Source organism: Aquirufa salirivi (assembly GCF_045310485.1).
GTDB classification, from domain to species: domain Bacteria; phylum Bacteroidota; class Bacteroidia; order Cytophagales; family Spirosomataceae; genus Aquirufa; species Aquirufa salirivi.
Window position 1 is genome coordinate 173,015 of record NZ_JBEWZH010000005.1, and the last position, 57,671, is coordinate 230,685.

Below are 57,671 nucleotides of genomic sequence, written 5' to 3' on the forward strand. Positions count from 1 at the left end.
ATTAGTAATAAAACGGCACCGATAATCTCTAATATCTTAACCACTTTCATAAATCCTGTCGGGACCATCAAATTAAAAAAGAGTGCTTGATTTCCAGACATAGGTGGAGTGGGCACAAACTCAAAGAAAAAATTTAGGCCTCCGAATAAAAATAGAAAGGCTAATAAGAAGGTTGGAACTAGTTTCAAATATTTCATGTGATCGGGTTTTGTGTAAGTTAAAAGATGGAATTTGGCAACGCTGTCAAGGTTTTAAACCTTGACAGCGTTAAGGGAAAATTAGCTAATTTTTGGCAATAGACCAATCAATTTATTGATAAAACATTCAGAATATCAATTACTTAGTTCCTGGGAGATATTCTCCTTTATGAATCATTTGAACCATCATGAAATGGAGTTCATATTTTTTTACATTCTCCTTACTGAAACCCAAGCCTTGCTTATCTCGAATAAATGACTGATAGTCTTGAAGCAGAAATTCCTTTCGGTTTTTTATGGCAGGATAATACGTTACGATTGAACTAAGCCAAAATAGTATGGCTACTGGAAGTATCCATTTCGTCATAAAATTAGAGGAAACAAGATGTGTTGCAACAACATATGTAAGCAACATCGCCAAGGTAGCGATAATTTTATAATTCCCAATTAGAAAGACAAATGGGCCGGATTTAGATCGTAAGAGGGCTAATAAAACCCCATTCAAAATACAAAATGTGAGGCAACCAGCTAAAAAAAGCTGATGACTATTCGCCAATTCGCCAGATGTCCAGCGCTGGGAAAAACTCGAATATTTTTTTTCTGCATTTACAAAAATCCAGCGTTGAAACCCCCAAATGATTATGATAAACAATAATAAACCCATGGTGAAGCTAAAGATCAATCGAATCGTTGAATCTTGCTCGTTAAAGTAATCTGCTGAGCCTCCTAAAAACACAAAAAATCCTTGAATGCTTTGCCAAGGGTGCCCAGCCAAATAGATTAATCCATTTTGATTAGATCCCATGCTGGGATAATTCCAGAAAAATAGAGTCAAAAATGTTACGAAAATGCCAATCCAAATACCCAGTTTTTTTACTTCAAATTTGGTTAAAAGAATCATTCCCCCGGCAGCGATGAAGAGTAAGCCATCCGAATTGGATAAACAGGCGAGCATAGTACAAAGTACCCCTGTTATGAACAATTTATTACGGCCTTTACTGAGGCAAAACATGGCTAAAAAGCCAAAGCCAATGACCAAATTTCTTTGTATAGAAACAATGAACCAAAATGTATTTAAGTGGTATTGAAAGTTTAAATATAGAAAAGGGATAGGCAAAAAGTACCACCATCGATTTTTGATGGGCAAGTTGTACCAAAGTAATACAAAAAGGATGATGATATATAAGTGGGAAATAAGGAGTAATGCTTTAAGGTCTAATTGATTGAAGAAAAAATAGTGAACCATTACCCACAATCGAAGCGTCACTATCCGGTGCTCGTTGTTAGGAAACCATATCATTTTTAATCGATCGAACCAATCTGGCTGAGCAAACCATGCACGTATGGTCATTGGAGCTTCAAAATCATCTAACCAAGGGATATTGATAGAGAAAGCAAATAATGACCAAGCGAAAAATACGATGGGTATTAATCCGAGTAAAAATGAAATAAGTTTTATGCGTGGAAAGGAGGGCATTTATCGCAGGAGGGGTCCTTGATTAGTTATCGTTAGGGGTGATAAATATTGGTAAGTGGGGGATTGATTATTGGGTAAATTTAATAAAAAAACTTGAAAGTGAGTCGTTGGCAATTTATTGAAAATCAATAAATTACTGTGTTTGATGCGATTGAGATAGTCATTCGACAAAGAGGCAATATAATATTTTTTTCTGGGTGTTTCCTCTTGTTTTAATACCACAAATCGTTGATCTGATAAAGTGTTTTTTTCTGGGAGCTGATTCCACGATAAAGATAGCTTGCCATCTTGAAATCGACTGGCAATGGGGTTGATTGCTGTTATTTCTTGAATGTCCAAGTCAGGAAATTGACTTGGAATTTCTTCTGTATCAAATCTGTAATATGTTTTTTTCAATAATTGCATGGTTTCCGGCGGGCATTCATATGCAGAAGAGCTTTGGAAATAATATGCACCAAGCAGATCTGCTTTCCATCGCTGATTCATTTCCTGTAATGGCCTTCTTGCCATAAAAAACGAAGCAATCATCCACGTACCAGATAACAGCAAGGCCCAGGGAAGTCGGAGTGTCTGTTGTTTATGAAAAATCAAAGCGCCATAAATAGCCATCAACATGGTATTCCCATACAATAAAAAGCGATCAGAAAGTGCGATCAACTCTAAGTCACCCATGCCTGACCTACCGTAACAAATGAGCAAGCCCGTGGCCGCAATTTGTAAAAAAAGTAAGGAAGGGAAGGTAATATTGATTCTAAGTGAACCCAGTATTTTCCAAGTAAAAAAGAGCACTACGGGGATACCAGCTAAAAAATTAATCCAGGCCCTAAAGGAATCTGAAATAGGTAATACCCAATTTCCTAAAAAGATAAAAAGTCCTTTGAAGAGGGGCCATGTTACCTGCCCAGTGGAGGAAGCGGAACCTGCGTAATCATGAAAATAGAAAACAATAACACCTATGGCAAATAGGGTAAATGGTATTTTTAGAGGTGATTTTTTTGTCCAAAGCACATAGCCCACCATGGGTAAAAAAGCAATACCTTCTGTTGACACAAAAGGATATAAAAGGGCTAAGAAAATAAGCCATACCGCATTTTCCGCGTAAAATAGGCCATAAGCAATCCAGACCAAAAAGAGGATGGATCCCGTATGTTGTAATACACCGATTAAATTAAAGTTATCGATATTCCCAAATGGAGCCAATAACAATGCCGCTATTCCTACCAAATGCCAAGGTGAACGTTTGATTTTCTGTAAAAACCAGTGGAAAGGAATGAGTATGAAGACCAATTGAACATTGGCCAAGATAATGGCCGTTTTGAAATTCAAATTCCCCAATAAGGTATATTGTAAGAGAACCCAGGCCCTAGAATAGGCTATCCGATGAATGTTATTATGGAAATGGAATATATAAGTGATATTATCTTTCCAGCCATGCTGATGTACATAGTCCAACAGCTCCAAAAAGGCATAATCATCTCCCCAGTTTGGAAAATTAAGTGTATATAGCTGTAGCCGATAAAAGTGAAAAAAAAGTAGCGCACCCATGGCCAAAAACCAAGCAAATTTTTCCTTTAAACGCATGGTTGACGGAAGAATTGGAAGCATTTATTTTTTCAAATAATCGTTTCTTGAAAGGTATTTTTCGATCAAAATATACAGTAAAATAAACAAGTATCGACTCCCCATTTCTTTGATTTTCAAATTGGATTGTCCTGCTTTTCTATTACGCCAAGAGTTAGGTAAAACCTCATAGGAATATCCTCGAATGATGGCTTTTAAAGGTAATTCTATGGTCAAGTTAAAATGAGCCGATAGAAAGGGTTTTAGTCCTTCAATGGTATTTTTTCGGTACATTTTGAAGGCATTAGTAGAATCATTGTAGGGAATTCCCACCAATAATCGAATTAAGGTATTGGCGAAACGATTAATGATGTATTTATGCTTGGGATAATCATGTGTAGAACCTCCCTTGATAAAACGAGAACCAAATACACAATCCAGTTTTTTATCCACCATCAATCGGTAAAAAGCAATGAGGTCTTGAGGATTATCTGATAAGTCAGCCATCATGACTGCGACGATGTCTCCTTTGAACCGCTCTAAACCATATCGAATAGCATAACCAAAGCCATTGGGCCCAGGATTGGTGTATATGGTTAAGCTTGGAATACTTTGTTGTAAATTTTCTAGAATGGCCAAAGTTTGGTCCTTGGAATTGTCATTCACCACCACAATCTCATGGTTTATTTCAGCAAGCTGAAGGGCCGCGTATAAGGACTCCAATGTTTCAGCAATGGAACCTTCCTCATTATAAGCGGGTATGACAATACTCAGTTGGGACATACCTCTAGGATAATATAGGTTGTAGAAATGCTTGATCTTGAATAAACCAGTCGTGTACCTCTCCCAATAAGCTAGGCACACTTATTTCGGGTTTCCATTGGCTAAACGCGGTAATTCGGCTATTATCAGTGATATAAATAGGAAGATCGCCAGGGCGGTTTTCAGAAGAAGAGCTAATCGGTATGGTATTCCCAGTGATTTGAACACATAATTTAGTTAATTCAGCCAAGGAAACGCTGTTCTCTAGCCCTCCACCCACATTGAATATTTGACCTTGGTGTAAATCTAGATGCTGTATTTGCCAAAGGACTAATCGGAACAAATCTTTGACATGAAGCACATCTCGAATTTGTTGCCCATTTCCACCAAAACCAATGTAGGATAGCGACTTATTCCAAAAGTGTTTAGCCATCCAAAGCACAATAACTCCTTGGTCAATTTTACCCATTTGATATGGGCCACTTAAGACCCCACAGCGGTTGATGACTGTTGGGATACCAAAATTATGGGCAAATTCTTGAATGATGTATTCGGAAGAAAGTTTGGTAGCGCCATATAAAGAACGAAGGCCAGCCAAAGGAAAATTTTCTGCTACTCCCTTTTCACTCAGCCCTTCGTAAGCTTGTTGATGGGATAAAACAAATCGCTTTTCTTCGGTTTGGAAATTAATATTGGACAAACTGTTGTAAGGATAAACCCGACTGGTTGAAAGAAAGATAAAAGCTGCTTGATGCTTTTTGGCAAAATAAAGCGTATTGATGGTCCCGTTTAAATTGGTATCAATTAAGTATTCTAATTCACCAGCTTGACTACCCGCTAATACAGAAGGTTCAGCTGCGGCATCAATCACCACATCAACATGGGGGATGCGATCGAAGTCCGTCTTGATTCGAACATCTCCATGAACAAATTTTACTCCCAGAGGAAGAATTTTATTGAGGTTTAATTCAGAACCTCTTCTTGATAAATTATCAAGGCAATATACTTCACAATCAACAAGATGCTGTTTGAAAAGAGCTGCTAAATTTGAGCCGACAAAACCACAACCTCCTGTGATGAGTATTTTCATTTTGCTTTGGCTTCCATGTAACGGTTGTAAATATCTTGGAAGACATCTTCCAGAGATTTCGTGATGTCCCAATTTGGATAATGGGATTTCATTTTTCGTAAGTCTGAGTAGTAGCAAATATGATCACCAATACGATTGGTTTCATCATATTTGTATTTCATGGGAATGCCGCTAATCGTAGAAATAATTTGAAATGCTTCTAAAATAGAAACAGAGTTAGCTTTTCCTCCACCGATATTATAAACTTCCGCCACTCGGGGAGCTTGGATAAATTCCTCTATAAATCTGGCTACATCGTATGAATGTATGTTATCTCGTACTTGTTTGCCTTTATAGCCGAAAACGGTATATTCTTTTTGCTCTAAATTACATTTAATCAAATAACTTAAAAATCCGTGCAATTCAACCCCCGCGTGGTTAGGTCCTGTTAAGCAACCTCCACGTAAACAGGCTGTTGGCATATTGAAATAACGGCCATATTCTTGAACGGAGATGTCCGCAGAAACTTTGGATGCACCAAAAAGCGAGTGCTTGGATTGGTCTATGCTAAAGCTTTCTGCAATTCCATGCTCATAGGTATCATCATCATAATCAAAGCGTGTTTCCAATTCCTTCATGGGAATGAAATTGGGAGCATCGCCGTAAACTTTATTGGTTGATAAATGCACAAAGGGCACCGATGTACTGAATCTACGTAAGGATTCTAATAAGTTAAAAGTACCAACGGCATTGGTATCAAAGTCTTCAAAAGGGATCGAGGCTGCCCGGTCATGGCTAGGTTGTGCTGCAGTATGCACAATCGCATCAGGACTAATTTTTGGGATTAAATCTAGGACAGCTTGGCGGTCGCGAATGTCTATGGTGTGATGTTGATAGGATTCTCCGAATTTGGCTAATCGATCTTGGTTAGTCGAATTGTCACCTTGTGAACCAAAAAAAACGGCTCTTTGATTATTGTCTATTCCGTGCACTTCCCAGCCCTTTTCTAAGAAATATTCGCTCACTTCTGAACCAATTAATCCTAAAGAACCGGTAACCATTAATTTTTTTGACATGTGACTTATATAATTGGATTAAATCAAAGACAAAATTATCGTTTTATTTTTAAATATAGAATTTGAAGGGGCTTTTTGGCTTTTAATTCCAATATTCGCTAGTAGATATAGATTCGGAACATGCTGTATCAAGACAAATGGGGTAATGAATCATCTTGAGTGAGATTGCGGTATTCAGAAATGAGGGATATAAAAATTTAGGGTGCTACGTGTAGCCATAATTTAAACAGTTGTTTAATTATTTAAAATACTTCATGATTTCTGCTGCAATTAGGGCATGTCCTTTTTCATTTGGGTGATTTACTTGCGACATCCATTCGCTGATCGGAGTACCAGCTTTTACTTGTGCTCGAAATCGCTCATAGCTATCGACAAATCCTAATTGATGAACTCTTGCCAATTCTTGAACTTGTTGGCCATGTAGGTCCAAGACTGATTTTGTATCTAGGACATCTACACGCTGGTCGGGGGAGGCACTTAAAAGAATGACTTTGATTCCCTTAGATTGTGCCATTTGAATCATTTTTTCCCAGGCTTTTTTGGCTCTTTCCAAACCTAAACCTCGATCGTTCAGAACGTAATCAATAAAAATAAGGTCAGGACGATGACTCAACACTTCTTGTTCAAATCGCTCTGCTCCTTTTTCTGCATTTTCCCCACCTATGGATGTATTGATGATGTTAATAACTGCCAAAGGATATTGCTCCTTGAGCGATTTTAATACTTGATAGGGATAAGCCCCTAAAGTATTCACTACAGTAGTTTTGAAATATCCTGCTGGAACAGAATGTCCATGGAATACTAAATTTATGCTCCGATTTTTAGGCCATTCTTTCAGCAATTCTTGTTTGATTTCTTGTAAATAGTAGGTAGAGGAGGCTTGCCCCATGGCTTGAATACTAAAGCCTAGAAAACAGACCATCAGGCCTGTCCATCGTGATATTTTCATGGTGTAGGTTTAAAAAAAGAGCCTTTAAGGCTCTTGATTTGAAGAATCTTTACACATCTTGTGCATCAAAAACCACTACTTTTTTCCATAAATGGCTGTAGTTTTTGACGAATTCTTGGTGAATCAGGTGGTCTTGGTATATTTTTTGATCTTTTTCATTTTCAAAAAACATCAATTCTGACACATCCCAAGAGGTGTCTACCACTTCTCTTTTTTCTGTAGATGCCAATACCCCAATGTGTATTTTTTTGATAGCTTCAATGCCTTTTAGGGTGTTTAACCCTTCAATAAGTTTGTTTCTATCCTCAATAGATTCAGGGTTGTTTAACCAAAAGAATACGTGATGTAATAAATATTTAGTTTCCATGTGTTTAAAAATGATTCATCGTTTCGATCTATCTAAACTACATTAAAAAGGTCAAAATGGTTATATGGTCGACAAAATTTTTAGGAAATGGCCATTTATTTTCTGCCCAATAGTTGCTTGATTTCCTGTTTTTCTTGCGAACTTATTTTTGTCCATACCTTACCCTGAAGGGCCATCTCAATTCCATAAAAGATGTTCAAATTGGGCGTTATTCCCTTTTCCACTAGTTTTCGTGAAATGCTTGGGTAATCGGTCGCTAATAAATCCTGTTCTGTATAGATACCAATTTGGTTCAGTATACCTGTGGTATAAGGTCCAAAGTTTCTAATATCTCCAATTCGTCTATTGCTCATCATTTTTAAACTTGCTTTTGCCTATCCATCCCAAATGAGTATGGTCAAAACTCTCTAATTTCAATCCATATCCTAGTACTCGATCTATGGTGCTATGTGCCATAAAAATGAGGCTCACTTGTAATAGTAAGGGCATGGGCCAATAATACCCAGTAAAAATCCCTAAAGCAATGAGACCCTGATGGTGAAACAAATTGTAGGCATGTAAACCTAGTTTTTTTGACAATATCACGGCTAAAAAAGAAAGATCTGGGGCTAAAATCAACCAAGCGAATGCTCCCCATTGATTTGGAAAAAAAGCTATGTATACCCATATACTCAAGGCAAATAAGCCTAAGGACTCTAGTTTTAACAGATTTTTCATGATATGCCTTTTGGCCAAAATAAGGGTAAATATTTCAAAATGAGCAAGGAATTATGACAAATGGTCACTGAGGTTCTTCCACGATATAGTATTCTACAAGTTTGAATGGCCTCATCTCCCCAGAAGAAAGGGTCTTATGGATGCAAATTTAATGTCATTTGTACTTCCATGAATATTTGGACATATTTGAATTTCTAAGCCTTTGAAACATGAATTCATTTCGCATTTACTGTACCAGTATTTTACTATTTTTTAGTGTATCTGTTTTTGCCCAAAAGGCAAGTTTGTGGAAAGAGGTCCAGCCGGGTATTTGGAAAACTCAAATAGGGAATCCCCATCATATCAGCTTGCTCCAAGCGGCTGGTGGACATGCCCTTCATAATGCCTTGAAATTATTGCCAAGCAGTACTTTCCCTTTGTCGAAAGAAGATATCAAAATTCAGATTATTGATAAAAAAATATACCTGCGTTTTCCTTTGAGTCAGGAGGAACAGGTTTTTGGTCTTGGATTAAATTTCCAAACGGTCAATCAACGGGGACGGATTTTAAACTTGCATGTAGATCATTATGGAGGAAAAGATAATGGACGTACCCATGCGCCTGTACCATTTTATGTTTCTTCCAAAGGCTATGGTGTTTTAATCGATGCAGCTTCTTATATGACGGTTTATGCGGGCTCTAATGTCCGTGCGGACGCTAAACACCCTGCCCCTATACAAGATAGAAATTCAGATAAAAATTGGGATTCGCAGCCACCTTCTGATGTGTTGGAAGTATTGATTCCTGCTGATGGAGTCAGCATATATGTTTTTGCAGGACCGAGTCCCATGCAAGCTGTACAACGGTACAATTTATTTAATGGAGGGGGTTACTTGCCTCCTAAATGGGGTTTAGGATTTACCCAACGAGTTCCCACTTTGTTTAGTCAAGATGATATTATTAAAGAGGCCAAAAGTTTTGAATCGCATCAATTTCCTTTGGATTTTATAGGTGTAGAACCGGGTTGGCATTCAGCATCCTATCCATGTACTTTCGAATGGGATCCTGGTCGTTTTCCACGACCTAAAGCATTTTTAGATACCTTATCTCGCATGGGAATATCCGCCAATCTTTGGTTGAATCCCTATGTTTCCCCGAAGTCATCTTTGTATGCAGGAATTAAAAAATACACGGGTTCCCACTTGGTTTGGAATGGGATAGTCCCGGATTTTACCATGGCCCAAGCTCGAAATTTAATGAAGGCGCATTTTGTAAAAAATCATTTGGATATAGGTGTTGGGGGTTATAAAATAGATGAGGTAGACGGCTACGATAATTGGATTTGGCCAGATGTGGCAACCTTCCCTTCGGGGACAAGTGCTGAACAGATGCGGCAAATATATGGTTTGATGGTACAAGAAATGACAAGTTCTTGGTTCAAGGAAAAAAACAAAAGAACCTATGGATTGATCCGAGCGTCCAATGCGGGGGCAAGTTCATTGCCTTATGTGATTTACAACGATTATTACAGCCATAAAGATTTCATTACAGCTTTAGTCAATTCTAGTTTTATTGGGGTGCTTTGGACACCGGAAGTAAGGGCTTCCAAAACGGCAGAGGAATGGGTCAGGAGAATGCAGTCGGTTTGCTTTTCACCCATGGCCATGTTGAATGCTTGGTCGGATGGGACTAAACCTTGGTCATTTCCAGAAGTGGAAAAGGCGGTCAGTGATGTTGCGAACCTACGGATGCAGTTATTGCCCTATCTCTACACCACTTTTGCTCAATATCGATTTGAAGGAAAACCGCCATTTAGAGCCATGAATTTAGTGGATGGTTTTGGGTTTAAACCCGCAGGAACAAAAGGGAAAGTGGATGCTACGGAGAATCCTTATGGTATGAGTATTAAAAACGACATCAAGGATCAATACATGATGGGCGACTTTATCTTGGTGGCTCCTATGTTTGCGGGAGAAAAAACGCGAAATGTTTATTTACCTGAAGGGAAATGGTATGATTTCTATACGGGGAAATTAGTGGGGGAAAATCAAAAAATACAAATCAGTCCTAGTTTAGACAAGATACCTCTTTTTGTGAAAGATGGCGCATTGATTCCGATGGTGCCCGTACACCGACAAGCCCCCAAAGACGGACAAGCTTTTGCATTAGAAATTCGACATTATGGTCGGAAAGCTGGTACTTGGAAATTATACGATGATGATGGTCGGACTTTCAATTTTGAAAAGGGGGCACATAGTTGGACTGAATTTGGGGTGAAGCTAGGAGTCAATGGACAATGGGAAGCTTTTCCAAAACAGGTTACATCAAAAGCAAATTTTGGGTATTTACCAGACATTACTTGGACATTTATGACGAAATAAACCGAATAAGATATGAAAAAAGGAATTCTATTAACTGTTTTATTGGCATGTAGCATCGCCTCAAACGTCGTTGCGCAAGATCGCCCATTGCAAATTATCATGATTGGTGCTCATCCAGATGATTGTGATATTAAGAGTGGAGGAACGGCGGCTTTGTTTGTGGCCATGGGTCATCATGTCAAATTTGTGTCTGTTACGAATGGTGATGCAGGTCATCAAACAGAAGGTGGAGGCATGTTGGCAAAGAGAAGAATCGCTGAAACCAAGGAAGTGGCCAGTAGATTAGGTGTCTCTTATGATGTGTTGGATAATCACGATGGGGAGCTTTTACCTAGTTTAGAAATTCGCTTCCAGATCATCCGAAAAATACGGGAATGGAAGGCAGATGTGGTGATTGCTCCACGTTCTAACGATTACCATCCAGATCACCGCTATACGGGTGTTTTGGTACAAGATGCCGCTTTTATGGTCGGAGTGCCTAATGTGGCACCTGATGTAGAACCTTTGAGAAAGAACCCCATATTCTTGTATTTTCAAGATAATTTCAAAAAGCCAAATCCATTTCAAGCTGATATAGCCGTTGATATTACGCCTGTCATTGAAAAAAAATTAGCAGGTTTAGATGCGCATCAATCTCAGTTTTATGAGTGGCTACCTTGGATAGGAAATTATGAAAATGAAGTACCCAAAGATCCCGCCAAACATAAAGAGTATTTGTTAGCTAAACGAGTTCAAGCGCCAAATCCAGAGGTGAGAAAAACCTTAGAAAAATGGTACGGCAAATCACGTGCCGATCAAGCTAAATATGCCGAGGCATTTGAAATTTGTGAGTACGGCACCCAACCAACGGAACAAGATATTCGTCGATTATTTCCTATGCTAGGAAAGTAAGATGTAGGTCTAAATTAGTTAAATAAAAAGACTCCATATTTTTTATAGTCATGGAATGTGCCTGGTAGTGGCGACCAGGACCATTTTGCCATTTTTCCAGTATCATAGTCGAGCCGACAAAAATTCCCTTTCCATACCATTCCTGGTTTAGCGGGCACATTTTCCAGTGGAGTGAGGAGGGTAAACGGAATGAATAGCTCGGCAGACCATGTACCCATACCTCCAGGAATGTGTTTGATAGAAACTTTCTTTTGGACTTTTCTTTCACCCTCATAATGCCAAGGTAACCATCCATAAAATTTGCCTTGAAAATTCGGCACCATTAAGACAAGTTCTTTTTCCAAAGGATTTATTTCATATTCAAAATAGATAGGGTTAGCGGGATTCGGATGAAAAAACACTTCGAATACATCGGCTTTATATAAATCCTCAAAATCGTTTAAATAGCTCGTGCTGATTTTTTGATCTTTACCTTCCAAATACACGTATATTCCTTTGTTGGAATACAGGATTTTAAACCGACTATCTAATTCCTTAGCTAGTTCATTTCGGGCGGGTAAAGGATACCATTTACTTTGTTGCCATGTAGGATGATTCGCTTGTCCATCCATGGGGAAGTCGGGAACATGCTGTACTAGCAAGGTGTCTTGTGCGACAATTGTACTAGAAATAAGCAGAAGTAAGAAAAAGCAGTATTTCATGAGACCAAGGGGGGTGTTATTTTTTTATGTCTGAAAAACAAAAATAAGGGGAAAGCAAAGGCATAGCCGATTAGAAATGTTAATAAAATGTATAACCATACTTTTTTCATGTGTAATCGATAGCCTTCTACCATCATGAAAAAAGTTCCCGCCATGGTTCCAGTCCAGAAATCGAAGGTTAAACTTTTGGCATAATAACTAGTCCAAGTACTTTGAACAAATTGGACTACATCAAAATTCCCGTTTTGCTCTTGCATGCCTAGCCAAACAAAATAAAAAGTGAGGGAACCTCCAACAATAGAAAGAAAGAGATAGAAATAGGCAATATTGGAGGGGAGGTGTTTCATGGGCTATTGATTGAGATGAATTTAAAAAATGGACTGCCCAATTTACTCATTTATTCGAATCTGAACTTTTTACTTACATATTTCAGTTTTGGGATATTAATATAGCCAACATGAAAATAGAAATTTGGAGTGATGTCATGTGTCCCTTTTGTTACATTGGGAAACGTCATTTAGAAAAAGCCTTAGAGCAATTTGAGTCGAGTACCCCGATTGAAATTGAATGGAAAAGTTATCAATTGGATCCTAGCATACCCATGCATTTTGATGAGCCAGTGAATATTTATGAGTATTTAGCAGATCGCAAGGGGATTAGTGTGGAGAAATCGAAAGAGATGCACCAACAAGTGGCCGATATGGCGGAGAAAGTTGGATTGAATTACCAATTTGATCGTTTGGTTGTGGCCAATTCCATGAAGGCACATCAGTTAATCCAGTTGGCCAAAGAGCAAAAGAAGGATAATGAAATAGAAGAGAAATTATTTGAAGCCTATTTTGTGGAAGGGAAAAACTTGGCTAGTGAGACTGATTTGGTGGCTATTGGGGAATCTGTCGGATTAGAAAAAGAAGCGATTTTAGCAGCTTTAGAGAATGATGAATTCGCTTATCGAGTGCGACAAGATACGCAGGAGGGAGTCAGCTTGGGCTTGAAAGGTGTTCCTTTTTTTGTGTTCAATCGCCGCTACGGAATCCCAGGCGCTCAACCTCTAGGGGTGTTTATTGATACCCTTCGCCAGGCTGCGGAACATGATTAATATCAGTATTTTATCGGGTAATTGGTAGTTTTCTCAGGAATCAAATCTGACATTCTGCGTAGTTTTGTGCACTTAGGTTTATTAGCTTACCTCTTAGATTTGTCAACTTTTTAAAAGTTGACAAATCTCCGGTGAACTGGTGAACTGGTCAACCGGTCAGACAGTCAGACAGTCAGCTGGTTAGTTGGTCATCCGAGCTGATTAGCTGGTTAGTTAGCTATTTAGCCAATTGACAAGCAAGCAACGAGTCAACCGACATGATGGCCAAAACTAATAATCCAAAACCTCCCAAAGGTCGACAGATCACACAGAAAATGATGAATAATGATTCCAATTGATGCCTATTTACTGAATAAATACAACGTACCTATTCCTCGCTACACAAGCTATCCAACGGTGCCTTATTGGGATCATGAGATCAATGTGGATCGCTGGAAATCAGCTTTTAAAATGCGCTTTGAGGAATGTAATGATTCCCAAGGTATCAGTCTATATATTCACCTGCCTTTTTGTGAAAGTATGTGTACATTTTGCGGCTGTAACAAGCGCATTACAACCAACCACAAAGTGGAAGATGAATACATTGAGGTAGTATTGCAAGAGTGGCAATTATATCGTCAACAAATGACGTCCACGCCATTAATTCGGGAGTTTCATTTAGGTGGAGGCACTCCCACATTTTTTTCTCCAGAAAATTTACAACGCTTAATTCAAACCATCCTTTCGGATTCTCAGGTAGCAGAGGAGCATGAATTTAGCTTTGAGGGGCATCCCAATAATACCACTTTTGACCATTTGAAAACCTTGTTTGAACTAGGATTTAATCGAGTAAGTTTTGGTATGCAAGATAGTAATCCTGAAGTGCAACAAGTCATAAACCGTATTCAGCCCCAGGAAAATGTCCAACAAGTAGTTCAATGGGCCAGGGAAATTGGGTATGAGTCAATAAATATCGATTTGGTTTATGGCCTTCCCTTGCAAACCATCGAACGTATTGAAAAAACCATTCAAGATGCGATTTCTTTACGTCCCGACCGGATTGCATTTTATAGTTATGCGCACGTGCCTTGGACCAGTCGTGGGCAGCGTTTATTCGACGAAAATGATTTACCGTCTGCTTCCGAGAAATTAGCCTTGTACCAATTAGGTCGAAGCATTTTTTTAGCTCAGGGCTATCAGGATATCGGGATGGATCATTTTGCCTTACCCGATGATTTGATGTACAAAATCAAAGAGCAGGGGTCATTGCACCGTAATTTTATGGGCTATACTGTTCAGCAAACAGGCATGGTATTAGGCTTAGGAGTTTCTAGCATCAGTGATGTTTTTTATGGGTTTGCCCAAAATAAGAAAACGATTCATGATTATTATGAAGAAGTGAAGCAAGGAAAATTAGCTGTTTTCAAAGGCTATTTTTTAACTGAAACAGATCAGGCCATGCGGCAATATATATTGGATGTTGCTTGCAATGGCAAGACTCAATTTAAGCCAGAGGATCTCCCGATCCTAGAAAAGTATAGTTTTCCATATTTAGCGGAATTAGAAGAAGACGGATTAATTCAATGGAATATTCAAGGCTTGAATTTGACATCTGTAGGAGCCAATTTTGTCCGAAATGTTTGCAAGGCCTTTGACATTAAATTACTATCAGACGAGCACGCTACTTTAAAGTTTAGCCAAGCCGTGTAGCCATACACGTATTACATTTCATCAACTTTCAACCATACGGGATTTTTTATTTTCTTTACAGAAATAATCTGAGGATTTTAGCCTCATCCCTTTATTTATGGGTGTCAAGATATTACGAAGTCAGCGTTTATACGTCAAAGATCTTAGTCTTAAAGATGCCTCATTCTTGTTGGAACTACTCAATACCCCAGGATTTATACAATTTATCGGTGACCGAGGGGTAAGAAGTTGGGTAGATGCCAAAGCTTTTTGTACCAAATTGCGGGATAATCCCGCCATTCATTACCGAGTCGTTTTTCTCCAATCTTCAGATATTCCTCTGGGAATCATTTCCCTTGTTCAGAGAGATTATTTACCTCAACCCGACATCGGTTTTGCTTTTTTACCCACATACTCGGGTATGGGTTATGCCTATGAAGCAGCTAGCATGGTCTTAGATGATTATTTTGCTAATCACAAAGCGCCTATCTTCGCTACCACCTTAGAGCATAATGTTCGCTCCATCAAATTATTGTTGCGCTTAGGTTTAACCTTCGAAAGATGTATAGAAAGAGATCAACAACAAATCCACCTGTATAAAAAAGACCCATGGAATCATTAGAATGGCAAATCCAGCAACTAGAAGAAAATATATCCTATATGCATGTGAACCATGCGCACATCTCTAAAGGGTCTGTAGGCTGGCATATAGAGCATAGTCTACTGGTGATGATCACCGTGATTAGTGCTTTGAAAAAATCTGATCCCAATCGTTATCGCTGGGTATTCAATTGGAAAAGAGTGTGGGTGTTTTTTACTCTGAAAATTCCAAGGGGAAGGGTGAAAGCTCCTTCATATGTTGATCCGTTACATGTAACGGATATACGCATAAGGGATGTGCTGGCCAAGGTATATCAATTATTGGAAGAGATGAAAAGGCTGCCGTCTAAGACGTATTTTCATCATTTCATTTTTGGCGATTTGGATTTAGCTGATACTCAATATTTTTTGAGAATACATACCTACCATCATTTGAAAATAATGGCTGATTTAATCAATGATGATGCCAAAGCTGGTCAATAATCCAGCTAGATTTGATTTAGAAAATTTAGCTTTTTTCATTCGATTAATTTGAGGACTTATCTCAAAATGATATGCTGTTCGGAAGTCGGCCTTTTCTAGATTAGTTTGGTCAAATTGTGCGTTCAACAAATCACAATCATCAAAAAGGGCTTCGCTCAAATTGGCATTACTAAAATCTACTTCGTGTAAAGAGCAGTGTTTAAATTTTGCTTTTTTCATTTGTCGTTGATAAAACGAGGACAGATTTAAAAAGCAATGGTCAAAGTGCACCTCAAATAGAAAAGGATTAGCATATTCAAAATGTAAACCTTGTAATCGACAATTGAAAAAGGCTACATTTTGCCATTTGGTATTTCCCATCTTGACTAAGCTAAGGTTGCAATCCTGGAACTGGCAATCAATGAATGAGTATTCCGATAAATCCAATTGAGCGAACTCGCATTGTTTAAATATACAAGCCTCATATTCTCCTTTGGGGAGCCCCTCCAAGGTGTAATTTTTCTTCTCAAAAGTTTGTTGATATGGGTTTTCCATGGTGGGCAGATTTAAATAGCTAATTTACGAGAAATATTAGCAATAGTTCCTCCTTCATTCATCTTTCCTAAGGCTAGGGGATTCAGAAAAAGATTGTAAATTAGGCAAGATTTATAACCTATTTTTCTATCATGAAACAGTTACTGCGAGCCCTTTTGGTATGTGCCTTGTTCGTGCATCCTTTTTTTGTTCCAGCTCAAAAATTCATAGAAGGCTCTTGGTCCAATACCCAAGGAGACGTGTCTACTTGGATTTTGGTAACGGATCAAATTGTTAGTGTTACTCAGTTTGAAACTAACAGCCATAAGTTGCTTGCCAGCTACGGTGGAACATATCGCGTGAAGGGGAAGGAATTGGAAATTCAACAGGAATGGAATTCGCAGGATTCTGTACAAGTGGGACAGCTGAAAAGGCTTACAATCCAAAAGAAAAAGGGGGAAATTCAAGTGGAACAACAGGTTTTCACTCAGATGGATCAAGGTGAAGCAGGAAAAATGAAAGGCGCTTGGATTATTGTAGGGAACTTTTCAAATGAAGTGCTGTCTCGAAGACCTAATCCTTTTTTCCCGAGAAGAACCATGAAAATACATACGGGAAATGCCTTCCAATGGATTGCCTACAATGTTCAAAGCAAACAATTTTTTGGTATAGGAGGAGGCTTTTATAGCACGCAAGGAAATACCTATACCGAAGAGATCGTATTTTTTACCAAAGCCAGTTCAAGTATCGGCAAAAAGCTCTCATTTGAATATCAAATTCAAGATGGAATTTGGCGACATAAAGGTCAAAAATCTACAGGTGGTCCCATGGATGAGGCTTGGTCGCGCAGGGAATTAGTAGACCATAAATAATTCCCTTAGATGATTGATTTGTTAGGCCATTTACATCCCTTTTTAGTGCATTTTCCCATTGGGATATTGGTCATAGCTTGTGTCATGATTTGGGCACAGTCTATTCGAAAGGTTGAATGCCAATCATCCATCACGACATTAGTCATTTTGGGAGCAATAGCTGCTGTTTTTGCCTCGCTTTCAGGATATATTTTATCCAGCTCTGGGGAATATGAAAAAGCTGATGTTTTAGCCCATCAATGGTGGGGAATAGGAACCACCCTTTGCGCCCTTGGTCTTTATTTTTTTCAAGCTTATCAAAAAATCATTAGCCTTATTTTATTTGTTGCTTTAGCTATCACGGGTCATTTTGGTGGGGAACTGACTTATGGGGCCAACTATTTATTTGCCAGTAAAAAGCAAACATCTCCATCCAAGGAATTGAGTCTTTCAACAGTAGATACAACGCAACAGAAAATAGAACTGGATACCGTAGTTGAAGTGCTCAGCACCGCAGGAAATTTTCCATTTGAGCAAGAGGTTTTACCCATTTTGAAAAGCCATTGTTTTCAATGTCATTCCAGTAAAAAACAGAAAGGGAAATTACGCTTAGATACCGAAGCTTTCATCAAAAAGGGAGGAAAGGAAGGGCCCATTTTACTTGCCGGAAATCCATTGAAAAGTCATTTATATAGTTATTTGATTTTGCCGGAAGACGATGATTTGCACATGCCACCTGAAGGCAAAAAACAATTGAATCAAAGGCAAATTGCTATCATTAAAAGATGGATTGAGTTAGGTGCGCCATTTTCAGAGTCATTGCAGGAAATGACTTTACCATCGGATGCCGCAAATCCAATGCATGCATTGGATATAAAACAGCCTACAATGACTCTGCTGCCTCTCGAACCAGCCAACCATGCCGACATACTTCAGGCCAAGTCGCAAGGTCTTAGTATTAGTCCATTTGCCAATCATCTTGCAGGTTTGAGTTTGAATTTTGTTAATGTAAAGCATCTGGATGACCAAGTTTGGCAAGCGACTAAAAAGATCCAAAACAATGTTTTACAAATCAAATTGTCAAAACGACAAGATATCCAAGTGGAGGAACTCCTGAATTTCAAGAACCTCCAGCAAGTAAATTTAGAGCAAAGTAATATTCAAGATGCTGATTTAGAGCGCTTAGGGCAATTACCTCACTTGACGCAGTTAAATCTCTATGGGACAGGGATTTCTGACCAAGGGATAAAAGCCATTGTTGCCATGAAGGCATTAAAAGTTCTTTATATTTGGCAAAGTAAGCTCAGTCAGGAAGGCTTGCAAGCTTTGAAGAAAGCTCGACCTGATTTAAGCATCGTGGAAGGAAAATTTCAATTTAGTCCGCCAGATACAAATCGTTTGAAAGCAATAAAATAGCTTATGAAAAGGTACGGGTTTTTGATATTTTCGCTTTGGTTTTTGATGGCCGCCAAGCCACCTAAAAGCTTGCCTTTACCTGCAGATGTGGCATTGGAATATCGTCAATTGCCGGCAGCTCTGGACTTTAATATTCATATAAAACCGATATTGTCCGACAAATGCTTTGCTTGTCACGGACCAGATAAAGCGAAACAAAAGGCTGGCTTGCGACTAGATTTGCCTGAGAATGCCTATGCCAAATTACCAGAAAGCCCAGGTAAAGTGGCGATCACACCGGGTAATCTCCAGAAGAGCGAATTGGCTCATCGCATTCTTTCCAAGGACCCTAGCTATGTCATGCCTGAGCCGAAATCTCACTTGAGTTTATCTGCCAAAGAAAAAGCCATACTCCTTAAATGGATACAGGATGGAGCCGTTTATAAACCTCATTGGGCTTTTGTTAAACCCGTAAAACAAGCCATCCCAAAATCCCCAAAGGGGATGAATGTGATCGATTACTGGGTGCAAACAAAATTGGAAAAGGAGTCCTTAACAATGAGTGCCAAAGCTTCCAAGGCCTTACTGCTTCGTCGTCTCTCTTTTGATTTAACAGGACTTGCGCCTAGCATTCCTGAACTAGAAAACTATCTTACTGACAATACCCCCAATGCTTACGAAAAGGAGGTAGACCGACTGCTCGCTTCGCCTCATTTTGGCGAAAAAATGGCCGTAGATTGGTTGGATTTAGCTCGTTTTGCCGATTCGCATGGCTATACCGTGGACCGTATCCGTGATATGTCACCCTACCGCGATTGGGTCATTAAGGCTTTCAATAACAACATGCCTTACGATACATTCATTCATCAGCAATTGGCCGGTGATTTAATGCCCAATCCAAGTAAAGAAATGTTGATTGCCACGGGATTTAACCGTAATCACCCCCAAAATACGGAAGGGGGAATTGTGGAAGAAGAGTTTCAAGCAGAATATGTGATTGACCGAACCAATACTTTCGGGGAAGCATTTATGGCGATATCTACAGGTTGCGCTCGTTGCCATGATCATAAATTCGACCCTATTTCTCAAAAAAACTATTACGAGCTATTCAGCTTTTTTAATAATGTCCGAGAAGCAGGTCAAATCTCCTATTCCGATGATTTGCCTACTCCTACTTTGATGCTTCCAACCAAAGAAAAAGAAGAGGTTTTGAAATTTATTCAAACTAAGATTCATACGGTTGAGGAAAAAATGAATCAAAGCCCGACTTCCAATGCTCCTTTTCAAAACTGGATTAAGAGCAAGGGTCATGAAAAATTGGCAGAAGACATAATACCTCAACAGGGCTTGATAGCCTATTTTGATTTGGATGCGGCATTGAAAAATAAATTGAATGATAAGCAGGTTGCCGTAATCAAAAGAGAATCAGGAAAGACGGGTGATCAGCCAGTTTTTGTGAAAGGAAAGCAAGGTCAAGGATTAGCTTTTGATGGGGATATTTATGCGGACTTAAGTCCAGCCGGAGTGTTTAGAAAATCGGAACCATTCACCATAGGCATCTGGGTGAATATCCCTAAAGACATGAAGGAAGGTGTTATTTTTCATAAGAGTAATGCGGAGCGACTGTATAATTTTAAGGGCTTTCATGTCTATTTGAAAAACAATCGACTGGAAATAAACATGGCGCATACGGCTCCATCCAATGCCATCAATAAGGTGATGAGAACGGATATCCCGCGGGATCAATGGATTCATTTAGCTTTGACTTATGACGGTTCTTCTCAAGCCACAGGATTTAATTTGTTCGTAGATGGTCAAAAGTCGGACATGGAAACGGTTATTGACCAACTGTATAAAGACATCATTTATTTCTCCAAAAATGAATTAGGCTTGCAAATTGGTGGATGGTGGCGCGGTCTTGGCTTTAAAGGAGGGAAAGCGGATGAAGTGGCGATTTACAATCGGGAGCTTATTCCATATGAAATTCAGGTTTTGGCTCAAAGGGCCTCCTGGAAAGATGTGGTATACAAGTCGCAAGACCAATGGACAAACCCTCAAGGCGAAGCATTTAGGGCATATTTCAAACAAAATTTGGATAGCACCCAATGGGCTTTGGCCAAGGAAATCAAACATTGGCGAACAGCTTTGGCGGATTCGTCGGAGAAAATAGAGGAGGTGATGATCATGCAAGAAATGCCCCAGCCTAAAAAGTCATTTTTGCTTCAACGTGGTCAATACGATGCCAAAGGAGTAGAAGTTTTTCCGAATACTCCCCAAAAGATTTTACCATTCCCTAGCAACTTGCCCAAGAATAGGCTCGGCTTGGCGCAATGGTTAACCCATGAAAATAATCCGTTAACAGCTCGTGTCGCGGTGAATCGTTTTTGGCAAAATTTCTTTGGCACAGGTATCGTAAAAACTTCCGAAGACTTTGGAAACCAAGGGGAAATGCCTTCCCATCCCGAATTATTAGATGCTTTGGCGATTCAATTCCGAGAATCTGGTTGGAATATCAAGCAAATGATGAAGCAAATGGTGATGTCGGGAACCTACCAACAGGATTCAAAAGCTACGGCCGAGCAAAGGGAAAAAGACCCAGAAAACCGATTATTAGCTCGAGGGCCTTCTGTTCGATTAAATGCCGAAATGATTCGCGACAATGCCCTTCAGGCCAGTGGTTTATTGGTCAATAAAATTGGCGGGAAAAGCGTGTATCCTTATCAACCCGATGGCTTATGGGAAATCAATAGCTCACATTACAAACAAGATACTACCTCGGCGGTATACCGTAGAAGCTTGTACGTGGTTGTGAAGCGTTCAGTACCCAATCCCACGCTAGCCACATTTGATGCTCCCGCCAGAAGCTCTTGTTTGGTACGTCGACAAAAAACCAATACGCCTTTACAGGCGCTCGTGGGCCTGAATGATCCCACCTTTTTGGAAGCAGCTAAGATGTTGGGAGAACAAATGGCCGCAGAAAAAGATATCAACAAAGCCATACAAATGACCTTTAAAAAACTGACAAGTCGAGAAGCCTCAGAAAAGGAATTGGCTTTGTTGGTCGATCTACAAAGAAAAAGTTTAGTTCGTTTTCAGCGAGATGCAAGCAAAGCAAAAGGCTGGCTGCAAGCGGGAATGAAGCGAGTGCAAGGAAATATGGATGGAAACTTAGTGGCGGCCAATGCGGTAGTAGCTAGTGCCATCATGAATTCAGACGCTAGTATCACCAAACGATAAAATTATGGGACATAGACACACAGATCCATTTCGTTTATCGCATCCAGATTTAGAAAAGCTTAATCGGGGACTAGACCGACGAGATTTTTTAAAGAAGACAGCCATGGGTTTTGGGGCGATAGCTTTGAACGGTTTGCTGGCTTCTCATCAAGCGCAAGGCCAATCTTTGGAACAACAAATATTGGATGCCTTACCTAGAATAGCGCCTAAGGCCAAGCGGGTTGTATATTTATTCATGAGTGGAGGCCCGTCCCAGTTTGAGACTTGGGATTATAAACCAGAATTGACTAAACGGATGGGTCAGGATTTGCCAGATTCTATTCGGAAAGGTCAGCGATTAACGGGTATGAGTGCTAATCAGGCTATTTTGCCTGTGGCCGCCTCTGCCTATGGGTTCAGACAATATGGCCAAAGCCAAACTTGGGTGAGTGATTTATTGCCATATACGGCACAGGTGGTGGATGAATTGTGCGTGATTAAATCCATGTTTACCGAGCAAATTAACCATGATCCAGCGATTACCTTTTTTCAAACAGGTCATCAATTGCCCGGTCGACCGTCCATTGGTTCTTGGTTAAGCTATGGTTTAGGTTCCGAGAATCAAAACTTGCCTGCTTTCATTGTCATGGTGTCTAAGGATGCTTCCAAAGATCAGCCGTTGTATGCCCGACTGTGGGGAAATGGTTTTTTGCCCTCGGAACATCAAGGAGTTCAATTTAGGTCCAGTAAAGATCCTGTTTTGTTCTTGTCGAATCCCGAAGGATACGATGGCAAGGACCGCCAAGAAATGCTGGATTATTTGAAGCAGTTGAACCAATTGCAAAATGAATCTTGGGGCGATCCCGAAGTAGATGCGCGAATAGCCCAGTATGAAATGGCTTTCAAAATGCAAACTTCTGTACCAGAAGTGATGGATGTCTCGGATGAACCTCAGGAAGTATTTGATTTGTATGGACCCAATAGTCGAGATAAAGGAAGTTTTGCCGCCAATTGCTTATTAGCTAGAAAGTTATTGGAAAAAGATGTGCGCTTTGTTCAGCTGTACCATCAAGGCTGGGACCATCACGATAGTTTGCCCAAAAACATCGTTAATCAGTGTAAACAAACTGATCAGGCAACGGCCGCTTTGATCATGGATTTAAAGCGGAGAGGTATGCTGGAAGATACCTTGGTGATTTGGGGAGGCGAGTTTGGTAGGACGGTTTATTCGCAAGGTAAATTATCGCCAACGGGTTATGGAAGAGATCACCATCCCAAATGCTTTAGTATGTGGATGGCAGGAGCTGGCGTAAAGGCAGGAACGACTTTTGGTCAGACGGATGATTTCAGTTATAATATTATCAAAGATCCCGTGCATGTGCATGATTTTCAGGCGACTATGTTGCACCTGATGGGCATTGATCATGAGCAATTAGTGTATAAATACCAAGGTCGGAGATTTCGATTAACCGATGTACATGGTAAATTGGTCAAAGGTATTTTGGCCTAGTTTTTTCATCTTATGTTGATAAATTATGAAAGCTTGTAAGGTTCTGATTGTCGTATTTCTTTGCAGTATTTTTCTGCCTACTTGGGCACAAAAAAACACCTATTCTGCTGATGTGATTGTGTACGGGGGAAATGCATCGGCCATCATAGCAGCCGTGCAAGTGAAAAAAATGGGACATAGTGTCATCGTCGTTTCACCCGACAAACATTTGGGCGGGCTAACTTCGGGCGGTTTGGGGTTTTCAGATACGGGAAACAAAGAGGTGATTGGAGGATTATCCAGAGAGTTTTATCAACGTATTTATCAGCATTATCAAAAGGAAGAAAATTGGCTTTGGGAAAAGAAATCACAGTTTGGCAATAAGGGCCAAGGAACTGTGGCCATGGATGGAGCCAATAAAACCATGTGGATTTTTGAGCCACATGCCGCGGAGCAGGTAATGGAAGATTTGGTTAAAGAATACCAAATTCAGGTTTGGCGGGAGGAATATTTGGATCGCAGTCGACAAGGTATCCGATTAAAAGATGCCAAAATTCAGGAGATTAGTACCTTGTCCAAAAAGCATTTTGTCGGTAAAATGTTCATTGATGCAACCTATGAAGGGGATTTGATGGCTTTAGCTGGGGTTAAGTACCACGTAGGTAGAGAAGCGAATTCGGTATATGGAGAAAAGTGGAATGGGGTGCAGGTAGGAGTTTTTCAGCATGGGCATTATTTTAAAACGAAGATTAGTCCATTTAAGGTAGCCAATGATCCTAGCAGTGGTTTATTGCCTGAAGTTTCAACAGAAAAACCGGGGCTCAATGGTTCGGGGGACCATAAAATTCAGGCCTATTGTTTTCGGATGTGTTTGAGTAATCATCCAGATAATCGGAGGGCTTTTCCTAAGCCTGAGGGCTATAATCCTGATCGATACACCTTGTATGCCCGGGTTTTTGAAAGCGGTTGGCGAGAAACATTTGATAAGTTTGATGCTATTCCCAATCGGAAGACCGACACCAATAATCATGGACCATTTAGTACCGATTTCATTGGTAAAAATTATGATTATCCAGAGGCAAGTTATGCACGTAGAAAAGTCATCATCAAAGAACATGAATTATACCAAAAGGGATTGATGTATTTCTTGCAAAACGACTCAAGAGTGCCTTCGGAAGTTCAGGATCGCATGAAAATCTGGGGATTGGCCAAAGACGAGTTTAAAGATAATGGAGGCTGGCCGCATCAATTGTATGTGAGAGAGGCGAGAAGAATGCTTGGCAAATATGTGATGAAAGAAGCGGATGCATTGGGAAAAACGAAGATAGAAGAACCGATAGGGATGGGGTCTTATTCCTTGGACGCGCATAATGCTCAGCGATTTGTCACGGCGGAAGGCTATGTTCAAAATGAAGGAGATATCGGTGTGCATCCGGATAAACCATATTCCATCAGTTATGGCTCCATTGTTCCCCAAGAGCAGGAGTGTCAAAATTTATTGGTGCCCGTTTGTCTTTCCAGTTCGCACATCGCCTATGGATCGATCCGCATGGAGCCCGTCTTCATGATTTTAGGTCAATCCGCTGCCACTGCCGCCGTATTAGCCATCCAACAAAAAACCAGCACCCAGCAAGTGCCCTATTCGCTCTTGAAAGAGCGTCTTTTGAAAGATGGGCAGGTGGTTTCTTATTAGTTATTAGGTAATAGGGATTAGTGTTTAGAATGAAAAATGTAGAATTGGTGTGTGTGGGGAATTACATCTAGGGCAAATTCATTTGCCATGCTTTCCATGGATTTAGTAATTTGTCTCTATGAAAAATGAACCATGAAGGTCTATTTCGTGACTGTCTAGGTCATAAATTTAATTTTTTCATGTGTCGTTGAACTTCTCTTTCAACATGATCAAAGTCGGGCAGATCTTTTATTTGTTCGTTCATGGAGTTTTTCCACCTGCCTTTATATTGGGGTAATCTTTCTTCCAATTTTTTCGGGAAATCTGTGTGCCGTAAACCCTTGTTTTTGCATTTAGCATCAAACTCTCTCACATAAAAGGAGGCATCCATTTTATGTTCTTCTAATAGATACCAGATATCGTAAAAGTCTCTTGCTTGCATTCGTTGCATGACGGAACGCATTTTTTCAACCAATACTTCTTCCAGAGGATAACATAACAGTTTATATTCTTCCAAATCGGAATACCCAATAAAAACATTGTGCTTAACAGGTTCAAACAATAATTGTTCATTACGTGAAATATCAACTTTTACCCGTTTGTTGTTGCCTAGTCCACCAAGCAGACCAACGTAACTGATGTAAAAATTTATACCGCCATCTTCGTGTTCATTGTTGTCAATGATGTTAAGTGGAATATTGGCTTCTTCTTTAATGATTTCAAACACTTCGGTAAACCAATGGAAAATTTGCTCGTTGCTTATTTGGATATTCAGCAAAGTGAAATCAAGGTCTTCCGAGAATCGATAATTTTCAAAATATACCTTCTTTAAAACAGTTCCACCTTTGAATACTACAGCCTTTGAAAGTTGTTCGTGTTTTGCAATGCCAAACAGAATCCACGATAGAATATAATCCTTTTCAATCTGGTGGTCGCGTACACCAATTGCATTTGCATTTTGTTGTATTTCTCCAGGTTTAATCATGTGTAAATAGCAGATTTAATGGTGTCTGTTTCCAAATTTTGTTGAATACTCCAACGGCTGTTTCGTTTACCTGTTTTGGGTAATTCAGTATCAAGCAACACATAAGATGCCGTTTTTAGATGCTGCAAATCTGCAATAATTCTAGTGTTGATTTCTAGCATTTCTAAAAGAAATCCTAATCGTTTTATAACGGCTTGCGAATCAAATTTCTTTGCGTATTCGAATAATGTGTCGTAGTTGATGTTGTTTTTTGATATGTAGAGTGCTTTTGCCACTTCAACTATACCACCCGCATAATCGGGTTTAAACAAGCAATCAATAAAAGTTTTTTCTAAGTCTGAGCAAAGCACTTGATGATAGCTGTCAATCCAAATTTTCTTTGCACCAAAAAAGTGTTTCTCGTTGTGATAGATATATTGAAAAGGAACGTTTTTAATTTTAATTTCTGATGGTCGTATTTGTTTTGAAACTACAATTTGTTCTTTCAGTGATGGTTGTGTAATTAGATTGTGAATTTGTAAAGCGGAATAATATCCGATGTAATGTTTGGCATCATTCATCAAGTGTTCCACAATCAAATGCCAATCGGGCATAAAAGTTTCGGCGTTTTGCTCATAAGGTATAATGTAATAAAGACCGTCTTTCAATCGCATCAATAATCCCCTCTTTGTCATGTCGCTAAGTAACTCCCTTATGGTACTTGCTTTAGAGTTGGGTAAGGCATTGTATGCTACAGAATAGTCAAAGCAATTCTTGTTCTGTCCATTGAAATAGGATAGAAGTTTGCTTGATTGCGTCGATATATTTTTGTTTTTCATAGTATCAATATCAGGATAAACCTGACTGAAATGATATGAAAGATAATGAATTTGAATAACTTAATACATAAAAAATTATTATTTATAGTCAATCAGTCAGGATTTACCTGACAAATTTGATATAAAACATTTAAATCTATATAGAAAATAGTAAGAAGCGGATTTTTGGCTTTCGCCAAATGGTTGGTTTGTGTTTTTTTGGAAAAAATATAAAACCAGCACTTAGCAAGTGCCTTATTCTTTATTGAAAGAACGTCTTTTGAAAGATGGGCAGGTGGTTAACTTATTAGGAAATGTAGAATGAAAAATGTAGAATTTGAGGTGGGAATCTAACTTAAGGTAGATTTCCGATTCTAACTTATGATGGCTCGAGTGTTAGAAATCGGATTGGACTATATTTTAAAAAAGGGACCTGCTTTAATTTAAATTAGGCCCCGTTATTTCTATTTACACACTTAATTGGATGGTGTCAAACCCAGTAATTGTACGCAACATTAGTTAGCGGTATTTTTATTGTAAATATTGATTAATTTGTTTGCGCACATTTTTTAATAACTCCAAATAGGAATTTATTGATTTGAAGTGAGATTTTGTCAAATGCTCCATTTCATTAAACGCCGTGTTTACCTCATTAGAAATATCGCTTAATTCAATAGCATTATAATCTTCTGGAATGTAATTTTTGGCAATGTAAATAAGTGGTATTACAAATCGTTCATTTAATTTTTTCCTGTCTTTTAATTCATTGTCGAAAATGGTTTCTTTGTCTTTTAAAATTTTATTTCTGAGTTCAGAATATTCTTGCATAAATTTATCGGCGTTGTTAAATCTCCAAATTTTATCTCCTTTTTTACGATTGAAATCTTTACCTCGAAGGTTACTTACTTCAAAGTATTTAGTGTAAATTAATTTTCGATATGAATAAAACTTATCCTCATGAAAATTATATTTTCTCATATATGTTCTGAGTTCGTCACGTAGAGAAATTCGAAAATCATTTAATGTGTAAAGTGTTGAGAGGAGTGTATTTATTTGAGCTATTTTATCTATGTTGTCTACCCCAAGATCTTTGTATAAATATTTTACATCGATAAATTGAAGAAAATCTACTTGAATTCCTTGATTGAATTTTAATGAAAAATTTTGATTTTCTATGTATTCTTCTAAGCTATTAATTTGACTTGAAACAGCTGTATTTAATTGAGACAAACTATTTTTGAATAATTTAATTTCAGATTTTTGGATCTCTGTTTCTTCTTCTTTTTTGTCTTTTTTTTCTTTAGAATAAATTTTTTTAGCAATCAAAAATCCTCCTAAAACACTAAAAATGCTAATCAAAGAGCTTACAATCAATGATAACCAGTCAAACCAATTTGGGTCTGATTCACAAAAATCCCCTATTTGAAAACTAAATATTGAAACCATTTTAATACTTAAATATTAAAAAAATAATGTTTGATTAACCTATAATTCGCTCTTGGAGTAATAAACTTCTAATTTCTTGAATGGAGTTTTGTTCATCAGTTTTTCTTTATCAATCAAATTCTTTTATTCATCACTTCGTTTATGTAATATTTTCCCACTTCAGAAAGAAATACTCCAATGTCGTCATAACGGATTTCAACTTCAAAATTCTTTATTCCTTTATAGTCGTTCCAAAACTTAAGTCTTTTATTTTCGATATCAATTGCAAAATTTGCGTGCGATAAAGAATTTCGTAAAAGTCTTAGGAAAGTTATCGTATCAAGATTTTTGTCTGTAGGATGGTTAAAAGTAAATTTATCTCTTGATTCAAATTTAAAATTTGTATTAGTTTCTTCCCATATTTCTTTTGGAATTACAAGTAGTCCGTACAGAAGCAAAATAACTGTGCCTTGATTTTTTGTGTGATAGATATTTAAGCTTTGAAGTTTTTGGTTCGTAAGGAATTCCTGAAAAAAATCATAAATAGTCATATTCGGATTTTGCTTCAATTGTTCGTCAAATTGAAAAAGAAATTGCCCATTATACCAAGTCCACTTAGGAATGTCTTCTCTTGAATCGGTCATTTAATTTTCGTTTATTGTTGTTATCAAATATATGGAAGCGCAGCGAAAATGACAGTTTTGAGGCTCTAAACAGGTAATATATAATAAAAATCGATACGAAGTAGAGGGGTTGAATTTTCCCCCGGAATGCCACATTTGGCAAAATCCCTTTTCTTGTCTCTTATCCCTTGTTCTCTAATATGGCCAATAGCTGGAGGTTTATGTATAATTTTTCTTTTCCAACTTTTACGGAGGTCAAAAATCCATGTTCTTCCAATGCCATCAAGTAGTTTCCTACTGTCTTTGGATTACCTAGATTTTCGTCAATCAAATGTTGGCGTTTCGTGTATGGCAAGCGGAATAAAACTTCAATTAATTCTTTGGAATAAACTTTAGGTAATTTCATTTTGATTTCGTCAGCTACTTTTTCCATCACATGGGTGATTTTATTTAGCCGATTTAATCCTTCTTGTGAGGTGATTTCAATCATATCCAACATATACAAAATGTAATTTTCCCAATCATTCTTTTCTGTTACATTTCGTAAACGTGTGTAGTAGGCCGTCTTGTTTTTGATAATATATTCACTCAAATAAATAGCAGGAGTATCTAGCAAACCAGAAAGTTTGAGATAAAGCAATAATAGAATTCTCCCCGTCCTACCGTTACCATCTGAAAAGGGGTGAATTGCTTCAAACTGATAGTGCATTAACGCCATTTTTATCAATGGGTCAAATTTTTCGTCTGTATTTATAAACGTTTCTAAGTTCGCTAACTTCTCTCGTATAAGGTTTTCTCCACTTGGGGGCGTGTAAATGATCTCTCCATGTGGGGTTTTCAATGTTGTACCAGGGGTGTTCCGAATAGAAGCATTGTTTTGCTTGATACATTGAACAATTTTGATGCAAAGATTTGTCGAAATAAATGGCTTGGTTTCTAATTCATTTAAACCTAACCAAAGTGCTTCTTTGTAACTTAAAACTTCTTTTGTGGCGGAATTTTCGTTCTTTTTATCAGCAACTAAAGACTTATAAAGTTCATCGTTTGTTGTAATGATGTTTTCTACCTCCGAACTTGCTTTTGCTTCCTGCAAATAAATGGTATCTAAAAACAAGGTCGGATTTGGCAAATTCTGCAAAGCTCCATTCAGTTGTGCCAAAGCTCTACCAGCCGAAATAGTCTTCCGAAGTATGCTTTTTGTTTCAATGTCTACCTTTGGTGGTAGCATTGGTAAGTCGTTATACGGTATTTTTCGGTCAAATGTGCTCATGCTGATAAGTGTAAGATTTACCCTCGTTTGTAATACGAGAGTAAATATATGAAAAAATTACTCTCGTTTGCTAGATAAGAGTAAATATTACACTCGTTCGTTCCCTTAGATTTTAGGGGATCTATTTGATTCGGTATTATTATGGAAACAGAATAATTTACCAGTTGACAAAATGATTATTTGTATTTTTTACCAGCCAATTAAGAGCTAGAAACCAATAATTCTACATTCTACATTCAATCAAAGCAAATCCTTAAACTGATACCCTTCCGTAATTCTTTCTTTGCTTAATTTACGGTATTCAGCTAAGCCCCAAAGGACTAGTTCTTTCATGAAATAACGGTCTTCTTTTTTGACTTTAGGGATGTATTTCTTTAGTAAATCATCCAAAGGTTTGATGGAGTCTAAGCTGCTTTGGTATTCTGCATCCGAGCAATCATCCGTAATTACAACGCCGCCTTCCGTAAAGATGTATTCCAAAAGCGGGTCGTAAGGACTAGCTAAATCTTTTTTGTGCAGCTTTTCTATCTTAGGGAAATAGTTCGGGAAAAAATGGTGCACTGCCAGGCTAATCAATTGTTGGGCTACTTCTGCCGCTCCTTCTTGTTCGCCTTCATAGACCAGCTCCACCTTTCCTGTGATGGAAGGGACAATTCCCATAAAATCCGACAAGCGCAAGGAAGTATGATCATCTCCTGCACGTAGGGAACGTCTTTCAGCAGCACTCATGAGGTTTTCTAAGGCCGTAATACTCATACGCGCACTAACACCACTTTTGGCATCTACAAACTCACTATCTCTGGCCACAAAACTGATTTGCTCCAAAATATCCATGGCCAATTCAGGAACATAAACACGGTCTTTTTGCTCTTTTTCCAGCTTGGCTTCTTGGGCCGTAATCGTTTTGGCGATTTCGATACTCTCAGGATAATGCGTTAAGATTTGAGATCCAATACGGTCTTTCAATGGAGTTACGATGCTTCCACGATTGGTATAATCTTCTGGATTAGCCGTGAAAATGAATTGCAAATCCAAAGGCATGCGCAATTTGAAGCCTCGGATTTGAATATCCCCTTCTTGTAAAATATTGAACAAGGCCACTTGAATACGGGCCTGTAAATCGGGCAATTCATTGATGACGAAAATACAGCGATTGGCACGAGGAATCATACCAAAATGGATCACTCGGTCGTCGGCATAAGACAATTTCAAATTAGCTGCTTTGATGGGATCCACATCCCCAATCAAGTCGGCCACGGTCACATCGGGAGTGGCTAGTTTTTCGAAGAAACGTTCATCTCGGTGCAACCAAGAAATAGGCGTAGCATCGCCTTTTTCGGCTATCAAATCTTTGGCAAACCGAGAGATGGGCTGAAAAGGGTCATCATTGATTTCTGAACCACTAACAAAGGGAATATATTCATCCAATAGACTGACCATCAAACGGGCTAAGCGTGTTTTTGCTTGTCCGCGTAGTCCTAGCAAGTTGATGTTATGTCGAGATAAAATAGCTCTTTCTAATTCAGGAATAACGGTATGTTCAAAACCATGCACCCCTTCAAATGGCGTTTGTCCCGCTTTGATTTTAGCTATCAAATTTTGTCTTAATTCATCTTTGATGCCTCTGCTGGTATATCCTGATTTTTTTAGCTCTCCTAAAGTGGCAATTGTGTTCATTGACATGTGGCTTTATTTAATGCGTTTTTTTCGATTCGTTTCGTAGTCTTCAAAGATCATTTCTCCCAAACCTTTCAATCCAGTATAAAATGCTTTTCCTTGGTTGGCTTGCGTAAATTCATTCACAAAGCGTTGAAGATATTGATCTCGCGCAATCATGAAGGTCGTGATGGGAATATGTAATTTTCGGGCTTGCTGAGCCTGGGTATAGCATTTATCGACAATGTACTCATCGAGGCCATTGCTATTCATGTAATATTCACCGTTGGGCAATTTGACGCAGCTAGGCTTACCGTCGGTAATCATAAATATCTGTTTGTTGGTATTTCTTTTTCTTCTCAAAATATCCATGGCCAACTGTAGACCCGCCACCGTATTGGTATGGTAAGGCCCCACTTTGAGATAAGGTAAATCTTTGATGGAAATACTCCAGGCATCATTGCCAAAAACTAAAATATCCAAGGTGTCTTTGGGATAACGTGTGGTGATAAGCTCGGCCAATGCCATGGCTACTTTTTTGGCAGGGGTAATGCGGTCTTCTCCATACAAAATCATGCTATGGCTGATGTCAATCATCAGTACCGTACTCATTTGAGATTTATGCAAGGATTCCTCCACCACCAAGTCGTCTTCACTTAGTTGGAATTGGTCCATGCCGTGGTTGATTTGGGCATTTCTCAAACTTTCTGTCAACGATATTTTTTCTAAACTATCCCCAAATCGATACTCCCGGAATTCCCCGGTATGTTCATCACCACTTCCCGGATGTTTGCTTTTATGATTCCCCGAACCACTGCGTTTCAGGTCGCCAAAAATAGTATCCAAGGCTTGTTGCCGAATGGCTCTTTCTGTTTTGGCCGTAATGCCTAAACCCGAACTTCCGTCCTCTTTGGTTTCATCACGGATGTAGCCTCTTTTTTTCAGGTCTTCGATAAAATCGTCGATGGTATAAGCCTCATCCGTCAGTTGATATTCCTTGTCTAATTCCCGAAGCCAGTCGAGAGCTTCATCCAAATCACCAGAAGTATGAACAATCAACTCTTTGAAAATCGCAAAAAGCTTATCGAAAGGGCTCTGATTTTCAGGCTCATAGAGTTTAAAATAGAAGGCTCTTTTATTTTCTTGACTCATGTGATGGGGTAAGGAAGCTTAATGGTAACGCTAATCTAGGCTTTTCTGTTTCATAAAATTTAAAATTAGATGAATGAGTTTTAATTCACTCCACCAAAGTTTTTTAAGCCATTTGAATTCCATATTTTTACTAGGCAAAATTAAACCTATGACCATAGAAAAATTTCTTCAAATTTTATTTAGTATTGGTAGTAGATACTATTTGGTGGCAGGAGCTTATTTCTTGATTTTCTATGTCCTTTTCAAAAAGGGATTGTCTAGCAAAAAAATTCAAAAGGCTTATCCCAAATGGAATGATTACCTGCGTGAAATAGGGTATTCATTTGGAACCATCATCCTTTTTGCAGCAGTCCCCATTTTCATTGTTCAAAACCCTGCTGTTCGGCCATATACCACCTTATACGACCGAATGGATGGCATGGGCTGGGGATATTATTGGTTTGCCTATTTACTGATGTTTTTGATGCACGATACCTATTTTTATTGGGCTCATCGAATCATGCATCATCCTAGTATTTTTAAATGGGTGCATAAAGTTCATCATTTGTCGACCAATCCTTCTCCATGGGCCGCCTATGCCTTTCATCCCTTGGAGTCTATTGTTGAAACGGGGATTTTTGTCTTGTTTGTATTTACGATTCCTGTGCACCAAAGCCATATTTATTTGTTTTTCTTTTTTTCCATCATTTACAATGCCTACGGACATTTGGGTTGGGAATTGTATCCATCCGGATTTTCGAAATCTTGGATTGGTAAATGGATTAATACTTCGGTAAGTCATAACCAGCATCATAAATATTTTAAAGGAAATTATGGCTTATATCTTCTGTTTTGGGACCGTGTGATGGGAACATTGAGAGAAGATTATGATACGGCTTTTGAAAAAGTAAAACAGAAACAATAAACCTATTTTATGAAATTATTATTCACCTTATTTTTCAGCCTTTTACTGGGTTTCAGCAGCATTGCTCAAAACAAAAAATTTGATTTTATCGCCTTTGGGGATATGCCTTATAAATTGCCAGAAGATTATGGTCGATTTGAAGGGGTGATTAGAAAAATCAATCAAGAAAAACCGGTTTTTAGTGTCCACGTAGGAGATATAAAATCAGGATCTACTCCTTGCTCTACCGAGTACTTTAATAAAATCCATCAATATTTTGAGGCATTTGATCAGCCTTTGGTTTATACTCCAGGAGATAATGAATGGACGGATTGTAACCGCAAAGCAGCCGGGGAATATGATCCGAATGAGCGGTTGAAGGAGCTGAGAAAAGTATTTTTTGCTAAGAAAGAAAGCTTTGGTAAGAAGAAAATTAAATTAGTTTCTCAATCGGAAAATCCAACTTTTGCTAATTATGTAGAAAACAATACTTGGGAATACGGGGGGATACAGTTTGCCACGATACACTTAGTAGGGTCCAACAATAATTTGAAAGGAGCCAATGCCGATAACACGGAATTTAATGAGCGTGAAAAAGCCAATGAAGCATGGTTAGAAGAGGTTTTTGCGAAGGCGAATTCTAAAATGGGTTTGGTATTTTTTACCCAAGCAGATATGTTTTACCACGGAGCTGTTCCCACAGGTTTTACTCAAATTGTGGAAAAGTTGACGGCCTTAACAAGGGTTTATGGAAAACCTGTATTATGGATTAATGGAGATTCCCATCGTTTGCTGATTGAGAAGCCATTATTGATGCCCGATAAGAAATCAACAATTTTGAATTTTACGCGTTTGCAAGTGTTTGGTGAGGCAGATATGGAAGCTGTAAGAGTAAAAGTGGACCCCAAATCGTCTCAATTATTTTTGTTTGAGCAATTGATGGTCGATTAAGGAGTGAGCAAAGCTTCTATTTGTTTGTCTATTTCTAAAGATAAAGCTAGGGCTTCCATCAATGGAAGTCCTTTTTTCATTTCAGGACGAAGGTGTCCTGTGGAGCTGAGCCACGCATCTTTCATCAGATTATGTCGTTTGACAATTAATTGGAAAAAAGAATTGGGGTCTTTGATGGGGGATAATGCTTGAATAATGGTTGGGAATTGAAGGATGCTTTTTTGACCTAAGTAGCGTAAAATTTGTTGAGCCATGATCCAATGTCCCAAATCTCCAGGATGTACCCCATCTTTGGCTAATGCAAAATTCGGATCTGTTTTTTGCTGAGCGGTTTGGAAATCCTGCATAGGAAAATGGACATCAATCACCTCCCAAGATTTTTGTTGGAGTAACCATTCCGAATAGCGATCCAAGACTTGGGCGTAGCCTGGCTTTTTACCTAATTCCTCATCAAATGGAGCAGGAGTCAAATGGATGATTCTAGATCCTCGAGCCTCAATTTGGGCATGTAACCAAAGGATACCATCTTTGAATTTTTGAAATCGAAGCGAGTCTAGAGGAAGGTAAATACCATCATTCATGCCATAGGAAGCAAACACAATATCGGGTTGGGTTTGAAGAAGTACTCGATCTAATCGTTCATGGAGGTCGGGTCTAGGAAAACGTCCATCGGCATGGCCTTCTTCCGACAAACCAGAGACCGTTTCACTGGGTAAACCCACATTGATGAATTCAATTTTTTGTTGGGGGAAATAAGCTTTATGGTAGGCTTCTATGGCTTGGGCATATCCAGCGGCATAGGTAATGCTGTTACCTAGAAAAAGGACCCGTTTGACGGAGGCATCAAATAATTGGGCCTGAGCGCTAGCTATGGAACATAAGAAAATGAGACAAACGAGTAGTCCATCAGTCTTTTTTTGCCTCATTTTTTTTGGATTTAGGGACAGGCAACACCTGAATTTCGATATTTCTAAAATCGATTTCTTGGCCTTCACTTTGAAGCGCGATAAATCCTTCTTTTAATAATTTTCCATCTATTTTGATGGCAGGATTATAGCCATTGGCTACGCCTCCGCCAATCTGTGGTTGAGCATATTCCAACACCTTTTCGCCATTGATGTAGTGACTAACAAGAGAATCCCCTAAAACAACTAATTCCGCTTTTACCCATTGATCTCCTTCGTAAGTTTTGGAGCTGGAGTTGATGCAATGCCGTGGGTCAATTCGTCCGTTATAAAACACATCGGTTCCGGGGGAGCACATATTCCCTGTTGGTCTGGGTTTACCATCGCCTAATCCTGCCAGAAACTGCATTTCTACGGAAATAGGCCAGTCCTGTTCTTTAGGAATGGTTTTGGGATCTTGGGAATGGAACATGACACCTGAGTTTTTCAAGGTATAGTCTGGGGCATCTTTTCTCCAAATACCCGTGAATCGATATTCTAGTCGGAGTTTATAATAGGAAAAAGGCTTTTTATAATACAAATGTCCATAGCGATTATTGAAATGGTCGTATTGGTCATACCTTACTTTAATTATGCCATCTTCTACCCGAAAGGTTTGGCCATAATTATCTCCCACTTCATGATGGAAAATTTTCACGGTCCAATCTTTGATGTCCTTACCATTGAAAAGAGAGACCCATTTTTCTTTTTTGGGCTTAAAAGAAAAGGCCGAGAAAGCTAGTAATACGGCAAGGAAAGCAAGGGTTATTTTGGACATCATTATCAGTAAATAGGTAATTTGAGAGAATGTCCAAATATATCAGATTCTTGAATAAAAAATTCGATTATTTTGTTTTTGTAACAGGGTTGACAGCGTTTCAAACGCTGGCAACCCTAGTCATTTTAAGCGTTAAATTCCTTTGATAAACGCCACCAAATCCGCCATATCTTGCAATTTGATATTGGCATCTAAGCCATTTGGCATGGCAGAAACTTTGGATGAAACTCTCGATTTAATTAGGTATTTCTCAATGACCTGCACCGCACCGCCCATTTGTTTTAGGCTTAGCGAATTGTCGTTTTCCGAAGTAATGATTCCTGATATTCTAGAACCATCCGACATTTGTAAATCCCAATTGCCATATTTGTCCGCAATGGAATTATTTGGATTGATAATTTCCGTAATGATAGAAAGGGCATTTCTACTTTTTAAGGTCGATAAATCAGGCCCAAATGAAACACCTGTTACGCCTTTGATTTGATGACATACGGTACAGTTAGTCTTAAATATTTCTTTGCCTTTTGTGGCATTTCCCGTCATGTCTGCGGCAGGTAAATAATTCTGCAATACCGCTTTTCTATCCTCACTGATGGCCAATACTTCACGAGCTAATTTCCGGATATTGGCATCATAGGAATTCATTAACTCCACAAATTGTGGCCATTCCAAATCTGATTTTGGAATATTTTTATTAGCTATTTCTCTCAACAGAGGAATCATGTATTTCTCATTCACAATTTGGTAGCGAATCCAAGCCTTTCGAGAAGGCATTTTCATTTGCTGGTAAACCTGATTAATTTGAGCCATTTCCTGCGCTGAAATCTGATTCGGTAAAGCTTTGATACTGGCCAATTGAATGGATTCACTGCTAGAAGTGCGAATGAACGAAATTAATTTACTTGTGAATGCTGGATCCTTTTGTAAGGTTAACAAGGCCAAGGCATCCTCTTGAAATTTGGCATCTTGACTAGCAGAGAATTTAGCAAAGACCTCTTTGGTGAATACTTTATTTGCCGGTAATCCAACCGCTTTGAATACCCCAATGATGGCATGACGCATGTTTTTGTTTGGAGAAATTAAAAAAGAGTTGGCCAAGGCATTTTTTTGAGTTTCATTTAAGCTAATTTTCTTTTCAGCATATTCCGCATAATTGGCCAAGCCTTTTAATAGCGCCGCTTGCCACCAATCATTACTCACTTGCGCATCACTCGTTAATGCCAAGAAACTGATGTCCTGCTTTTTCATTAAGGCTGCCGCTACATAGGCGAAGAAATTTTCCTTTCCTTCAGAGGGCTTATTTCCAAAATTTGCAATGGCCCCTTTTAATAAATTTAACTCAGAATTTTTTGAGGCAGCAATAGCGGCTACACCCACCCAATGATCATCAATGTCTTGATTCAAAATACTACTTCGCAAGGCCACTGCTTCAGGAAATGTGAAAAATGCAGAAGAGCATAGCCATTGAAAACGTACTCGGGCATCCGCATCTTTAGCTACCTGAATAAGTGCTTGTTTTAATTCATTATTTGATGAAAAGGAGGGTGATGTCACCTGGTGATCCGCAATTTTTATGGCATTTTCACGCACTCCTGAGGTTTTATTACCTAAAGCCAACACCAAATCTTCTGGGGTCAATTTGCCCCAATCCGACAATAACCATAAGGCTGGAATACTGGCTTCTGCCTCTTTCTTAGCAATCGTTTCTTGCAAAGCTGGTACAACTGACAAATCTTTGCGATGGAACAATAAACGTTGGGCGGTTTTTCTGAACCAGCCATTGTCTGATTGTAATAGCTCAACTAGCTTTTCTGAAGACTCTTTCGACAAATGAGTGTCATTCATCCAATTCATTCCTGCACTTCCCTTTTTTGTGATACGATAGATTCGACCTTTGGTCTTACCATTGTACAAAGCCCCGCTTTTATTAACCTCTTCCGACATCCATTCAGGATGTTCAATCAATTGGCGGTAATAGTCAATCACATATAAAGCCCCGTCTGGTCCAACGTAAAAATTGACTGGTCGAAACCAAGGATCTTTAGAAGCTAAAAATTCTTTTTTTTCTAAAAGTCTTTTACCAGAAAAGGTTGAGCCTTTGGATTCAATGATATCGGCATGAACCAAATTATGTACAGGCTCTCCCACAAAAGTCACTTGACTAAAATCTTTGCCAAAAGCCCCTCCATCATACCAAGTGATACCACAGCTGGATGTCACCACGCCCACGTCTGTTAACAATTGGTGATTTGGGTTTTCTGAAATAGGATAGACCTCACAAGCATCTCCATGATCTGGGATTTTTTCCATGGCCTCAGGAATGACCAGGTTAGGGTTGGTGCTGGTATAGCGGGCATCTAATACCTCATGGTAAAGGTGATCTGCATTATCGGTGTAAAATCGGTGACCCCAAGGGTCAAAAGTGTGCCCGTACTGGGTTTCACCAGACATGGATTCTAGACCAAAACTATCGGGTTTAAATCGAACATTACGACCATTTCCGTTTTTGGGTAGGATGTTTGCTTTTGAGTTAGCAGGGTAGCGAATATCACTTCCTTTATCTCCAAAAAGGTATTCATAAGCGAAGGAATTGATGGATCCAGAATGGCCTAAATAAATCCAGTTATCCAAACCGAATTTTGGGGAATTCATATTATGCTGCGGATTGGACAATGAAAATCCTGTTAATATCACCTCCCGCTTATCCGCTTTATTGTCGCCATTGGTATCTTCAAAATATAGAATGTTGGGAGCATCGGCTACGATGATTCCTTTTTTCCATTTCATAATTCCCATAGGTAGGGTTAAACTATCCACAAAAATTTCGGATTTATCAGGATATCCGTCACCATTGGTATCCATCAGTTTGCGGACTTGTCCAGTTTTGCTTAAATCCAGTGGATAGCCAGGCATTTCTAAAACAAACCAGTTGCCATCTTCATCGATTTCCATGGCCACAGGATCGGCGACTAGGGGCTCTGCAGCCACCATTTCAATGTCAAAGCCGTCCATGAGTTGAAAATCATCGAGGGCCTTTTGATGCTCCTTGGAAAGTTTAGGATGATTCTTTTTCTCGGTTGAGCAAGCGAAAATGCTGAGACAAAGGAATATAAATATAAAATTACGCATGTTGTTTGATAGGTTTAGTTCACGCAAGTTAACGCATTTATTAAGTTTTGATGAATCTATAATTCCCTCAGAAATGAGATTTTAATCAATATGCTAGATTTTATTATTAACATGTATAAATAGTTGTCTTTTAGTGGACTTTGAAATTGTCTTGGACAGGGATTTCGACAATTCACCTCGTTGATTCCCCGTTTATCCCAAAGTTGATATAGTCGTTTGACCTTTTGCTTTACTTGGAGAACAATTTATACCCTATACTCATGAGCAAAAAATCTACTTCAAAATCTGGTGGTACCGTTGGAATCGTTTTCCTATTGGTTGGTATCGTATTCCTAATTCGTCAGACCGATTGGTTTCTATTGCCTGATTGGCTGTTTACATGGCCTGTTTTATTGATTGTGGTAGGATTGGTTTCGGGTGTTAGTAGTTCATTTCAGCGAACAGGCTGGATTTGGCCCGTATTAATAGGAGGGGCGTTTTTGATTGACCGCGAATTTATGGATATTGATATTTTCGAATATACCTTACCCGCGGTATTTATTATCGTCGGTATTTCCATGATTCAGAAGTCAAACCGAAAAAATGGCCAAGCTTCTTGGGGGCCACCCATGGGAAATTGGGGAGGATCATCGAAAGAGGATAATCCAACTTTTTCTGACAATTCAGAACCTTTTATTGCCATATCCAATGTACTCAATTCAAGTACTATTCGTGCTACGAGTAAAGACTTTAAAGGGGCCAATTTAACCAATATTGTGGCAGGCTTGGAAATGGATTTTAGTCAAGTCCAATTTGAAGGAGAATCCATCCGGATCGATATTACTCAAATCATGGGTGGGGCAACACTTTATGTTCCCGAACATTGGGAAATTAGACAACATTACACAACTTTATTGGCAGGTTTTGAAGACAAAAGAAAGAGTTTAGGTAATAATACTGAAGGAGAAAAGAAGATTTTACACTTGAATGGTTTCCAAGTTTTGTCGGGTATTCAAATCAAAGATACCCTTTAAATAGGCGTTTATAGGGATATTTGAGGCAATGACCAATGGTGGAATGGTATTTTTGAAGACTCTTTTTTTTCAAAATTTTGGGCAAAAAGGATGATTTTCTCATAAATAGTGTAATTTCGCTTTCCATTGAACCTATTTAACTATGAAAATTTTGTATCTACTAGCACTATTGGTGTTAGGTCAAGGAGCTTTCGCGCAGATTACAAGCTCAGGATTTATTTACGAGAAGGCCCCATTCCCCGAATGCCATGCTTCTACCATTGAGGAGACTCCAACGGGTTTAGTGACTGCCTGGTTTGGAGGAACCGAAGAGCGTCATCCTGATGTTGGAATTTGGGTGAGTAGAATGGTTAAAGGCAAATGGACTGCTCCAATGGAAGTAGCCAACGGTGTTCAAAACAGTACCATTCGTTATCCCCTTTGGAATCCCGTTTTATTTCAAATGCCAGCTTCTAAAGGTGGTGAGTTATTGTTGTTTTACAAAGAAGGACCTACACCTAAAGACTGGTGGGGCATGATCAAACGTTCCAAAGATGGCGGTAAAACATGGTCTAATACCGAGAGGTTGCCTTTAGGCATTTTAGGCCCTATCAAAAACAAACCTGTGATGTTGAAAGATGGCACCCTGTTATGCCCAACGAGCTCCGAAGATAATGGCTGGCGAGTACACTTTGAAATGACCAAAGATGGAGGCCGTACATGGACGCGAACAGAAGCGATCAACGATGGTAAAGAGTTTTCAGCTATTCAACCTAGCGTTTTATTCTTAAAAGACGGTCGCCTGCAAATTCTTTGTAGAAGTAAGAATGGATATATCTTAGAGTCATATTCTTCCGACCAAGGAAAAACTTGGTCAGCATTGAAGGCTATTTCTCTACCTAATCCTAATTCAGGGACAGATGCTGTAACCTTAAAAGATGGCCGTCAGGTGTTAGTTTACAATCATGTGACTAAGGAATCCCAAGAATGGGGAGGCAAGCGTTCTCCACTTAATGTGGCGATTTCTTCAGATAGTAAAAACTGGAAAGAATTGGCCATTTTAGAAAATGAGCCTAAGGCCGAGTTTTCTTATCCTGCGGTGATTCAAACGAAAGACGGTAAAATTCATATTACCTATACGTGGAAAAGAGAGAAGATTAAGCACGTTGTGATATCCTTATAATATGACGCTACCCATTCTTGATCTTAGCATCATTGTTGTTTATTTACTCTGCATGGTGGCTATAGGTATTTATTTTTCTAGGAAAAATAATAGTTCCGAACAATTTACTACGGCCTCTGGCCAAATTCCCGGTTGGGCATTAGGACTGAGTTTTTATGCCACTTTTTTAAGCGCTATTACATTTTTAGGTGACCCTGGGAAATCATTTGGCTCCAATTGGAATCCTTTTGTTTTTAGCTTATCCATACCTTTTGCGGCTTGGGTATCCACCAAATACTTTGTTCCGTTTTATCGAAACAGCGGCGAGGTAAGTGCATATACGCACTTAGAGAAGCGTTTTGGGGCTTGGGCGAGAACCTATGCCATGGTTTGTTTTATCATGACACAATTGGCAAGGATGGGCACTATTTTTTATGGAATAGCACTGACAATCAATGCCTTAACTGGAGTAGATATGCGTCTGATTATCATCGTTTCTGGTTTATGTATCATTTTTTATACCGTTCTAGGCGGGATGGAAGCGGTCATCTGGACTGAGGTGATACAGGCTATTTTGAAAACGATGGGAGCACTCATGATTGTGGGGATCATCATTTATCAAACAGGCTTTTCTAAGGTGATTGAAGTGGGTATTCGGGATGATAAATTTAGCTTAGGAAGCTTTGACCCGGATTTTAGCACGAGCTCCGTGTGGGTGGTTTTGATGTATGGCTTTTTTATCAATTTGACCAATTTTGGAATTGATCAAAATTACATTCAACGATACCATACGGCTAAAGATGCCAAAGAAGCAGCTAAAAGTATTTGGTTATGCGTGATTTATTTCGTTCCAGTTTCTTGTTTATTCTTTTTTATTGGAACCGCGTTGTATACGTTTTATATGGAAAATCCAGCTTTGATTTTAGAATTGAAGCAACAGGTTTCTGCTGAAAAAAGTATTGCAATAGAAGCATTAAAGCCATCTGATTATGGAGATCGGGTATTGCCATTTTTCATGAAAACTCAGATTCCTAAAGGTTTATTAGGATTGTTAATGGCAGCTCTTTTGTCCGCAGCGATGAGTACCATGAGTAGCGGTATGAATAGTTCGGCTACGGTGTTTCTCAAGGATATTTATTTACGTTATGTTCAAAAAGATTTACCAGCTGCCAAGCAATTAAAAGTTTTGCACATTGCTACCGTCATCATGGGATTATTAGGTATCACCTTCGGGATCAGCATGATTGGGGTTAAAAGTCTCTTGGATGTTTGGTGGAAATTATCAGGAATTTTCGCTGGAGGTATGCTGGGCATATTTTTGTTGGGATTCTTATCCAAACATGTGGAAAATTTGGCGGCCAAAGTGGGAGCCCTTGCTGGGGTGGCCATCATTGCTTGGATCTCCTTTAAAGATAGTTTCCCTGAGGCTTACCAGAGCCCATTTGATTCCAAAATGACCGTAGTTTTAGGTACCATTTCTATCGTATTGATTGGTCACCTTGTTCAAAAATTGATAAGTAAAAAGTAAAAATGATGCAACAGAAATTACCTAAGGGTTTCGTACCCGTGATGATAAGTACCTTCAAAGAAGATCATTCTTTGGATTTAGATGGAATAGCCCGTTTAACGGAAATGTACATTCAAACAGGTTCAGTAGGCTTGTTTGCCAATTGTTTGTCGAGTGAAATGTATGAATTAACTCGAGCAGAACGTTTGAGTTTAATAGATACTGTCGTGAAAACTGCCGCTGGCCGGGTGCCTGTAGTGGCAACGGGAACATTGGGAGATACCATGGAAGAAATGGCGGATTTCTCTAAGGCAATTTATGCTTTAGGAGTGGATGCCGTGATTGTTTTGAATAACTTGATGGTCAAGGAAGACGAATCTGATGCAGCGTTTTTAAAGCAAATGCACCATTTCATGGATTTGACTCCTGGTATTCCTTTTGGTATTTATGAATGTCCTGTTCCTTATAAGCGATTGATAAGTCAAGAGATATTGGAAGATTTACTTCCATCAGGTCGTTTAGTCTATCACAAAGACACCTCCTTGGATTTAGCTAAAGTGGCATTGAGAATCCGCTCAGCTCAAGGGTATAATTTTGGTTTATACGACGCTTACATGGGTCATGCCGTTTCTGTCTTGAAGGCAGGAGCCATGGGTTTGTCTTGTATTCAAGGGAATTACTTTCCAGAATTAATCGCCTGGTTGTGTGCTAACTTTAATGCGCCAGGAAAAGAAGATCAAGTGGCTGAGGTACAGAAATTCTATATTGACAATATGGAGGTGATGCATACGGTTTATCCTACCAGTGCTAAATATGTCTTACAAAAAAGAGGCTTCCCCATTCGTCTAGCTACCCGCCGTGAAGTGGGGCATTTGACACCTAAAGAAACCTCTGCTTTGGATCAATTAATTCAAGATTACTTGAAATTGCCTATGGTAAAAAGTCTGGATTTTGCCCCTTTAGTTTAACGCGATTGAATGTATTTGGCGACTGTTCCCATCGGAGCAATCCAAATCCCATGTGTAGGATCATTGGCATATTCCATGAGCTTTTTCAGCATACTTAGTCGGGTGGTTTGATTGCCCGACTCATTCATTTCATGCCCGGCCAATACAAGCCATTTGCCTGAATTTCGTGCTTCTTCTATCCAAGGTAAGATTTGTTCAAAGTCTTGTCCATCCATTTCTATGCCTGTCAATTGGGCAAAATTATTATAGCTAGGATCGTTGGGAGCTTCACTTTTCCATAGACGGCCCAACAAAAAATGTTTGGCAATCAGCGGCACATAACTTTGCGTTTGAGTCGCATTTCCTATAAAAGTTTGTCCACATGGATAAGCAAAGACCTCGGCTTTTACTCCAAGATTTTTTTCAATCGACTTATTACAATCCAGAATATCCTTCTCCATTTTTTCTAGGCTATAATTTTCCAAAGCATTAGCTCTAGACCAAGTGAAAATACCTGTACAAGGATGTGAAGTACTGTGGTTGCCAATTTCATGGCCGTCGGCCACCGCTTTTTTCCAGCCCGCTAGGTTTTTATCCATGGCGCCCGGGTTAAGGAAGAACGTGGCTTTTACTCCATGTTGATTAAGTAATTGGGTACCGTGAGTCACTTGGCTACCTCGGGCATCATCAAAACTAAGACTGAGGGCCATTTTTTTACCTTGTGGCCAAGTGAAATTTTGCGAAAAGGAAGGAATAGCCCCTAAAAGAGCTATTCCAAAAAGAAGGCGATGCATGTGTTTCATGTTATGGTTTGGGTGTTTCTAGAGGAATTTCTACTCCAAATCTTTTATGTGAACTTTTAATATCATCATGGGAATTTGCCGCGATGTAGGCTAATACCGCGATGAAGGCCAAGACAATCCCTAGGTTTTTGGCATATTTACTCCAAGAAATCGAATGATTTTCAAAGTCAACGTCCACTTGGGAGAGTAGGTAAAGGATAATCACAAAATTGGCAATGTATAAATATTGTTCAATTCGATAAGTACTAAAGAAAGCTCCAGTGATGAGGATACTTAATAACATATACAAACCAAAATGTCCGATGAAAAATTTCTTGATATCTCCGTAGTCTAAAGATTTAGATTTGGAATGAACATTGAGCCAATAGATTCCCGCAAAAAGAATTAACAACAAGGAATCCCAGCGAACCGAAAGCTCGATGGCTTGGTCAGAAGAGCTTAGTAAAGGGGTGATGGTTTTCTCTAAACGATCCATACGGAAATTTTGCTGCCACATGGTAAAAGGGATGATCAAAACCAACATGAGCACGGGAAACCATTGTTTGGAATATTTTTCTTCCGTCGTATTTTCCCAATACGAAGTAAACGTTCCATAGGCCATACCGATCCCCCCAAAAAAGCCTAAAGAATATTCCATGACATTCCAAAAATTGAACTTGATTTCGGAAACATGTCCTAACACTTGTAAGAAATTACCGAAAGCAAATCCAAATCCTCCACCTAGTCCAGCAAACAATGCCACACGAAGAGCCGAGTATTGTTGGGTACGAAACATGAACCATGTTAATGCTGCCGCCATGCCAAGCACTCCAGCCCAAGATTCATCCCTAGGAGGGGTCATGAGCCATTCATATTGCTGGATGATGAAAAAGTAAAACAAGATGGCTCCAACGACCATTTCTACCAGTAACCGCGGCCAGGCTACAGGGCTTTTGCTGGAGTTTGATAAACTTAGTCCAAACAAGCCGCCACCAATGAAACCATACAGCCCACCGATGACAAAGAGGGAAATTAAGCCATAGTAGACATTGACAAATTCGGTATCTCGGCCATAGCCCACAACCAATCCATAGCTCATAACTCCGCCGATTCCCCAGCCCATGGCTCCAGATACGATGATTTGAAATGCTTTGGCAAACCAATCTTTTCGGTTGGCAATCAGGATAATAGCGATGGATCCGATGGACCCAGCCCACGCGGCCCCATGCTCGTGGCCGAATTGGCCACGTATAGCCCAGGCCGTTCCTAATGACATCCCCACAGTTAGTAAGGATAAAAGTAATTTTTTGTTGTTCATTGTTTGATAGGTTTAGAAAATGGTAATAATATTTAGAATTAATTGAACTCCTTGGCATATTGGAAAGGAGTCTTACCAGTGGTTTTTTTAAATGCTTTATTGAAATTAGTAAAATTATTAAAACCAGATTCATAACATATTTGAGTGACTAGAAATTGATTTTCCTTGATCAATTTACAAGCATATTCGACCCGAATTTCATTGAGGAAGCTGGCGTAGTTTTTTCTGGTTTTGGTTTTAAAATACCGACAAAAGGACAGAGGACTTAAATGCGCTATTCCCGCAATTTCATCAATACTGATTTTTCTTTTGAAATGCTTGACAGAATAATTGTAAATTAAGTTTAAGCGTTCCGTTTCTTTCTCGGAAGTTGAATTTTCTAGGATTCCCATGGAAAGAATTTCTCTTTCCTTGCTGGTGGAAAGTAAATCCAAGATTTGGTATAAATGTAAAACCAAATTATCATTTTCATTTTCCAATATGGTATTCATCCGACAAATGATTTGTTTTTTGGTTTCCCCTTGAATTCGGATCCCTTTTCTAGCTTCTTCTAATAATTGTAATACAAATCGATTTTCATGGAGCTTTAAAAATGAACTACCAAATAAATCAGGGTTAAAGTGGATCACTAAAGCACTAGCTTTTAAGTCTTCATCCCCCTGAAAATACACGTTATCACTACGTAAATAGTGTGGACAGTTGGACCCAATTAACAGTAAATCTCCGTCCTGAAATCGTTGAATACTATCACCCACAAATTGGGTTCCAGTCCCTTTTTCGATTAGTAACAATTCGATTTCTGGATGGTAATGATACTTGTTAAAAAAGTAGTTAACTATGTCCCGACGAACACTAAATGAACGCAGTGGTTGGTTCGAAACTTTAAGTAAATGAGCCTTCATTGAATTATTAAAGTTGTCAATTTAGATGAAATGCAGCTATTATGCTAGAATAGTTGTGCTATTTGACAAATTTATTTAATTATTCATCCATAATAATGCATTTTTTTGTTAAAATTTTTAACCCTGAATACCAAGTGAAGTCTTTTTCAACCAAATCTATTTAATTATGAGATTAAATTTTACAGGAAAAATGTTTCGGCATTTTCTATTTGTAGCAGTCATGATAGCCGGGTGCTATTCCGCTGCTTTCGCTCAGTCCCGACTGATCACTGGAAAGGTAACTTCCAGTCAGGATGGTACCGAAGTTCCGGGAGTGAATATTTCCCTGAAAGGAACAACTAAAGGGACAACATCGAATTCATCTGGAGCATACTCCATTGAAGTCAATGGTGCTAATCCCGTGTTAGTATTTTCGTTTGTTGGTTTTGATACGCAAGAAATTCGTATCGGAAGTCGTAGTGTATTAGATGTTTCTTTATCTTCTAGTACTGCCTTATTAAATGAAGTAGTCGTTACTGCCTTAGGTATCAAGCGTGAAGAGAAATCACTTGGATACTCTGTTGGTAAAGTAGCAGGTAAAGATATTAGCCGTGTCGTAAATGAAAACGTCTTGAACTCTTTATCAGGTAAAGTAGCCGGTGTGAGCATCAATTCTACGGGTGGTACAGGTTCATCTGTAAGTATGATCATTCGTGGTGCTAAGTCGTTGAGTAATGACAACCAGCCTTTGTTTGTGATTGACGGTGTACCGGTAATCAACTCATTGAATAACGTAGGTCAAATCGGTAATGATAACCGTGTGGATTATGGTAATGCAATTTCTGACTTAAACCCAGAGAACGTAGAAAGCGTATCGGTTTTAAAAGGACCTAGTGCTGCGGCTCTTTACGGTTCACGTGCTGGTAACGGTGTGGTTTTAATTACCACAAAAAATGGCTCGAAGGCAAAGAAAATGACCGTGAATATCACGTCAAACACGGTATTTGATAATCCTTACAAGTTTTTGAAAATGCACTCGAAGTTTGCCACAGGTGTACTTCCATTTACTCCAGACAATAACCCATACCCAGGAGGAATTTTAAGTATCGAAGAAGGATCAGCGGGTGGTATTGGACCAGAATTGGATAAAGGCTATAAAGCGATCCAATGGAACAGCCCTAAAGGTGCAGATGGAAAAGCTATTCCAACAGAATTGAAGTCTTATTCAGATAATATCAAGAATTTTGTTCAAACAGGAATTACAACAACCAATGGTGTTTCGGTTACTAACGGAAATGATGTGGCGAATTATCGCTTAACATATTCCAATATGACTAGCCGCGGAATTATTCCAGGTTCTGATTTATTCAAGAATTCATTATCAGCAGCATCTTCTTTCAAATTGTCAAACAAATTGAAATTGAGTGCTAACATTGATTTGAGTAGAAATAATTCAAACAATCGTCCGGCGAGTGAAAGAGGATCTAACCCATTGCAATGGGCTTATGCCGTTTCTCCACACATCAACATCATGGACTTGAAAGATTACTGGGTTCCTGGTCAGGAAGGTTTGCAGCAGAAGTCTCAAGCAATTGGTAACTACAATAATCCATGGTTCTTGGCTTATGAAGTGAAAAATGGATTTGAGCGTAATCGTGCATTTGGTAATATGAAATTAGATTATCAAATCACTCCTGAGTTAAGTTTAATGGCTCGTTATGCCTTGGATACTTATGGAGAAACTCGTGAGACTAAAATTGCGAAGTCCTATACAGGAGAGAAAAATGGTGCTTATGGTATCACAAATTTAGATCGTTATGAGCGTAACGTCGATTTTTTAGCTACTTGGACTAAGCCAATAGAAGATTTCAACTTATCCTTCTCAGTGGGTGGTAATGCGAGAAGTTCTAAAACGATGGACGTAAGTACTTCTTCAAAAGGAGGAACGGGTTTAATTATCCCAGGCTTGTATACTTTGCAAAACATTGCTAATACCAATATTAACTACACAAGTTTCCAAACCAAGAAAGTGGTTTATAGTGCGTATGGAATGGCAAACGTATCTTACAAAGATATGGTGTATTTAGATTTGACAGCTCGTAACGACTGGTCAAGTACCTTGCCTATTGAAAACAGATCATACTTCTACCCATCTGCTTCGTTAAGTGTCTTGTTAAATGAAGCATTTGCGATTCCAAATGATAAGATAGACTTATTGAAAGTAAGAGCTGGTGTGGCACAAGTGGGTAATGATACCAACCCATATGCCTTGATCAATACCTTACAAAATGCTGAAGCTTGGGGTTCATTAACTCGTTTAGGAAAATCAGGCTCTATTTTATTACCTGATTTGAAGCCAGAAATTTCTACTTCGTATGATTTGGGAGCTGATTTGACGATGTACAAAAATCGTTTAAGATTCTCAGGTACGTATTATACTGTAGAAAACCGTAACCAAATTATCCCAACGACTTTACCTTCTTCTTCAGGATTTACTTCGAAGAACATCAACGCAGGTTTGTTAGTATCGAAGGGTATTGAATTAACAGTGGGTGGTACACCGATCGACAAGAATGGTTGGAGATTGGATTTGACCGCTAACTTCTACAAGAACGAAACGACCATCAAAGAGCTTTCTGAAGGGTTGAATTTCTACACACTTTGGACTGATGCAAAAGGTGGAGCTTGGACTTATGTAGGTGATAAGATTGGTGATATCTACGATGCTGAAATTGTTACCGTAAAAGATCAATCATCTAAGTATTATGGATATCCAATATTGGATTCAGATGGTTCATGGCAATCCGTTAATGCTAGTAATACCCGTTCTAAAATTGGTAACTTCAATCCAGACTTCATTTTAGGTTTACAAACTTCTTTGTCTTATAAGAACTTTAGCTTGAATATGACTTTTGATTGGAGAAGTGGTGGAGACTTTGTTTCACAAACTTACCGTTACGGAGAGTCTGATTTGAAATCTCAACGATTCTTAGACAATTTGATTAATCCAAATGGATTGACAGGTGATGCATTGCGTAATTACTTAGTAGCTAATCAAGATAAATACATCCGTATTAATCAAAATGGTTATTTCCCAATCGTGGGTGGCCCTACAGCTGAGTACGGTGGATATCCATTTGAATATGGTGGAAAAACGTATCCTAACGGAGTATTTAACCCAGGTGTAATTGCTAAATATGATGGACAAGGAAACATCACGGGTTATGAAGAAAACTTAGGGGGTCCTAATACACGTATCTTACCATATGGTGACAACTATCCTTGGAGCTTTACTCGTGCAGCTACATTTGACGCTTCATTCGTGAAGTTGAGAGAGATCTCTTTAGGATATGAGCTACCAAGTAATTTTGTTAAGAGCTTAGGTTTGCAAAGTGCTAACTTCTCAGTTTACAGTCGTAACATCATTTTATGGACGGCTTCTAAAATTGGAATCGACCCTGAAACAGCTTTCCAACCACAGTCTGGAGCACAAGCAGGAACCCAATTTAAGCAAGGAATTGAGCGCTATAATGTTACTCCATGGGTTATCCCAGTTGGATTTAAACTTGGTTTGACATTTTAATCAAAGCACCTTAAAACATTAAAATCATGAAAATAAGATTAATAAAAGCTGTCGCCTTCACCCTTTTAACGGGAGTATTTTTCTCTTGTGAAGACTTGACAAAAGTGAATATAAATCCAAATGGAGTTCAACCAGAGGTTGTGAATCCAAATTTGGTTATGCCTACTGTCTTAACAGAAATGTCTAAGGCTTATGTAAACCTTGGATACCAAGATATCGCAGGTGTGGTTCAGCATACTCAAAAAGATGCTTGGTCGTCTGGACATAATGATTACGACTGGGGTGGAAACCAAAGTTGGTCAGGTTATTATGATATTTTACGTAACAACGACTTGCTTTACAGTCGTTCGGTAGCATTGAACTGGGAATTCCAACAAGGTGTGGCTTTAGTAAACAAGGCCTTCATGTTTGGTTTGATCACGGATCTTTGGGGTGATGCACCTTATACCAATGCCTTGAAAGGAGAAACAGGTGGTACAGAAAACATCTTACCAGCATATGATTCTCAAGAGGTTATTTATACAGGGATCTTAGCCGATTTAGAGAAGGCTAATACCTTGTTATCTAAGCAAAAAAGTGAGTACTCGAACATCGTAGATAACGTGGATGTTATTTATTCAGGTGATCCTACTAAATGGCGTAAATTGGCGAACTCCTTAGCTCTACGTTATTACATGCGTATTTCAGCTAAGAAACCGGATGTAGCTAAAGCAGGAATTGAGAAAATTGCTAAAAATCCAGCGAACTATCCAGTGATTTTAGCTAACTCAGATGATGCTACTATGGGATTCCCAGGTACTTCAGATGGTACTTCTTGGCCAGCTAATGCGGTTTATGATGTGAGTGGTAGTAACTACCGTCGTATCAAAATGGCAAATACATTGGTAGATTACTTGCAAGGTGTGAAAGATCCTCGTTTAGGTATCTGGGCTGCTAAAGTAGAAATTCCATTGGTTGTGGATGCCACTTTACCTGCTAAGACAGATAAAATCATCGACGGGAAGCGTTATTTATCACCAGATGTAGTTGGTAATTCGAAAGTAGATATTGATCAAGAATACGTAGGTTTACCAACGGCATTCTCTCAGTTACCTTCGGCGTATAACATGAACCCAACTCCTGGTCAGACATCGTTTAACCCTCACGTTTCTTTCCTTGCGCCCATGTACAAAAATGCATCAGGGGCCTTGTTGAGAGCCCGTTTAGTTTCTGCAGCCGAAGTGAACTTCATCTTAGCAGAAGCCGCTTTAAAAGGTTATGCGGTAGGAGATGCTAAAACGTTCTATGAGAATGGTGTGAAAGCGTCATTGACTACATGGGGAGTAGGTTCTACTTCAACTACGTATTTAGCTAATCCAGGTGTTGCTTTTGCTGGTACAGTAAAACAAGTTATGGAGCAAAAATGGATTGCTAGCTGGACTGCTGCTACTGAAGCTTGGTTCGACTTCCGTCGTACAGGTTTCCCAGAGTTAAAAGCGGGTCCTGTAGCTAAGCGTCAAGCTATTCCTGTTCGTTTTTATTACATGCAGGATGAATTGCGTATTAATTCTAAGAATACAGCTGCTGCTTTAGATAAATTAGAAGTAACTAATTTCTCACAAGCTGATGGCAAAAATAGTGCTTGGTCTAAGCCTTGGGTAATCCAAGGTACAGGTAAGCCATATTAAGATTTTAAGGGGTCTCCTACGGGAGGCCCTTCAAAATTATAGATTCTCTAATCCTGTTTAACCAATGAAATTTAATACACCTCTAAACCTTTTCATACTTTTATTCTTGTGTTTGTTTACTCCAGCGACTGCTCAAACCCTTCGGGTTGGGGCAGCCGTACGAGTAATTACGCCAGACCCATTATTGCCTGTTTCGGGAGGAATTGGCACGCCTAAACCAAGTGTGGAAAAGAAAGGTGATTTGTTTGCTCGTGCGATGGTCTTTGAGCAAGGAAATACTCGTTTTGCGATTGTTAATGTAGATAATTTAGGTTGGACTTCTGTGTTAGGAAATAAATCTAGAGCACTCATTAAAGGGATTGCTCCGGAAAATATTTTAATTGGAGCGACACATACACACTCCGCCCCAGACGCCTATGGATTTCCAGATGCCACCGGTAAAAACTTTGCAGATTTAAAATACCTAGATCGTTGTGTTCAGCAAATTGCTGATGCGGTCAACGAAGCCATTACGAAATTAGAACCAGCAGCTTTGAAAGTAAATGTAGAAGAAGCTAAAGGTAAAATTGCTTATAATTATTATGCCCCCGCTTTATATGATCCACGTTGTGGAGTTATTCAAGCTATTGCCACCACTGGTGCTCATCAAGGGAAAGCTATTGCTACCTTGGTGAATTATGCCATTCACCCTGAAGTTATCGGAAGTGGTAGAGGAATCCTTAGTCCTGATTTATGCGGACCATTGTATAGTAGAATCGAAGCCCAAGCAGGTGGAGTGGCCTTATTCATGAATGGAGCTCAAGGTGGAATGGTCACTGCCGATACCCGATTAGAATATGGAAAAGAAGGTCAAAGTAATCAAAAGGAAGCGAATACCTGGGAAGAATGCATTCGAATAGGAGAGCTCTTGGCGGATGAGGCTCTAAGGATTATCAATAAAGCGCCTGTTTTAGATTCTCCTTCTATTTATTGTACCTCAAAGATGATTGACCTTCCTGTGGATTCAGAAATGATGCGTTATATTTTGACGAAGTCACCATTGAAATATGAATACAAAAAACCCAATACCGTTAGCACCCAATTAAATTTATTGAATATTGGGCCAGCTCAAATATTAACGGTTCCTGGAGAAGCCTTGCCTAATGTGGGTTATTATGTGAAGCGCCACATGGCCACCAAAATGCCCTTTTTGTTTGGCCTAACCAACGATGCTTTTGGATATATGTTAGCCAAAGTCGATTACAATAGCTTTAAGCGTTACGATTATGTCACGCGAACTAGCCTGGGGGAAATGACCGCAGAGATTTATATGGATCAAGCATTGCAATTGATTCAAGTAAGTCCTAAACCAGTGCTTAAATAATTTTTATATCCAACATTGAATTATCTTAGTCAAAACAAAAAGATCTTTCAATCATCAATAAAACGAAATGTGTTTTGTAATATGAAAAAACTAGGACTACTTTTATGGGCATGCATTGCGTCCAGTATTTTGACTACAAAGGCCATGGCTCAGCAATTAGAACCCACTTATGCAGAAAAATTAGGCTACCCGAAGGGGAAGAAAGTGGTCATTTTTCATGTGGATGATTGTGGTATGTCCTATTCCTCCAATCAAGGGGCTTATAAATCCATTGAACAGGGTGTGGCCACCTCTTGTAGTATCATGATGCCATGTCCATGGGCTGCTAGTTTTATTCATTACATCCAAAAAAATCACCCTAATTTAGATGCGGGTCTTCACTTAACCCTGACTTCTGAATGGAAGGATTATCGTTGGCCAGCTTTATCAGGTTTTCAGCAAGTACCTACTTTAAGTGATGGAGATGGATGTCTTTGGCATAGTGTAGAACAGGTAATCAAAAATGCGAGTCCTGATGAAGTGGAAAAGGAAATCCGTGCTCAAATAGAACGAGCTACGCGTTTAGGTTGGAAACCCACTCACCTAGATTCTCATATGGGAACCTTGTTTGCTTATCCTCCATTCTTAGAGCGTTATCTAAAAGTGGGAATGGAATTAGGCATCCCCGTGATGTTCCCAGGTGGAAACAATAAAATGCTCATTGAATCTGTCAATAAGCCATATATCAAAAAAATGAAAGCGGAAGGGAAGTGGAAAGAAGGAATGCCATTGCCTATGGCCAAATTTGGCTTGACGGATTTAGTAACTGAATCTAAGAAGATCGGAGAAATGCTTTGGAAAGCAGGATTGCCCGTTTTGGACGATTTACACTCGGATAGTGGGGATTGGAAACCAGAAGGCAGCGCTACTCCTGCCGAATGGGGAAAATACAAAGCAGATCAATGGATTTATCAGTTGGAACACATGAAACCAGGAGTCGCTATGTTGATCGTACATAGCAGTGATATTACCGAAGAATTTAAGTTTATCAGTGGCTCAGGTGGTTCCCGTTTAGCCGATATGAATTCCATGATGCATCCCGATTTGAAGGCTTACATCGAGAAAGAAGGGATCATCTTAAGTACGTTCAGAGAGTTGATGGAGCGACGAAAAAAAGTAAAATAATCACATGAAGTTATTTCAAATTTTGATTACCCTGTTAGTGATGTCTTTTCATTCGCTAGCTCAGAGTCCTGCTATTGTCAAATCAATGCTCATTTTTCCAGGACAAGAAAAACACGTCCATGGGAGTAGTTTGGTACGTTTACCTAATGGCGATTACTTGTCTGTTTGGTTTTATGGTAGTGGGGAAAGAACGGCCGATGATGTTAAATTAATGGGCGCTCGACTAAAAAAAGGAGATTCCCAATGGAGTGAACCCTTTTTGATGGCTGACACCCCGAATATCCCAGACTGTAATCCTGTTCTTTTTTTGAATAAGGAAAATAAATTATTCCTAGTCTGGATTGCCGTTCAAGCCAACCAATGGGAGCAGTCGGTATTACGCGTACGTACATCCATGAATTATTCCAAAGAAGGGGCACCCGTTTGGGAATGGCAAGATAATATTTTGCTAAAGCCAGGAAATGATTTTGCTGGCGAAGTGAGTAAAAAATTAAAGCAATTGCCCGAGCACCATATTGGTTGGGCAGGTTATGCTCCTAAGTATGATGATATGATTGCCAAGGCTAGTGCAGATCCGGTAAAACGTAGTTTCGGCTGGATGACACGGATTAAACCGCTTATATTGGAAAGTGGGCGCATCATTTTGCCTTTGTATTCAGATGGATTCAATTTCTCTTTGATGGCCATTTCAGATGATCAAGGAGCTAGTTGGCGGCCAAGTTTGCCTTTGGTAGGTCGTGGACCCATTCAACCAGCTGTGGTAAAAAAGAAAAATGGGAACTTATTGGCTTATTTACGTGACAGTGGCGATAATCCTCCTCGAGTTCATGTGAGTGAGTCGACTGATCAAGGAGAAACCTGGTCTCCTTCTGTCAAAACAGATATTCCGAATACGGCCAGCGTAGAACTCTTGGTTTTAAAAGATGGTAGAATGGCATTTTTAGGGAATGACATCATCGACGGGCGTTATCGCTTAGGTCTTTTTCTTTCAGATGACGAAGGAAAAACATGGAAATGGAAGACTTATGTGGAAAACGTAGCTCCGGGGAAAGGTAGTTTTTCTTACCCATGTATGACACAAAGCCCAGATGGATTATTGCATATCACCTATTCTTCCCACATGGAGAAAGATCAAAAATCCATCAAATATGTGGTAGTAGATCCGCAGAAAATCAAATCTGAGTAGTGAATTTAAATCTAAACCTATACAATGAAAATCAGTAAATTAAATGTATTCGTATATGTGTGCCTATTGTTGGCCACGCATTTGACTTGGGCTCAAAATAAGTCCAAGCAACCTGTGTATCAGGATACCCCATTTTGGCAAGATTATAGTGTCAAATACTATCTTGCTAAAGACCAGGCCTCAGAATTGAGATCCAGCTTTGCCGACAGAAATGGTAATATCATCTTATTTGGTAGCACGGGTACTCTTTTGCCTCATGATGGTCAATTCCTATACCCTGGGACTTTGGTTAAAGATACCAAATACCGTACCAGTGCACCTAAGAAAATGGCTGCTTTGACATCCTATCAAAAGCAATTTGTTTTGTTGGACGATAAGGCCGTGTTAAGTCATGCTTTTGCTGGGAGTATTTATTCCAAGCATGAATTGGCCAATGCGAATCGAGTGGTAGGAGGCAAGGATTTTTCTTTTTTAATTTCAGATGGAAATAGTATTCATTTGGTCAAAGATTCCAAAACCTTGTTTAAGGGAAATTTATCTGGTGATCAAGTGTTGGATATGAAATATCAAGCCACTAGTCAAACCTATTATATTTTGGGTCAACAAGGGCTTTATCATTTTTCACCGGCTCAAGCTAGCATCATTAAATTAATGTCAGGTGGTCCGTTTACTGCCTTTGATATAGCTGAAAATTCTACAAAAATCTATGTTGGTGGAAATGATGGGTACCAGATTTTTGATTTATCTACGAAACAAGTAGGAGAAAAACAACAAAAATTACCTTGGACTGAAATCACCGCTATTAAATCCATCGGCGATAAAGTTTGGTTTGGTTCTACCAAAGGAGCCTTTGCTTTGAAGAAAGATGGCAAATTTGATTATTACAATGGAGAAAGATGGTTACCGAGTAATGTCGTAAAACACATAGCTGAAGGTCCTAAAAACTCGGTATTAATTACAACCACTGCTGGATTGGGGCAAATCTGTTTTAAGAAAATGACCTTGCATGAAAAGGCTGTTTTTTATGATGATCAGGTGAGAAAACGTCATATTCGAAATGGATTTAATGCGTCTTTAGATGGTATACAAAAAGGAAATTTAAGCACAGGGTATTTGGCTGATTCAGACAATGACGGACTATGGACGTCTATGTATTTGGGTGGAGAAATTTTCCGTTATGCCGTGACCAAAGACCCAGAGGCATTACAAAATTGTCGGGAGTCTTTAGACGCCATGGAGCGTTTATATAAATTAACTCCTGTGCCGGGATTCCCAGCCCGTTCATTTGAGCGTCGTGGATTCATCTCTAGTTTGTCTGATCCAGAGCGTTGGCAGCCATCACCAGATCCAGAATGGGACTTTAAATCTACGACTAGTAGTGATGAGGTGATAGGGCATATTTTTGCTTTTGGGG

49 protein-coding genes (2 of these 49 running past the window's edge) are annotated in these 57,671 nt (G+C 39.1%); 23 read left to right on the top strand and 26 right to left on the bottom strand.

Features of this window, described 5'->3' with window-relative positions:
• From U0R11_RS08560 to U0R11_RS08605, 10 genes are all read right to left on the bottom strand, one after another.
• Nucleotides 1-197 carry the 5' portion of a hypothetical protein gene (locus U0R11_RS08560; RefSeq protein ID WP_406751286.1) on the bottom strand. Its footprint begins 166 nt before the window's first position, so the window shows 197 of its 363 coding nt (coding positions 1-197); it begins with the start codon at nt 195-197; the stop codon falls past the left edge of the window.
• A 139-nt stretch (nt 198-336) separates the two neighbouring features.
• A complete protein-coding gene (locus U0R11_RS08565) occupies nt 337-1,674 on the bottom strand; it encodes a hypothetical protein (RefSeq protein WP_406751287.1) in 1,338 nt (445 codons plus the stop codon).
• A complete protein-coding gene (locus tag U0R11_RS08570) occupies nt 1,675-3,255 on the bottom strand; it encodes a hypothetical protein (RefSeq protein ID WP_406751288.1) in 1,581 nt (526 codons plus the stop codon). It abuts the gene before it with no gap.
• 24 nt (nt 3,256-3,279) lie between these two features.
• Nucleotides 3,280-4,017 (bottom strand): glycosyltransferase family 2 protein, encoded by a 738-nt coding sequence (locus U0R11_RS08575; RefSeq protein WP_406751289.1) that lies wholly within the window; start codon nt 4,015-4,017, stop codon nt 3,280-3,282.
• Between the two features lie 4 nt (nt 4,018-4,021).
• A complete protein-coding gene (locus tag U0R11_RS08580; RefSeq protein WP_406751290.1) occupies nt 4,022-5,086 on the bottom strand; it encodes an NAD-dependent epimerase/dehydratase family protein in 1,065 nt (354 codons plus the stop codon).
• The gene (locus tag U0R11_RS08585) at nt 5,083-6,141 is read right to left on the bottom strand and encodes an NAD-dependent epimerase/dehydratase family protein (RefSeq protein WP_406751291.1); all 1,059 of its coding nucleotides are present in this window, start codon (nt 6,139-6,141) and stop codon (nt 5,083-5,085) included. Before U0R11_RS08585 ends, U0R11_RS08580 begins: the two co-directional genes overlap by 4 nt.
• 238 nt (nt 6,142-6,379) lie before the next feature.
• Nucleotides 6,380-7,090 carry an SGNH/GDSL hydrolase family protein gene (locus U0R11_RS08590; RefSeq protein WP_406751292.1) on the bottom strand — a complete coding sequence of 237 codons (711 nt, stop codon included), beginning with the start codon at nt 7,088-7,090 and terminating at the stop codon, nt 6,380-6,382.
• Nucleotides 7,091-7,139: 49 nt separating this feature from the next.
• A complete protein-coding gene (locus U0R11_RS08595) occupies nt 7,140-7,457 on the bottom strand; it encodes a Dabb family protein (protein ID WP_406751293.1) in 318 nt (105 codons plus the stop codon).
• A 95-nt stretch (nt 7,458-7,552) separates the two neighbouring features.
• Nucleotides 7,553-7,810, bottom strand: a complete 258-nt coding sequence (locus tag U0R11_RS08600; RefSeq protein ID WP_406751294.1) for a TfoX/Sxy family DNA transformation protein — start codon at nt 7,808-7,810, stop codon at nt 7,553-7,555.
• The gene (locus U0R11_RS08605; protein ID WP_406751295.1) at nt 7,800-8,174 is read right to left on the bottom strand and encodes a DUF4260 family protein; all 375 of its coding nucleotides are present in this window, start codon (nt 8,172-8,174) and stop codon (nt 7,800-7,802) included. The genes U0R11_RS08600 and U0R11_RS08605 overlap by 11 nt, the downstream gene beginning before the upstream one ends.
• Before the next feature lie 209 nt (nt 8,175-8,383).
• Between U0R11_RS08605 and U0R11_RS08610 the strand changes: the two genes are divergently transcribed.
• Nucleotides 8,384-10,534 carry a TIM-barrel domain-containing protein gene (locus tag U0R11_RS08610; protein WP_406751296.1) on the top strand — a complete coding sequence of 717 codons (2,151 nt, stop codon included), beginning with the start codon at nt 8,384-8,386 and terminating at the stop codon, nt 10,532-10,534.
• 12 nt (nt 10,535-10,546) lie between these two features.
• Nucleotides 10,547-11,425 (top strand): PIG-L deacetylase family protein, encoded by an 879-nt coding sequence (locus U0R11_RS08615; RefSeq protein WP_406751297.1) that lies wholly within the window; start codon nt 10,547-10,549, stop codon nt 11,423-11,425.
• A gap of 14 nt (nt 11,426-11,439) precedes the next feature.
• On the opposite strand, the gene U0R11_RS08620 is transcribed toward U0R11_RS08615, so the two are convergent.
• Both U0R11_RS08620 and U0R11_RS08625 read right to left on the bottom strand, forming a co-directional pair.
• Nucleotides 11,440-12,126 (bottom strand): carbohydrate-binding family 9-like protein, encoded by a 687-nt coding sequence (locus tag U0R11_RS08620; RefSeq protein ID WP_406751298.1) that lies wholly within the window; start codon nt 12,124-12,126, stop codon nt 11,440-11,442.
• The gene (locus U0R11_RS08625) at nt 12,123-12,473 is read right to left on the bottom strand and encodes a DUF2834 domain-containing protein (protein ID WP_406751299.1); all 351 of its coding nucleotides are present in this window, start codon (nt 12,471-12,473) and stop codon (nt 12,123-12,125) included. Before U0R11_RS08625 ends, U0R11_RS08620 begins: the two co-directional genes overlap by 4 nt.
• 110 nt (nt 12,474-12,583) lie before the next feature.
• Between U0R11_RS08625 and U0R11_RS08630 the strand changes: the two genes are divergently transcribed.
• From U0R11_RS08630 to U0R11_RS08645, 4 genes are all read left to right on the top strand, one after another.
• A complete protein-coding gene (locus U0R11_RS08630) occupies nt 12,584-13,225 on the top strand; it encodes a DsbA family oxidoreductase (RefSeq protein ID WP_406751300.1) in 642 nt (213 codons plus the stop codon).
• A gap of 324 nt (nt 13,226-13,549) precedes the next feature.
• Nucleotides 13,550-14,914, top strand: a complete 1,365-nt coding sequence (gene hemN / locus U0R11_RS08635; RefSeq protein ID WP_406751301.1) for an oxygen-independent coproporphyrinogen III oxidase — start codon at nt 13,550-13,552, stop codon at nt 14,912-14,914.
• A gap of 97 nt (nt 14,915-15,011) precedes the next feature.
• Entirely contained in the window at nt 15,012-15,515 is a 504-nt protein-coding gene (locus U0R11_RS08640; protein WP_406751302.1) for a GNAT family N-acetyltransferase, read from the top strand.
• Nucleotides 15,503-15,976: a hypothetical protein gene (locus U0R11_RS08645; protein ID WP_406751303.1), complete on the top strand. Its 474-nt coding sequence runs from the start codon at nt 15,503-15,505 to the stop codon at nt 15,974-15,976. The genes U0R11_RS08640 and U0R11_RS08645 overlap by 13 nt, the downstream gene beginning before the upstream one ends.
• Here U0R11_RS08645 and U0R11_RS08650 read toward each other — a convergent pair.
• Nucleotides 15,944-16,510, bottom strand: a complete 567-nt coding sequence (locus U0R11_RS08650) for a pentapeptide repeat-containing protein (protein WP_406751304.1) — start codon at nt 16,508-16,510, stop codon at nt 15,944-15,946. The genes U0R11_RS08645 and U0R11_RS08650 overlap by 33 nt on opposite strands.
• A gap of 131 nt (nt 16,511-16,641) precedes the next feature.
• Between U0R11_RS08650 and U0R11_RS08655 the strand changes: the two genes are divergently transcribed.
• The 5 genes from U0R11_RS08655 to U0R11_RS08675 are packed head-to-tail and all read left to right on the top strand — an operon-like array spanning nt 16,642 to nt 25,133.
• Entirely contained in the window at nt 16,642-17,361 is a 720-nt protein-coding gene (locus U0R11_RS08655; RefSeq protein WP_406751305.1) for a hypothetical protein, read from the top strand.
• Nucleotides 17,362-17,370: 9 nt separating this feature from the next.
• Nucleotides 17,371-18,756: a c-type cytochrome domain-containing protein gene (locus U0R11_RS08660; protein ID WP_406751306.1), complete on the top strand. Its 1,386-nt coding sequence runs from the start codon at nt 17,371-17,373 to the stop codon at nt 18,754-18,756.
• A gap of 3 nt (nt 18,757-18,759) precedes the next feature.
• Entirely contained in the window at nt 18,760-21,972 is a 3,213-nt protein-coding gene (locus U0R11_RS08665; protein WP_406751307.1) for a DUF1553 domain-containing protein, read from the top strand.
• 4 nt (nt 21,973-21,976) lie between these two features.
• A complete protein-coding gene (locus U0R11_RS08670; protein ID WP_406751308.1) occupies nt 21,977-23,461 on the top strand; it encodes a DUF1501 domain-containing protein in 1,485 nt (494 codons plus the stop codon).
• Between the two features lie 25 nt (nt 23,462-23,486).
• On the top strand, nt 23,487-25,133 hold the full coding sequence (locus tag U0R11_RS08675) for an FAD-dependent oxidoreductase (protein ID WP_406751309.1): 1,647 nt from the start codon (nt 23,487-23,489) through the stop codon (nt 25,131-25,133).
• 160 nt (nt 25,134-25,293) lie between these two features.
• Here the strand turns inward: U0R11_RS08675 and U0R11_RS08680 are convergent, their stop codons facing one another.
• The 7 genes from U0R11_RS08680 to U0R11_RS08710 form a co-directional block, all read right to left on the bottom strand.
• Entirely contained in the window at nt 25,294-26,097 is an 804-nt protein-coding gene (locus U0R11_RS08680) for a nucleotidyl transferase AbiEii/AbiGii toxin family protein (RefSeq protein ID WP_406751310.1), read from the bottom strand.
• The gene (locus tag U0R11_RS08685; protein WP_406751311.1) at nt 26,094-26,915 is read right to left on the bottom strand and encodes a type IV toxin-antitoxin system AbiEi family antitoxin domain-containing protein; all 822 of its coding nucleotides are present in this window, start codon (nt 26,913-26,915) and stop codon (nt 26,094-26,096) included. Before U0R11_RS08685 ends, U0R11_RS08680 begins: the two co-directional genes overlap by 4 nt.
• Before the next feature lie 510 nt (nt 26,916-27,425).
• Nucleotides 27,426-28,340, bottom strand: a complete 915-nt coding sequence (locus U0R11_RS08690) for a hypothetical protein (protein WP_406751312.1) — start codon at nt 28,338-28,340, stop codon at nt 27,426-27,428.
• A gap of 113 nt (nt 28,341-28,453) precedes the next feature.
• A complete protein-coding gene (locus U0R11_RS08695) occupies nt 28,454-28,963 on the bottom strand; it encodes a HEPN family nuclease (protein WP_406751313.1) in 510 nt (169 codons plus the stop codon).
• Nucleotides 28,964-29,123: 160 nt separating this feature from the next.
• Complete coding sequence (locus tag U0R11_RS08700) at nt 29,124-30,170, bottom strand: Fic family protein (RefSeq protein WP_406751314.1); 1,047 nt, start codon at nt 30,168-30,170, stop codon at nt 29,124-29,126.
• A gap of 282 nt (nt 30,171-30,452) precedes the next feature.
• Entirely contained in the window at nt 30,453-31,895 is a 1,443-nt protein-coding gene (locus tag U0R11_RS08705; protein WP_406751315.1) for an AAA family ATPase, read from the bottom strand.
• Nucleotides 31,896-31,901: 6 nt separating this feature from the next.
• Nucleotides 31,902-33,020, bottom strand: coding sequence for a vWA domain-containing protein (locus U0R11_RS08710; RefSeq protein WP_406751316.1), 1,119 nt, complete (start codon nt 33,018-33,020; stop codon nt 31,902-31,904).
• Nucleotides 33,021-33,168: 148 nt separating this feature from the next.
• Here U0R11_RS08710 and U0R11_RS08715 point away from each other — a divergent pair, with 148 nt between their 5' ends.
• Together U0R11_RS08715 and U0R11_RS08720 are read left to right on the top strand one after the other, a co-directional pair.
• Entirely contained in the window at nt 33,169-33,924 is a 756-nt protein-coding gene (locus U0R11_RS08715; RefSeq protein ID WP_406751317.1) for a sterol desaturase family protein, read from the top strand.
• 9 nt (nt 33,925-33,933) lie between these two features.
• A complete protein-coding gene (locus U0R11_RS08720; protein ID WP_406751318.1) occupies nt 33,934-34,854 on the top strand; it encodes a metallophosphoesterase in 921 nt (306 codons plus the stop codon).
• Here U0R11_RS08720 and U0R11_RS08725 read toward each other — a convergent pair.
• From U0R11_RS08725 to U0R11_RS08735, 3 genes are all read right to left on the bottom strand, one after another.
• The gene (locus U0R11_RS08725) at nt 34,851-35,780 is read right to left on the bottom strand and encodes an SGNH/GDSL hydrolase family protein (RefSeq protein ID WP_406751319.1); all 930 of its coding nucleotides are present in this window, start codon (nt 35,778-35,780) and stop codon (nt 34,851-34,853) included. The genes U0R11_RS08720 and U0R11_RS08725 overlap by 4 nt on opposite strands.
• Entirely contained in the window at nt 35,761-36,576 is an 816-nt protein-coding gene (locus U0R11_RS08730) for a 3-keto-disaccharide hydrolase (protein ID WP_406751320.1), read from the bottom strand. The genes U0R11_RS08725 and U0R11_RS08730 overlap by 20 nt, the downstream gene beginning before the upstream one ends.
• Nucleotides 36,577-36,708: 132 nt before the next feature.
• Nucleotides 36,709-39,705 (bottom strand): PVC-type heme-binding CxxCH protein, encoded by a 2,997-nt coding sequence (locus U0R11_RS08735; RefSeq protein ID WP_406751321.1) that lies wholly within the window; start codon nt 39,703-39,705, stop codon nt 36,709-36,711.
• Between the two features lie 260 nt (nt 39,706-39,965).
• Here U0R11_RS08735 and U0R11_RS08740 point away from each other — a divergent pair, with 260 nt between their 5' ends.
• The 4 genes from U0R11_RS08740 to U0R11_RS08755 all read left to right on the top strand — a co-directional run bounded on the left by U0R11_RS08740 (nt 39,966) and on the right by U0R11_RS08755 (nt 44,334).
• Nucleotides 39,966-40,718 (top strand): LiaF transmembrane domain-containing protein, encoded by a 753-nt coding sequence (locus tag U0R11_RS08740; protein WP_406751322.1) that lies wholly within the window; start codon nt 39,966-39,968, stop codon nt 40,716-40,718.
• A gap of 142 nt (nt 40,719-40,860) precedes the next feature.
• Entirely contained in the window at nt 40,861-41,880 is a 1,020-nt protein-coding gene (locus tag U0R11_RS08745; RefSeq protein WP_406751323.1) for a sialidase family protein, read from the top strand.
• 1 nt (nt 41,881) lies between these two features.
• On the top strand, nt 41,882-43,387 hold the full coding sequence (locus tag U0R11_RS08750) for a sodium:solute symporter (protein ID WP_406751324.1): 1,506 nt from the start codon (nt 41,882-41,884) through the stop codon (nt 43,385-43,387).
• A gap of 5 nt (nt 43,388-43,392) precedes the next feature.
• A complete protein-coding gene (locus U0R11_RS08755) occupies nt 43,393-44,334 on the top strand; it encodes a dihydrodipicolinate synthase family protein (RefSeq protein WP_406751325.1) in 942 nt (313 codons plus the stop codon).
• Here U0R11_RS08755 and U0R11_RS08760 read toward each other — a convergent pair.
• Genes U0R11_RS08760 through U0R11_RS08770 form a run of 3 tightly spaced genes read right to left on the bottom strand, consistent with a single transcriptional unit; the run spans nt 44,331 to nt 47,315 of the window.
• Nucleotides 44,331-45,107: a polysaccharide deacetylase family protein gene (locus U0R11_RS08760; RefSeq protein ID WP_406751326.1), complete on the bottom strand. Its 777-nt coding sequence runs from the start codon at nt 45,105-45,107 to the stop codon at nt 44,331-44,333. The genes U0R11_RS08755 and U0R11_RS08760 overlap by 4 nt on opposite strands.
• A gap of 10 nt (nt 45,108-45,117) precedes the next feature.
• Nucleotides 45,118-46,413, bottom strand: a complete 1,296-nt coding sequence (locus tag U0R11_RS08765) for a hypothetical protein (protein WP_406751327.1) — start codon at nt 46,411-46,413, stop codon at nt 45,118-45,120.
• Nucleotides 46,414-46,451: 38 nt separating this feature from the next.
• A complete protein-coding gene (locus U0R11_RS08770) occupies nt 46,452-47,315 on the bottom strand; it encodes an AraC family transcriptional regulator (protein ID WP_269004195.1) in 864 nt (287 codons plus the stop codon).
• A gap of 166 nt (nt 47,316-47,481) precedes the next feature.
• On the opposite strand from U0R11_RS08770, the gene U0R11_RS08775 reads away from it, so the two are divergent.
• The 6 genes from U0R11_RS08775 to U0R11_RS08800 all read left to right on the top strand — a co-directional run.
• The gene (locus U0R11_RS08775) at nt 47,482-50,877 is read left to right on the top strand and encodes a SusC/RagA family TonB-linked outer membrane protein (protein WP_406751328.1); all 3,396 of its coding nucleotides are present in this window, start codon (nt 47,482-47,484) and stop codon (nt 50,875-50,877) included.
• Nucleotides 50,878-50,903: 26 nt separating this feature from the next.
• Nucleotides 50,904-52,544: a SusD/RagB family nutrient-binding outer membrane lipoprotein gene (locus U0R11_RS08780; RefSeq protein WP_406751329.1), complete on the top strand. Its 1,641-nt coding sequence runs from the start codon at nt 50,904-50,906 to the stop codon at nt 52,542-52,544.
• 64 nt (nt 52,545-52,608) lie between these two features.
• Nucleotides 52,609-53,907, top strand: a complete 1,299-nt coding sequence (locus U0R11_RS08785) for a hypothetical protein (RefSeq protein WP_406751330.1) — start codon at nt 52,609-52,611, stop codon at nt 53,905-53,907.
• A gap of 81 nt (nt 53,908-53,988) precedes the next feature.
• Nucleotides 53,989-55,071 carry a polysaccharide deacetylase family protein gene (locus U0R11_RS08790; protein ID WP_166373458.1) on the top strand — a complete coding sequence of 361 codons (1,083 nt, stop codon included), beginning with the start codon at nt 53,989-53,991 and terminating at the stop codon, nt 55,069-55,071.
• 4 nt (nt 55,072-55,075) lie between these two features.
• Nucleotides 55,076-56,257: a sialidase family protein gene (locus tag U0R11_RS08795; RefSeq protein ID WP_406751331.1), complete on the top strand. Its 1,182-nt coding sequence runs from the start codon at nt 55,076-55,078 to the stop codon at nt 56,255-56,257.
• Nucleotides 56,258-56,281: 24 nt separating this feature from the next.
• Nucleotides 56,282-57,671, top strand: partial view of a hypothetical protein gene (locus U0R11_RS08800; RefSeq protein WP_406751332.1) — the 5' portion only. The gene runs 848 nt beyond the window's last position; the window shows 1,390 of its 2,238 coding nt (coding positions 1-1,390); its start codon is at nt 56,282-56,284; the stop codon falls past the right edge of the window.

Coding starts and splice junctions, on each gene's coding strand:
- U0R11_RS08760 (WP_406751326.1), bottom strand. CDS start 45,107: ATGCATCGCCTTCTTTTTGGAATAGCTCTTTTAGGGGCTATTCCTTCC.
- U0R11_RS08755 (WP_406751325.1), top strand. CDS start 43,393: ATGCAACAGAAATTACCTAAGGGTTTCGTACCCGTGATGATAAGTACC.
- U0R11_RS08775 (WP_406751328.1), top strand. CDS start 47,482: ATGAGATTAAATTTTACAGGAAAAATGTTTCGGCATTTTCTATTTGTA.
- U0R11_RS08680 (WP_406751310.1), bottom strand. CDS start 26,097: ATGATTAAACCTGGAGAAATACAACAAAATGCAAATGCAATTGGTGTA.
- U0R11_RS08790 (WP_166373458.1), top strand. CDS start 53,989: ATGAAAAAACTAGGACTACTTTTATGGGCATGCATTGCGTCCAGTATT.
- U0R11_RS08600 (WP_406751294.1), bottom strand. CDS start 7,810: ATGAGCAATAGACGAATTGGAGATATTAGAAACTTTGGACCTTATACC.
- U0R11_RS08690 (WP_406751312.1), bottom strand. CDS start 28,340: ATGGTTTCAATATTTAGTTTTCAAATAGGGGATTTTTGTGAATCAGAC.
- U0R11_RS08575 (WP_406751289.1), bottom strand. CDS start 4,017: ATGTCCCAACTGAGTATTGTCATACCCGCTTATAATGAGGAAGGTTCC.
- U0R11_RS08730 (WP_406751320.1), bottom strand. CDS start 36,576: ATGTCCAAAATAACCCTTGCTTTCCTTGCCGTATTACTAGCTTTCTCG.
- U0R11_RS08715 (WP_406751317.1), top strand. CDS start 33,169: ATGACCATAGAAAAATTTCTTCAAATTTTATTTAGTATTGGTAGTAGA.
- U0R11_RS08750 (WP_406751324.1), top strand. CDS start 41,882: ATGACGCTACCCATTCTTGATCTTAGCATCATTGTTGTTTATTTACTC.
- U0R11_RS08580 (WP_406751290.1), bottom strand. CDS start 5,086: ATGAAAATACTCATCACAGGAGGTTGTGGTTTTGTCGGCTCAAATTTA.
- U0R11_RS08645 (WP_406751303.1), top strand. CDS start 15,503: ATGGAATCATTAGAATGGCAAATCCAGCAACTAGAAGAAAATATATCC.
- U0R11_RS08745 (WP_406751323.1), top strand. CDS start 40,861: ATGAAAATTTTGTATCTACTAGCACTATTGGTGTTAGGTCAAGGAGCT.
- U0R11_RS08655 (WP_406751305.1), top strand. CDS start 16,642: ATGAAACAGTTACTGCGAGCCCTTTTGGTATGTGCCTTGTTCGTGCAT.
- U0R11_RS08590 (WP_406751292.1), bottom strand. CDS start 7,090: ATGAAAATATCACGATGGACAGGCCTGATGGTCTGTTTTCTAGGCTTT.
- U0R11_RS08685 (WP_406751311.1), bottom strand. CDS start 26,915: ATGAAAAACAAAAATATATCGACGCAATCAAGCAAACTTCTATCCTAT.
- U0R11_RS08585 (WP_406751291.1), bottom strand. CDS start 6,141: ATGTCAAAAAAATTAATGGTTACCGGTTCTTTAGGATTAATTGGTTCA.
- U0R11_RS08710 (WP_406751316.1), bottom strand. CDS start 33,020: ATGAGTCAAGAAAATAAAAGAGCCTTCTATTTTAAACTCTATGAGCCT.
- hemN (WP_406751301.1), top strand. CDS start 13,550: ATGATTCCAATTGATGCCTATTTACTGAATAAATACAACGTACCTATT.
- U0R11_RS08640 (WP_406751302.1), top strand. CDS start 15,012: ATGGGTGTCAAGATATTACGAAGTCAGCGTTTATACGTCAAAGATCTT.
- U0R11_RS08735 (WP_406751321.1), bottom strand. CDS start 39,705: ATGCGTAATTTTATATTTATATTCCTTTGTCTCAGCATTTTCGCTTGC.
- U0R11_RS08570 (WP_406751288.1), bottom strand. CDS start 3,255: ATGCGTTTAAAGGAAAAATTTGCTTGGTTTTTGGCCATGGGTGCGCTA.
- U0R11_RS08625 (WP_406751299.1), bottom strand. CDS start 12,473: ATGAAACACCTCCCCTCCAATATTGCCTATTTCTATCTCTTTCTTTCT.
- U0R11_RS08795 (WP_406751331.1), top strand. CDS start 55,076: ATGAAGTTATTTCAAATTTTGATTACCCTGTTAGTGATGTCTTTTCAT.
- U0R11_RS08650 (WP_406751304.1), bottom strand. CDS start 16,510: ATGGAAAACCCATATCAACAAACTTTTGAGAAGAAAAATTACACCTTG.
- U0R11_RS08595 (WP_406751293.1), bottom strand. CDS start 7,457: ATGGAAACTAAATATTTATTACATCACGTATTCTTTTGGTTAAACAAC.
- U0R11_RS08660 (WP_406751306.1), top strand. CDS start 17,371: ATGATTGATTTGTTAGGCCATTTACATCCCTTTTTAGTGCATTTTCCC.
- U0R11_RS08675 (WP_406751309.1), top strand. CDS start 23,487: ATGAAAGCTTGTAAGGTTCTGATTGTCGTATTTCTTTGCAGTATTTTT.
- U0R11_RS08615 (WP_406751297.1), top strand. CDS start 10,547: ATGAAAAAAGGAATTCTATTAACTGTTTTATTGGCATGTAGCATCGCC.
- U0R11_RS08665 (WP_406751307.1), top strand. CDS start 18,760: ATGAAAAGGTACGGGTTTTTGATATTTTCGCTTTGGTTTTTGATGGCC.
- U0R11_RS08765 (WP_406751327.1), bottom strand. CDS start 46,413: ATGAACAACAAAAAATTACTTTTATCCTTACTAACTGTGGGGATGTCA.
- U0R11_RS08785 (WP_406751330.1), top strand. CDS start 52,609: ATGAAATTTAATACACCTCTAAACCTTTTCATACTTTTATTCTTGTGT.
- U0R11_RS08720 (WP_406751318.1), top strand. CDS start 33,934: ATGAAATTATTATTCACCTTATTTTTCAGCCTTTTACTGGGTTTCAGC.
- U0R11_RS08565 (WP_406751287.1), bottom strand. CDS start 1,674: ATGCCCTCCTTTCCACGCATAAAACTTATTTCATTTTTACTCGGATTA.
- U0R11_RS08670 (WP_406751308.1), top strand. CDS start 21,977: ATGGGACATAGACACACAGATCCATTTCGTTTATCGCATCCAGATTTA.
- U0R11_RS08700 (WP_406751314.1), bottom strand. CDS start 30,170: ATGCTACCACCAAAGGTAGACATTGAAACAAAAAGCATACTTCGGAAG.
- U0R11_RS08610 (WP_406751296.1), top strand. CDS start 8,384: ATGAATTCATTTCGCATTTACTGTACCAGTATTTTACTATTTTTTAGT.
- U0R11_RS08620 (WP_406751298.1), bottom strand. CDS start 12,126: ATGAAATACTGCTTTTTCTTACTTCTGCTTATTTCTAGTACAATTGTC.
- U0R11_RS08780 (WP_406751329.1), top strand. CDS start 50,904: ATGAAAATAAGATTAATAAAAGCTGTCGCCTTCACCCTTTTAACGGGA.
- U0R11_RS08605 (WP_406751295.1), bottom strand. CDS start 8,174: ATGAAAAATCTGTTAAAACTAGAGTCCTTAGGCTTATTTGCCTTGAGT.
- U0R11_RS08740 (WP_406751322.1), top strand. CDS start 39,966: ATGAGCAAAAAATCTACTTCAAAATCTGGTGGTACCGTTGGAATCGTT.
- U0R11_RS08630 (WP_406751300.1), top strand. CDS start 12,584: ATGAAAATAGAAATTTGGAGTGATGTCATGTGTCCCTTTTGTTACATT.
- U0R11_RS08725 (WP_406751319.1), bottom strand. CDS start 35,780: ATGAGGCAAAAAAAGACTGATGGACTACTCGTTTGTCTCATTTTCTTA.
- U0R11_RS08695 (WP_406751313.1), bottom strand. CDS start 28,963: ATGACCGATTCAAGAGAAGACATTCCTAAGTGGACTTGGTATAATGGG.
- U0R11_RS08770 (WP_269004195.1), bottom strand. CDS start 47,315: ATGAAGGCTCATTTACTTAAAGTTTCGAACCAACCACTGCGTTCATTT.
- U0R11_RS08705 (WP_406751315.1), bottom strand. CDS start 31,895: ATGTCAATGAACACAATTGCCACTTTAGGAGAGCTAAAAAAATCAGGA.